We start from the raw sequence: 56,529 nt of genomic DNA, 5'->3' as shown, positions 1-56,529 counted from the left end.
CGTGCGCCTCGGCGATCCGGCCGGCCAGGTCGGGGTGGCCGGCGTCGACGCCGGTGTCGAGGACCGCGACCCGGACGCCGTTGCCGTCCCGGCCGGCCGCCCAGGCCGCCGGGGCGCCGATCTGCGGCACGCTGTGCTCCAGATCCGCGTGGACCCGCCCGTCCAGCCAGACGCGGGCGATGCCGGCGCCGAGCCGGGGCGCGCCGGCGGTGGTCCGGGCCGCCGCCGTGCCGCGCAGCGTTGTCCACAGGCCGCCGAGGTCGCCCTTGCCGACCCGCAGCGCCGCGCCGTTGATGCTCTCCAGCGGCCGGGCGGCGGTGGCGCCGGCGAGCGGCCGGACCCGGCCGGCGGCCGGCTGCTGGTAGCGCACGATCAGCGGCAGCGCGCCCTGCGCGGCGTCGCCGTAGCCCTCGGCGACCAGCTCCTCCACGTCGAACAGGTCGGCGTCGAGCACCCCGGCGGAGACGTACGGCACGACGTCGCCGGGCAGCACCCGCATCCCGCCGTCGGCCTCCACGGTGTGGAAGGTGATCCGCTCCCGGCCGGGGCCGGGGTGGACCGTCGCGGCGACCCGGCCGGGCGCGGCCTGGACCAGGTCGACCTGGTCGCCGGTGAGCAGGGTGATACGGACGGGCGCGCCGCCCGAGGCGGGGGCGGCCGGGCTCGGGCCGGCCGGCGGGGCGGGCGGGGCGGCGGACGCCGGTGCGGCGAGTCCGACCACCATCGCGCCGACCGCGCCGGCGGCGAGCCAGCGTGGGGGCCAGTGCATGCGATGCGCTCCTCTTCTCCGATGGCCGGTCCCAAAAGATCGACCGATCGGAGTCTGCGACGGAGATCATCGATGGTCACTAGTTGCGGCCCGCCGCATCGGCGACATGTCGCCAGGTGGACAACGGACGGCCGGGGCCGGACCGCCCGATGTCCGGCGGGTTGCCCGGCGGTAGCCGGGCCACAGTCCGGCACGTCAGCGGCGCCGGTTCGCCCCGCTGATGGACGGGAGGGAACTGCCCGCCAGCCCTGCACGGGGGCGGGTCCAAGCCGGTACCAGCGGGCGGCTGAGCAGCGTATGCGCGCCGGTCGGCGGCGGACGGTGCGGCGACCCGGCGGGCCCCCGAGTCACCGGCGGCTGCCGCGCCAGCCCTGCACCGGCAGGTCGAACTTGGCCACCAGCCGGTCGGTGAAGGGTCGCGCCCGGAGCCGGACGATCCGCACCGGCAGCGCGCCCCGGCGCACCGTCACCCTCGCCCCCGGAGGCAGGTCGTAGACCCGCCGCCCGTCGCAGCAGAGCACCGCCAGGGTGGTGAACGGGTCGACGGTGATCACGAAGGTCGACGTCGGCGCGGTCACCAGCGGCCGGCTGAACAGCGCGTGCGCGCTGATCGGCACCAGCAGCAGCGCCTCCACCTCCGGCCAGACCACCGGCCCGCCGCCGGAGAACGCGTACGCGGTGGAGCCGGTGGGGGTCGCGCAGACGACCCCGTCGCAGCCGTACCGGGACAGCGGGCGGCCGTCGACGTCGACGAGCAGCTCCAGCATCTGGGCGCGCTCGCCCTTCTCGACGCTGATCTCGTTGAGCGCCCACGACTCGATGGTCGGGCCGCCCTCGAACTCGGCGGTCACGTCGACGGTGAGCCGCTCGTCGACGGTGTAGTTGCGCCCGACCACGTCCCGTACCGCCGAGTCCAGGTCGTCGATCTCGGCCTCGGCGAGGAAGCCGACCTTGCCGAGATTGATGCCGAGCAGCGGGGCCTTCGCCGGCCGGGCCAGCTCGGCGGCGCGCAGGAAGGTGCCGTCGCCGCCGAGCGCGAAGACGATCTCCGCGCCCTCGGCGGCCTCCGGGCCGGTCACCGGGACGACGCCGGGCAGGTCCAGGTCGTCGGCCTCCTCGGCCACCACCCGTACCTCGAAACCGGCGGCGATCAGGTCCGCCGCCACCGCGCGGGCGTGCTCGGTGCTGCGTCGGCGGCCGGTGTGCGTCACCAGCAGGGCGGTCCGGCTCACCGGGCGACCTCCTCGATCGTGGGATCCGCGGGTGGTGGGACGCCCTCGGGGCCGGCGGCCACGACCGTGCGGACCCGCTCCGGGTCCGCGGCGGGCGCGCCCCGGCGTAACCATACGAAGAACTCGACGTTGCCGCTGGGCCCGGGCAGCGGACTGGCGGCCACGTCCGCGAGGCCCAGGCCGAGCTGCGCCGCCGCCGCGGCCACGTCGAGCACCGCCTCGGCCCGCAGCTCCGGGTCGCGCACCACCCCGCCCGCGCCAACCCGCTCCCTGCCGACCTCGAACTGCGGCTTGACCATCAGCGCCAGGTCGCCGTCCGCCCGGGTGCAGCCGGCCAGCGCCGGCAGCACCAGCCGCAGCGAGATGAACGACAGGTCGGCCACGGTGAGGTCGACCTCGCCGCCGATGGCCTCCGGGGTGAGCGTGCGGACGTTGGTGCGCTCGAACACCCGCACCCGCTCGTCGTTGCGCAGCGGCCAGGCCAGCTGGCCATAGCCGACGTCGACCGCCACCACCTCGGCCGCGCCGCCGCGCAGCAGCACGTCGGTGAAGCCGCCGGTGGAGGCGCCGGCGTCCAGGCAGCGCCGCCCGGCCACGGTCAGCCCGCCCGGGGCGAACGCCGCGAGGGCGCCGGCCAGCTTGTGGCCGCCGCGCGAGACGTACTCGGCGGTGGGGTCCTCGCCGGTGACCAGCAGCGGGTCGGCCGGGTCGACCATCGCCGCGGGCTTGCGGGCCGGCACCCCGCGCAGCTGGACCCGGCCGGCCTCCACCAGCGCCGCGGCCTGCTCGCGGGAGCGGGCCAGGCCGCGGCGGACGAGTTCGGCATCCAGCCGGTTGCGACGTGCCATGGGTGGTTCTTCTCCGGTCGGGTCAGGCCTGGTCGATGCTGGCCAGGGTCTCGCGCAGCGTCTCGTACGCCGCCTCGTACTGGGCGATCTGGTCCGCCGGGGAGAGCGCGGCCGCGTTGGTCATGGCCTGCACGGCGGCGTCCACCGCCGGGTGCCGGGCGTCCTCGATGTCCTCGAACGACGGCGCCGGGCCGGGGCGGACCCCGGGCGGCGGTCCTGGACGCGCGCCGACCGGCGGACCGGGCGGCGGGCCGGGGCGGTACGGGCCGGTCATGGCGCGGACCGGCGGCCGGTGGGGGCGCTCACGCCGCGCCGCCCGGCGTCTGCTTGCGGCCCGGCGCCTTCTTCACCGGCCGGACCGGCGTGGCGGGCGACTCCTCGGCGGGGGTGCGCGACACGGTGGCCGGCGGCTTCCTCGCGATCGCCTTCTTCGCCACGGTCTTCTTCGCCACCGCGGTCGTTGGGGTGGGCGCGGGGCGGCCCGCCGGCGCGGAGACCGGCGCGGCGGCGGAGGCGCCGGCCGGCACCGCCTTGGCCTCGCGCAGCTGCCGTTCCAGCTCGTGCACCCGGCGGGTCAGCTCCGCGACCTCGTCGGCGGTGGCCAGCCCCACCGCGCCGAGCGCCCGGTCCACCTCGAAGCGGACCAGCTTGGTCAGCGCCTCCCGGTTCGCCTGGCCGGTGGAGACGAGCTCCTCGGCGAGCGCCTGCAACTGGCCGGCGGTTGCGCCGCCCTGACCGACCACGCGCCGAACGGCGTCCTGGGCCTTCTTCCGGGGCGCCTCCGTCAGGCCCATGGCCAGCTCGAGGTAGGCGCGCCACGCGTCCTGCATGCCTGAGTCCTTCCGCGGGGCGGGGGGTGTGCAGGTGTCACGCTACCGGGCCCCTCCGACCACCCGTTGCGGTACGGTGCCGGGGAACGGCGCGGCATTTGGTGAGGAGACGATGTGGCCAGCGTGGACGAGTGCCGGCAGGCGTTGCAGGAGCTGGCCGCCCGGCTGGACCGTCACGCGGACGTGCAGGACCGGATCGACCTGGACCGGACGCTGGCCTGCCGGGTCACCGACCTGGGCACCGCGTTCCACGGCCGGATCTCCGGTGGCCGGCTGGTCGACCTTTCCGACGGCGACGACCCGAAGGCCAAGATCGCGCTGAGCGCCAGCAGCGACGACCTGATCGCGCTGGTGCACGGTCAGCTCGACATCACCAAGGCGATCGGCGCACGCCGGGTCTCCATCAAGGCCAACCCGTTCGACCTGATGAAGCTCCGCAAGCTGCTCTGAGCCGGTCCGGCGTCAGGCCGCTCCGGCCGGACCGGGGTGGCGTCAGGCCGACAGGCCCAGCGCCGCCAGCGCCTTGCCCGCCTCCGGCGACTCCGCCCGTACCGCCGGGCCCGTCGAAGCCGCCCAGGCGACCGCGCAGAGCGCGGCCAGGGCGTCCAGCGGGCGTCCGGCGCCGTCGAGCGCCAGGCCGCCGTCGGTCACCGTCACCGACCAACCCCCGTCGTCGGGCACGCCGGGCAGCCGGACCACCGCCGCCGGGTCGAAGAGCCCGGCCAGGTCCATGGCGACGTACGTCGGCCGGCGCGACTCGGGGGCGGCCAGCAGCTCGGGTACGTCGCTGACGCCGGTGAGGACCAGCAGGCTTTCCAGCCCGGCGCGACAGGCGCCCTCGATGTCGGTGTCCAGCCGGTCGCCGACGACCAGGGTCCGCCCACCGCCCGCCCGACGGGCGGCGGTGGCGAACAGTGCCGGCTCCGGCTTGCCGACCACCAAGTCCGGTTCCCGGCCGAGGGCGGTCCGCAGCACGGCCACCAGCGACCCGTTCCCGGGCAGCGGACCGCGCTCGCTGGGCAGCGTGCGGTCGGTGTTGGTGGCGTACCAGGGCGCGCCGGCGCGGACCGCCAGCGACGCCTCGGCCAGGTCGACCCAGCCGACCTGCGGGCCGTACCCCTGGGCCACGGCGGCCGGCTCCTCGTCGGCCAGGGACACCGGGCGCAGGCCGACGGCACGGATCTCGGCGCGCAGCGCCTCCGCGCCCACCACCAGCACCGGCGCGCCGGCGGGGAGCCGGTCGCGCAGCAGCTCGGCGGTGGCGGCGGCCGAGGTGAGCACCTCCTCCGCCCGGGCCGGTACGCCCATGCCGGTGAGCAGGTCGGCCACCTCGCTGGAGCGGCGCGAGGCGTTGTTGGTGGCGTACGCCACCGCCCTGCCGTCGGCGTGCAGCCGCCCGACCGCCTCGACCGCACCGGGGATCGGCCGGTCGATCAGGTAGATCACCCCGTCGAGGTCGAAGACGACCAGGGTGTACCCGTCGACCAGCCGTTCCCCGGCGTCCGCGGTCATCGCTGGTCCGACTCCGACCCGCTGGCCGGCTCGCCGCCGGTCGGGCCGGCCAGGCCGGACCGGGCCTGGTCGGCGACCCCGCGCGCCTCGACGTCCGTCAGCTCGTCCTCGGCCAGGTCGTCGCCGTCGTCGTACCGGGCGTCGCCGCGGTCCCGATCGTCGTCGTCCTCATCGAGGTCGTCGTCCTGGTCGTCGTCGTCGAGGTCGTCGTCCTGGTCGTCGTCGTCCTCGTCGTCGTAACGGACGTCGCCGTCGAGGTCGTCGTCCTCGTCCTCGTCGGACAGGTCGTCGTCCTCGTCGTCGCCCTCGTCGTCGACGTCCGTGTCGTCGTCCGGCTCGGTGTCACCGCCGGTCAGTTCGGCGTCGGGGCGGGCCGGCACGGCGCCCGGGGCACCCGGTCCGGCGGCGACCTCCTCGGCCGGGGACTCCTCGTCCTCGTCGTCGCCCTCGATCACCACGCCGTCGAGCTCGAGCAGCCGCTCCGCCGCGTCGGTCTCCCCTTCGGAGTCCAGGTCGGCGGCCCGGGAGAACCACTCCCGCGCCTCTTCGCGCCGGCCCACCGCGAGCAGCGCGTCGGCGTACGCGTAGCGCAGTCGCGCGGCCCAGGGCTCGGACGAGTCGGCGGTCAGCTCGGGGACCTGGAGCATCGCCACGGCCGCGTCCTTCTGGCCGAGGTCGCCCCGCGCCCCGGCGGCGACGATCAGCAGCTCGATCGCGACCGGCTGGTCGAGCTTCGCCCGGTCGGCGCCGCGGAACAGGTCGATCGCCCGCTCCGGGCGCCCGAGGGCCCGCTCGCAGTCGGCCAGCACCGCCAGGTGGCTCTGCAAGCCGGTCATCCGGTGGTACGTGCGCAGCTCGGCGATCGCCGTCTGCCACTCCCCCGCGTGGTACGCGGCCAGCCCGACCGCCTCCCGCACCGCGGAGATCCGCGAGGCGAGCCGGCGGGCGGCGAGGGCGTGCGCCAACGCCTCGGCCGGGTCCTCGTCGATCAGCTGACCGGTGGCGACCAGATGCCGGGCGACGGTCTCCGCCACCGGCTTGGCCAGCGAGAGCAGCTCGGCCCGGACGGTCGAGTCCAGGTCGGTCGCGACGATCTCGTCCGGCAGCGCCGGCCCGGTGACGCGCTCGCCGCCCCCGGCCCGGTCCCGACGGTCGTCGTAGCCCCGCCGGTCGCCGTCCCGCTCGGTACGCGGACCACCCCGGAAGCCGCCCTCACGGTCGCCACCCCGGAAGCCACCCTCGCGGCGCTCGCCGCCACGGTAGCCACCCTCACGGCGCTCCCCGCCGGCGAAGCCACCCTCGCGGCGCTCGCCGCCACGGTAGCCACCCTCGCGCGGCGCCCCGCCCTCACGACGGAAGCCACCCTCGCGACGGTCACCGCCCCGGAAGCCACCCTCACGCGGCGCCCCGCCCTCACGACGGTCACCGCCCCGGAAGCCACCCTCACGCGGCGCCCCGCCCTCACGACGGTCACCGCCCCGGAAGCCACCCTCACGCGGCGCCCCGCCCTCACGACGGTCACCGCCCCGGAAGCCACCCTCACGCGGCGCCCCGCCCTCACGACGGTCACCGCCCCGGAAGCCACCCTCACGCGGCGCCCCGCCCTCACGACGGTCACCGCCCCGGAAGCCACCTTCGCGCGGCGCCCCGCCCTCACGACGGAAGCCACCCTCACGGCGCTCGCCGCCGCGGAAGCCACCCTCACGCGGCGCCCCGCCCTCACGACGGTCACCGCCACGGAAGCCACCTTCGCGCGGCGCCCCGCCCTCACGACGGAAGCCACCCTCACGGCGCTCGCCGCCGCGGAAGCCACCCTCACGCGGCGCCCCGCCCTCACGACGGAAGCCACCCTCGCGGCGGTCGCCACCGCGGAAGCCACCCTCACGCGGCGCCCCGCCCTCACGACGGTCACCGCCACGGAAGCCACCCTCACGCGGCGCCTCGCCGTCGCGGCGGAAGCCGCCTTCACGCGGCGCCCCGCCCTCACGGCGGAAGCCACCCTCACGGCGGTCACCGCCCCGGAAGCCACCCTCACGCGAGGCCCCGCCCTCACGGCGGAAGCCACCCTCACGGCGGTCACCGCCCCGGAAGCCACCCTCACGCGAGGCCCCGCCCTCACGGCGGAAGCCACCCTCACGGCGGTCACCGCCCCGGAAGCCACCCTCACGCGGGGCGCTGCCCTCACGACGGTCGCCACCGCGGAAGCCACCCTCACGCGGCGCCCCGCCCTCACGGCGGTCACCGCCCCGGAAGCCACCCTCGCGGTTGTCTCCACCGCGGAAGCCACCCTCGCGACGGTCGCCGCCACCGAAGCCACCCTCGCGCGGGCCGGACCGGAAGCCGCCCTCACGACGGTCGCCACCCCGGAAGCCGCCCTCGCGGCGCTCGCCGCCGGCGAAGCCACCCTCACGGCGGTCACCACCACGGAAACCGCCCTCACGGCGGTCACCACCGCGGAAGCCGCCCTCGCGACTGTCGTCCCGCCGGGGGCCGCCCTCACGACGGTCGCCACCAGCGAAGCCGCCCTCACGGGGGCCGGAGCGGAAGCCACCCTCACGGCGGTCGCCGCCACGGAAACCGCCCTCACGGGGCGCGTCACCGTCTCGGCGGAAGCCACCCTCACGGGGGCCGGAGCGGAAGCCACCCTCGCGGCGGTCGCCGCCACGGAAGCCGCCGCCCTCACGGTTGTCGTCCCGCCGGAAACCGCCCTCACGGCGCTCGCCACCGGAACCGGTGCGCTGTCCGCCCGAGCGGTCGTCGCGGTTGCCCCGGTACGGGGGACGGTCGTCGCGGCGGGCGTCACCACGCCCCTGCTCGCGGCCGGCGCGGTCCTCGTCACGACGGGGGCGATCGCCGCCCTGCGGTCCTGAACTCACAGGTACATCCTTCCTGATTGCGTCCCCAAAGACGCTAACGCAGTCGAGGGCCGACCCGGATGGGGCGGCCCTCGACTGGAAGATTGTCCGGCGGTGTCCTACTCTCCCACACCCTCCCGAGTGCAGTACCATCGGCGCTGGAGGGCTTAGCTTCCGGGTTCGGAATGTTACCGGGCGTTTCCCCTCCGCCATGACCGCCGTAACTCTATCGACATGTCAAACAACACCACCACTCGTGGTCTGTTGTTCGTTTGTCGGGAGTTGCACAGTGGACGCGTAGCAGCTTGGTAGTCAAGTCCTCGGCCTATTAGTACCGGTCAACTGAACCCGTTACCGGGCTTACATTTCCGGCCTATCAACCCAGTCGTCTAGCTGGGGGCCTTACCCCACAAAGTGGGTGGGATACCTCATCTTGAAGCGAGCTTCCCGCTTAGATGCTTTCAGCGGTTATCCCTTCCGAACGTAGCTAACCAGCCGTGCCCCTGGCGGGACAACTGGCACACCAGAGGTTCGTCCGTCCCGGTCCTCTCGTACTAGGGACAGCCCTTCTCAAGTATCCTACGCGCACGGCGGATAGGGACCGAACTGTCTCACGACGTTCTAAACCCAGCTCGCGTACCGCTTTAATGGGCGAACAGCCCAACCCTTGGGACCTGCTACAGCCCCAGGATGCGACGAGCCGACATCGAGGTGCCAAACCATCCCGTCGATATGGACTCTTGGGGAAGATCAGCCTGTTATCCCCGGGGTACCTTTTATCCGTTGAGCGACACCGCTTCCACATGCCAGTGCCGGATCACTAGTCCCGACTTTCGTCCCTGCTCGACCTGTCAGTCTCACAGTCAAGCTCCCTTGTGCACTTGCACTCAACACCTGATTGCCAACCAGGCTGAGGGAACCTTTGGGCGCCTCCGTTACCCTTTAGGAGGCAACCGCCCCAGTTAAACTACCCACCAGACACTGTCCCTGAACCGGATAACGGTCCGAAGTTAGATACCCAAATCAACCAGAGTGGTATTTCAAGATTGCCTCCACCCATACTGGCGTATGAGCTTCACCGGCTCCCACCTATCCTACACAAGCTAATTCAGATACCAATGTCAAGCTATAGTAAAGGTCCCGGGGTCTTTCCGTCCTGCCGCGCGTAACGAGCATCTTTACTCGTAATGCAATTTCGCCGGGCCTGTGGTTGAGACAGTGGGGAAGTCGTTACGCCATTCGTGCAGGTCGGAACTTACCCGACAAGGAATTTCGCTACCTTAGGATGGTTATAGTTACCACCGCCGTTTACTGGCGCTTAAGTTCTCCGCTTCGCCCCGAAGAGCTAACAGGTCCCCTTAACGTTCCAGCACCGGGCAGGCGTCAGTCCATATACATCGAATTACTTCTTCGCATGGACCTGTGTTTTTAGTAAACAGTCGCTTCCCCCTGCTCTCTGCGGCCATACCACGCTCCAGGAGCAAGTCCCTTCACGCGTCCGGCCCCCCTTCTCCCTAAGTTACGGGGGCAATTTGCCGAGTTCCTTAACCACAGTTCGCCCGATCGCCTCGGTATTCTCTACCTGACCACCTGTGTCGGTTTGGGGTACGGGCCGCTAAGAACTCGCTAGAGGCTTTTCTCGGCAGCATAGGATCACTGACTTCACCTGAATCGGCTCGGCATCACGTCTCAGCCTATGTGCACCACGGATTTGCCTATGGTGCGGCCTACACGCTTACCCCGGCACAACCACCGGCCGGGATCAGCTACCTTCCTGCGTCACCCCATCGCTTGACTACTACCCGTCAGGTTCCCACGCTCACCGCGTTTGGTCCGAAGACCGCCCACAGCTCGGGTGGTTAGCACAACGAGGTTCGTCAGGGTCGCTCTTTCGCGGGTACGGGAATATCAACCCGTTGTCCATCGACTACGCCTCTCGGCCTCGCCTTAGGTCCCGACTCACCCAGGGCGGATTAGCCTGGCCCTGGAACCCTTGGTCATCCGGCGGAAGGGTTTCTCACCCTTCTTTCGCTACTCATGCCTGCATTCTCACTCGTGCCGCGTCCACAGCTGGGTCACCCCGCTGCTTCACCCCCGGCACGACGCTCCCCTACCCATCCACACACCTGCACAAGGAATCAAGTCCAAGCGAGGTTGAAATGTGAATGCCACAGCTTCGGCGGTGTGCTTGAGCCCCGCTACATTGTCGGCGCGGAACCACTTGACCAGTGAGCTATTACGCACTCTTTAAAGGGTGGCTGCTTCTAAGCCAACCTCCTGGTTGTCTGTGCGACCCCACATCCTTTTCCACTTAGCACACGCTTAGGGGCCTTAGCTGGTGATCTGGGCTGTTTCCCTCTCGACTACGAAGCTTATCCCCCGCAGTCTCACTGCCGCGCTCTCACTTACCGGCATTCGGAGTTTGGCTGATTTCGGTAAGCTTGTGGGCCCCCTAGACCATCCAGTGCTCTACCTCCGGCAAGAAACACGCGACGCTGCACCTAAATGCATTTCGGGGAGAACCAGCTATCACGGAGTTTGATTGGCCTTTCACCCCTAACCACAGGTCATCCCCCAACTTTTCAACGTTGGTGGGTTCGGCCCTCCACGCGGTCTTACCCGCGCTTCAGCCTGCCCATGGCTAGATCACTCCGCTTCGGGTCTAGGACACGCGACTGAATCGCCCTATTCAGACTCGCTTTCGCTACGGCTCCCCCACACGGGTTAACCTCGCCACGTGCCACTAACTCGCAGGCTCATTCTTCAAAAGGCACGCCGTCACCCCGCAAGGCTCCGACGGATTGTAGGCGAACGGTTTCAGGTACTATTTCACTCCCCTCCCGGGGTACTTTTCACCATTCCCTCACGGTACTTGTCCGCTATCGGTCACCAGGAAGTATTTAGGCTTACCAGGTGGTCCTGGCAGATTCACGGCAGATTTCAGGGGTCCGCCGCTACTCGGGAACACTCACAGGAGGCCAGCCACTTTCACCTACCGGACTTTCACCGCCTACGGTCAGCCATTCCAGACTGTTCGGCTAGCAACTGGCTTTGTAACTCCTCCGACAAGTGTCAGCTTGTCGAGCAAGGTCCCACAACCCCGACCACGCAACCCCTGACAGGTATCACACGCAGCCGGTTTAGCCTCAATCCGCTTTCGCTCGCCACTACTCACGGAATCACTATTTGTTTTCTCTTCCTACGGGTACTGAGATGTTTCACTTCCCCGCGTTCCCTCCATACACCCTATGTGTTCAGGTGCAGGTGACACCACATGACTGGTGCCGGGTTTCCCCATTCGGACACCCTGGGATCACAGCTTGGTTGACAGCTCCCCCAGGCCTATCGCGGCCTCCCACGTCCTTCATCGGCTCCTGGTGCCAAGGCATTCACCGTTCGCCCTTGACAACTTGACCACAAAGATGCTCGCGTCCACTGTGCAATTCTCAACAAACGACCAACCCACAACCCGATCCGCCCCACACCAAACCCGACAACCGCCGGCGGTATGCGAGGCCAGGCCATGCCTGGCAGCCCGCGAAGCTCACGCTCCGCTCAAGGCTCCGAAAGAAACAACCACCGGTTGTTCTTTCAGGACCCAACAGGGTGCTCTACGCCAAACCCCAGCCGCATCACTTCCGCCGTTCCTGCACCCCGAAGGGCGTGTACTAGACATCCGAGACCGTTGCCGGCATCCGACTAACCAGTGTCTCCGCCATTGAGCACCCCGCCACCACATTCGGATGACGCGGGCTCCTTACACCCTTTCGGGCGAAGGTGCTCCTTAGAAAGGAGGTGATCCAGCCGCACCTTCCGGTACGGCTACCTTGTTACGACTTCGTCCCAATCGCCAGCCCCACCTTCGACGGCTCCCTCCCTTACGGGTTGGGCCACCGGCTTCGGGTGTTGCCGACTTTCGTGACGTGACGGGCGGTGTGTACAAGGCCCGGGAACGTATTCACCGCAGCGTTGCTGATCTGCGATTACTAGCGACTCCGACTTCACGGGGTCGAGTTGCAGACCCCGATCCGAACTGAGACCGGCTTTTTGGGATTCGCTCCACCTCGCGGTATCGCAGCCCATTGTACCGGCCATTGTAGCATGCGTGAAGCCCTGGACATAAGGGGCATGATGACTTGACGTCATCCCCACCTTCCTCCGAGTTGACCCCGGCAGTCTTCGATGAGTCCCCGCCATAACGCGCTGGCAACATCGAACGAGGGTTGCGCTCGTTGCGGGACTTAACCCAACATCTCACGACACGAGCTGACGACAGCCATGCACCACCTGTGACCGCCCCCGAAGGACCCGACATCTCTGCCGGTTTTGCGGCCATGTCAAACCCAGGTAAGGTTCTTCGCGTTGCATCGAATTAATCCGCATGCTCCGCCGCTTGTGCGGGCCCCCGTCAATTCCTTTGAGTTTTAGCCTTGCGGCCGTACTCCCCAGGCGGGGCGCTTAATGCGTTAGCTGCGGCACAGGGAACCGGAGAGGCCCCCCACACCTAGCGCCCAACGTTTACAGCGTGGACTACCAGGGTATCTAATCCTGTTCGCTCCCCACGCTTTCGCTCCTCAGCGTCAGTATCGGCCCAGAGACCCGCCTTCGCCACCGGTGTTCCTCCTGATATCTGCGCATTTCACCGCTACACCAGGAATTCCAGTCTCCCCTACCGAACTCTAGCCTGCCCGTATCGACTGCAGGCCCGCGGTTGAGCCGCGGGTTTTCACAGTCGACGCGACAAGCCGCCTACGAGCTCTTTACGCCCAATAAATCCGGACAACGCTCGCACCCTACGTCTTACCGCGGCTGCTGGCACGTAGTTGGCCGGTGCTTCTTCTGCAGGTACCGTCACTCTCGCTTCGTCCCTGCTGAAAGAGGTTTACAACCCGAAGGCCGTCATCCCTCACGCGGCGTCGCTGCATCAGGCTTCCGCCCATTGTGCAATATTCCCCACTGCTGCCTCCCGTAGGAGTCTGGGCCGTGTCTCAGTCCCAGTGTGGCCGGTCGCCCTCTCAGGCCGGCTACCCGTCGTCGCCTTGGTAGGCCATCACCCCACCAACAAGCTGATAGGCCGCGAGCCCATCCCAGGCCGAAAAACTTTCCACCACCAGCCATGCGGCCAGCAGTCCTATTCGGTATTAGCCCCGGTTTCCCGGGGTTATCCCAAAGCCTAGGGCAGGTTGCTCACGTGTTACTCACCCGTTCGCCGCTCGAGTACCCCGAAGGGCCTTTCCGCTCGACTTGCATGTGTTAAGCACGCCGCCAGCGTTCGTCCTGAGCCAGGATCAAACTCTCCAACAAAAACTTGTTGAAACAGTCATCCCGACAACAAAAAGTGTTGCCAAAGGAATCCAAACCAACAACCCTCCCAAAGGAGAACTGCCAGTCCGGGGTATAAATCAATTTGGCACTGGCTTATCAAGCACCCTGTTGAGTTCTCAAAGAACAACCACACACCGCCCAGAAACCCCACACCGTGGAGCCCCGACCCGGGGTATTTTCGTTCAACCGCTCGCCGCTCTCGCGCCGGGCACTTTTACTACGTTACCCGGTGGCTTTTGCCGTGTCAAACCGGTGTTTCGCGGTTTGTCGTGCGCCAACCCTTTTACCGGGCACCACTATTCGACCGGCTCGCGCCGGGCGCTTTGTGGATTTCGGCAGGACGGCCGCTGCGGTCTCCCGCACGCTCGCCCGTTTCCCTGCCGGCCGATGAACCTTACCCGGTCGGTTCCGCCTCGCCAAATCCGCCTCGCGGCGAATCCGGGGCACCACCCGGTCCAGACTCCGATGGAGTAACCCATCCAACCCTGGGGTCATTCCCGCGCTCCGGCCTTCCAGGCCTTTCGCCTGTTTCGTCCGTTCCGCGCTGGCAGAGAGAAAGTTACGCGCCCAGCGGATTGATCGTCAAATCCGCTGGGCGCGTCCCGCGTCACATTCTCGACGTACGACTATTTGCGCAGCTCAACCCCCGCGAAGGAACGCTTGCCGCGGCGCAGCACCAGGTACCGGCCGTGCAACAGGTCCTCCGGGGCGACGGTGGCGTCCACCTCGGAGATCCGGGTGTTGTTGACGTAGGCGCCGCCCTCGACGATCACCCGCCGGGCCTCCTTCGTGCTGGGCACCAGGCCGGACTCCTTGAGCAGGCCAGCCACGTCCGGCAGCTCGGTGAGGTGCACCAGGCCGGCCTCGGTGAGGGCGGCCCGCAGCGTCTCCGGGGACAGGTCGTCCAGCGCCCCCCGGCCGAAGAGCGCCTGGCTGGCGGCGACCGCCTGGGCCATCTCGCGCTCGCCGTGCACCAGCGTGGTCAGCTCCTCGGCGAGGGCACGCTGGGCGAGTCGGGCCTGCGGACGCTCGGCCGTCGCCTTCTCCAGCTCCTCCAGCTCCTCCCGGGAGCGGAAGCTGAAGTAGCGCAGGTAGCGGACGACGTCACGGTCGTCGGCGTTGAGCCAGAACTGGTAGAAGGCGTACGGGCTGGTCATCTCCGGGTCGAGCCAGACGGCGCCGCCCTCGGTCTTGCCGAACTTCGTGCCGTCCGACTTGGTGACCAGCGGCGTGACGAAGGCCTGCACCGGCCCCGCACCGCGCCGCCGGATGTAGTCGACGCCCGCGGTGATGTTGCCCCACTGGTCGGAGCCGCCGTACTGGAGCTGGCAACCGTACCGGCGGTGCAGCTCGAAGAAGTCGTGGGCCTGCAGGAGCTGGTAGCTGAACTCGGTGAAGCTGATGCCGGTCTCCAGCCGCGCCTTGACCACCTCCCGGGCCAGCATCTTGTTCACCGGGAAGTGCTTGCCCACGTCGCGCAGGAACTCGACCACCGACATCTCGCCGGTCCAGTCCAGGTTGTTCACCGGCTGGGCGGCGTTCTCCCCGGTGTACGACACGAACGGCGCGAGCTGGTCCCGGATGCGCTGGACCCAGCCGGCCACCACCTCGGGGGGGTTGAGGGTCCGCTCGGCGCTCTCCTTCGGGTCGCCGATCTGGCCGGTGGCGCCGCCGACCAGGAGCAGCGGCCGGTGCCCGGCGAGCTGCAGCCGGCGGGCCGTGGTGACCTGCATGAGATGGCCGACGTGCAGGCTCGGGGCGGTCGGATCGAAGCCCACATAGAAGCTGGCGCGCCCGCCGTCGAGCAGCTCGCGCAGCTCGTCGAGGCCGGTCGAGTCCTGGATCAGGCCCCGCCACCGCAGGTCTTCGGTCAGGGAGTCCCGCCCGTGCGGGAGATTGCTCTCGGTCACGGTCACCGATTCTCCCCCATCACACCCCTGGGGCCGTACCGGGTTTGCCTTTCGCCGGGGCGACTAGGCTGGCGGCTCGGTACGACGCGAGGAGGGGCTGCCGTGGAGATGCCGGACCTGACCGGGGGCTTCGTCGCCCTGCTGGGCCTGAAGTTCGACGAGGTCAGCGGCGAGAAGGTGGTCATCCGCTGGCAGGTACGCCCGGAGCTGCACCAGCCGTTCGGGATCCAGCACGGCGGGGTCTACTGCTCGGTGGTCGAGACGGCGGCCAGCATCGGCGGCTCGCTCTGGCTGGGCGACAAGGGCCAGGTGGTCGGGGTGTCCAACCAGACCGACTTTCTGCGGGCGGTTCGCGACGGTGAGCTGACCGCGGTGGGCACGCCGGTGCACCGGGGTCGCAGTCAGCAGCTCTGGCAGGTGGAGATCACCGACGGCGACGGGCGGCTGGTGTCCCGCGGCCAGGTGCGCCTGCAGAACCTGACCGCCGGCTGACCGCCGCGGAGCGGGCTGCCGGATTCGACCTGAAATGAGCGGCTGACGCCGATATCGTCGCGTCGATGAGACCGCCCGCTCCCCCACCGACGTGAGGAAGCTCCTCGCCGCCACCCTCGGCGTGCTCTCCGCCATCGGCGGCTTCGTCGACATCGGTGACCTGGTGGCGGCGAGCCAGGCCGGCGCCCGGTTCGGGATGGCCCACGCCTGGGTGCTGCTCGTCGGCGTGCTCGGCATCTGCGCGTACGCCGAGATGGCCGGACGGATCGCGGCGGTGAGCGGCCGGGCGGTGTTCGACCTGGTCCGGGAGCGGCTCGGGCCGCGAGTGGCGCTGCTCAACCTGGTCGCGTCCTACCTCGTCACGGTGGTCACCCTGGCGGCGGAGCTGGGCGGGGTGGCGCTGGCGGTGCAGCTGGCCACCCGGGTCAGCTACCTCCTGTGGGTGCCGGTGGCCGCGTTCGCCGTCTGGCTGGTGCTGTGGCGGATGCGCTTCGAGCTGATGGAACGGGTCTTCGGGCTCGCCGGGCTGGCCCTGCTGGTCTTCGCGGTGGCGTTGTTCGCCCTGCCCACCGACTGGGCGCGGCTCGGCAGCCAGGCCGTGCACCTCGGCACCGCCGGGCAGGGCTGGGGCGCCTACTGGTTCATCGCGGTGGCGCTCTTCGCCTCCACGGTCAGCCCGTACGAGGTCTTCTTCTTCTCCTCCGGTGGGGTGGAGGAGCGGTGGAGCGCCGCCGACCTGGCTCACGCCCGCTCGAACGTGCTGATCGGCTTCCCGGTCGGCGGGTTCCTCGCGCTGTCGCTGATCGCCGCCGCGGCGGTGGTCTACCACCCGAGCGGGACGTCGCTGGACACCCTCGACCAGGCCGCGCAGCCGGTGGTGCTGGCGTTCGGCGGGATCGGGCTGGCGGTGGCGGTGCTGGCGTTCTTCGCGGTGACCTTCGGCGCCGCGCTGGAGACCGGCCTGTCGGCCGCGTACGCCGCGGCGCAGTACTTCGGCTGGCAGTGGGGCAAGCGGGTCAGCCCCCGGGAGGCCGCCCGGTTCCACAGCGTGCTGCTGGTCAGCGTGCTGCTCGGGGTGCTCCTGCTGCTGACCACGATCGACCCGGTGCGGCTCACCGAGTACATGCTGGTGCTCAGCGCGGTGGTGCTGCCGCTGACGTACCTGCCGATCCTGGTGGTGGCGAACGACCGGAACTACCTGGGCGACCGGGTGAACGGCCGCTGGAACAACCTGCTCGGGTCGCTCTTCCTGCTGCTCATCGTCGCCGCGTCGCTGGCGGCGATCCCGTTGGCGATCATCACGAGGATGGGACAGTGAGGGTCCAGCTCGCCAAGCAACTGCTCGACCGGCAGATCGTCGACCGGGACGGCCGGCTGGTCGGCCGGGTCGACGACATCGAGTTCGCCGTGGACGACGAGGGGTTCCCGTACGTGGACTGCCTGCTCACCGGGCAGGGGGCGCTCGGGCAGCGGATGGGCGGCCGGTTCGGCCGGCTCCTGGTCGGGATCGCCGACCGGTTCGTCGACGATCCGCCGGTGCGACCGGTACGGATCCCGGTCACCCTGATCGACCGGGTGGACAGCGCCGTGCGGCTGCGCGCCCGGGCCGCCGACCTGCCGCCGCCGCCGGTCGAGGGCTGGCTGCGCCGGCACCTCATCGACCGGATCCCCGGAGCGAACCGTGCGAGCGGGTGAGCTGCTCGGGAGGACCGCGTACGACCTGCACGGCCGGCGGCTCGGCCGGGTGGTGGACGTGGTGGTCCGGGGTGGCTTCCCGCCCGACCGGCTGCGGCTGACCGACGTGATCGTCGCCGGTCACTGGTGGACCCGGGTCACCGGCCGGCTGATCGGCCCGGAGCTGCACCCGTCGGGCCCGTGGCTCCTCCGGGTCGTGGCCCGGGTGCTCGGGCGGAGCACCCACCAGCTCGCCGCCGACCAGGTGCGGCTCGTCCCGCCGGTGCCCGGCTTCCCGTTCGGCCCGCCGGGCGGCGAGGGCTGACCGGCGGCCCCGGGTGGCGGCGGGCCCGACCCGCGGGCCTGCCCGGCACCGGCCCGGCAGTCAGCTACGGGCCTCGTCCAGCAGCGGCGCGTCGGCGTCGGCCGTTTCGTCCGCGCCGGCGTCGCGGCGGATCCGGACCTCGGTGATGGCCCGGTGGTCGATGTCGGCCACCACCAGCTCCCAGCCGTCGACCGTGACGCTCTCCCCCGCCACGGTGGGGATGTGCCCGAGACAGGTCAGCACCAGCCCGGCGATGGTGGTGTAGTCGCCGGTCGGCCGGCCGGGCAGCTTCACGCCGAGGTCGGCCAGGTCGTGCACCGGGAAGGTGCCGGGCAGCACCAGCGTGCCGTCGTCCTCCGTGCGGACCGAGCTGAGGTCCCGGTCGGTCTCGTCGTAGATCTCCCCGACGATCTCCTCGAGGATGTCCTCCAGCGTGACGATCCCGTCGACCGCGCCGCGCTCGTCCACCACCAGCGCGATGTGCTGCCGCTCGGCCTTGAACTGGCGCAGCGCGTCGACCACCGGCAGCGAGTCGGGCAGCAACATCGGCGGGCGCGCGCACTCGTCGACCGGCCGGTCGTCCGGCACGCCGACCAGGTCGCGCAGGTGGATCACCCCGACCGCGTCGTCCATGCCCCCGTGCCGGACCACCGGGGCCCGGGAGTGTCCGGTCGCGGCGAGCACCAGCCGGGCGGCCTCCGCGGTGGTCCCGCTGTCGAGCGTGAAGACCTGGAGCCGGGGTACGAGCACCGCCCGCAGCTGCCGGTCGGCGATCTCCACCGCGCCGGCGATGATCGTCCGCTGCTCCTTGGTGAAGCCGTGGTTGCCGGCGACGATGTCGCGCAGCTCGTCCGGGCCGATCTCCTCGGGCTGGTGCTTCGGGTTCAGCCCGAAGAGGCGGACCACCAGGTCGCTGGTGGCGCCGAGGGCCCAGACGGCCGGCCGGGTGAAGGTGGCCAGCAGGTCGAGCGGCCGGGCCACCAGCAGCGCCCACCGCTCGGCGGACTGCATGGCGATCCGCTTCGGGGCCAACTCGCCGAAGACCAGGGTGACGAAGGTCAGGGCCAGGGTGACCGCCACGATGGCGACCGTCTCGGCGGCGTCGCCGAAGACCCCGAGCAGCGGTACGAGCGGCTTGGCCAGGGAGACCGCCGCGGCGGCCGAGGCGAGGAAACCGGCGAGGGTGATGCCGATCTGGATGGTGGCGAGGAAGCGGTTCGGGTCCTTGGCGAGCCGGGCCAGGGTCCGGCCGGCGCGGCTGGTCCGTTCCAGCCGCTGGAGCTGGCTGTCCCGCAGCGAGACGAGTGCCATCTCACTGCCGGCGAAGGCCGCGTTGACGATGACCAGGACTCCGACCAGGGCCAGTTGGCTCCAGTAGCTCTGCACGCCCGGTTCTCTCCCTCACCGCGACCAGCGTCGGCCGGCACGGCCGACGCCGCCGGCCGGGAACCCGGTCGGCGTAGGCCCCACTGTGCCCAGCGGCGGGGTCGCTGAATCCTCCCGGTGGCGGCGGGCCGTCAGGCCGGCGCGGGCAGGTCGAGCACGTACGCGTCGCCCTCGGGGCGGAAGCCGAGCCGGTGGTAGTAGGGGGCGACCATGCCGGGCGGGCTGACCACCCGGCGGAAGCCCCGGTCGGTGAAGAGGCTGCTGCGCCGGTAGACGAACTCGCCCGGGGTGAAGTCGCGGAACCGCTGGGTGACGTAGTCCAGGTCGATCTGGGCGACCCCGCCGGGCTCGGCGTGCGACACCACCACGCCGACCACCTCGTCGGCGCGGACCACCAGGAACGCCGAGCGCCGCCCGTCGGCCGGGTCCCAGTGGAAGTCGGGGTTGAACCGGGCGATGTCGGCGGCGTGCACGCGCAGCGTGTGGGCCAGGAACGCGTCGCCGGTGCCCACCTCGACCACCTGGTACGTCTCCTCGTCGTGCCGGGTGGCCAGCATCTTCCGCAGGTACCAGACGTTGATCACCGCCAGCACCACGTTGAGCCCGACCATCGGCCAGACGTGCACCGCCCCGTTGTAGCCGATCAGGATGAGGCAGCCGATCAGGTTCAGCGCGCGCAGCCGCAGGATGCGCGTCTGCAGCAGGGACCAGACCAGCAGCGCGGAGCCGGCCCAGCCGACGAGTTCCAGCCAGTTCACCCCCGGGAGACTAGTGGTCGCCCAGCTCAGCGGCGTCGGCGGGCAGCTCCAGCACCCACTCCTCGACCTCGGCGCCGCGGCCGGGGGCGTACCCGGAGTCCTCGCCGACGACGACGAAGCCGCACTTGCGCAGCACGGCCAGGGAGGCGCGGTTGTCCTTGGCGACGCGGGCGTGCACCGGGCGCTGCGGCACCTCACGCAGCAGCGCGGCCAGCGCGGCGGTGGCGTGGCCCCGGCCCCACCGGCGCGGGTCGATCCAGTAGCTGACCTCGGTGCGCTCGTCGACCGGGAAGGCCGCCACGTGCCCGACCACCTCGCCGTCGACCACTACCGTCCGGGTGACGATGCGCGGGTCGGCGCGGATGCGCGCCCAGTGCGCGTCGAACGCCACCCGGTCGGCCGGGTCGGCGGGGCCGAAGGCGGCCATCCAGTTGGCCTGCGGATCCTGCTGGTGCGCGTAGAACTCGGGCAGGTCGGCGTCGCGTACCGGGCGGAGGCGCACGTCAGAGGTCACCGCCGGAGGATACGCAGGCCCACCGACGCACTCGGGACCTCTGGCCCGGTGACCGTCGGCGTCCGACCCTGCCGCCCCGGCCCCGCGCATTGCTACCAACGAATGGGACGTCGTTTCCCGCGGTAGCGGAGTGGAGGCCGGGACCATGCCCAAGTACGTCTACGACTTCATCGAGGGTGACCGGAGCAGGGCCGACCTGCTGGGTGGCAAGGGCGCGAACCTGGCCGAGATGACCCGGCTCGGGCTGCCCGTGCCGCCCGGCTTCACGATCAGCACCGACGCCTGCCGGGCGTTCCTGGCCACCGGGTCGCCGCCGCCCGGGCTCTTCGCGGAGGTGAACGCGCACCTGCGGGAGATCGAGGCCCGGCTGGACCGGTGGCTCGGCGACCCCCACGACCCGCTGCTGCTGGCCGTCCGCTCCGGCGGCCGGTACTCGATGCCCGGGATGATGGAGACGATCCTCGACATCGGGCTCAACGACGCCACCGTCGGCGGCCTCGCGGCACGCAGCGGTGACGAGCGCTTCGCCTGGGACTCGTACCGCCGGCTGATCCAGATGTTCGGCCGCACCGTGTACGGGGTCCCGAGCGACGAGTTCGAGCGGGAGCTGGCCGCGCTGCGGGCCACGGCCGGGGCGGCCGGGCCGAGCGCCGGGCAGCTGCGCGACCTGGTGGAGACGTACAAGAAGATCTTCGCCCGGCACGTCGGGCACGACTTCCCGCAGGCCCCGCACGAGCAGCTCTTCCTGGCCGTCCGCTCGGTCTTCGAGTCGTGGAACGCGGAGCGGGCCCGGCTCTACCGGCGGCAGGAGCACATCCCCGACGACCTGGGCACCGCGGTCAACGTGATGGCGATGGTCTTCGGCAACCTCGGGCCGGACTCCGGCACCGGGGTCGCGTTCACCCGCGACCCGGCCACCGGCGTGCCCGGGGTGTACGGCGACTACCTGGCCGACGCGCAGGGCGAGGACGTGGTGGCCGGCATCCGGAACACGATCGGCCTGCCCGAGCTGGAGCGGCTCGACCCGGTCAGCTTCCGGCGGCTGCTGGAGATCATGGCCACCCTGGAACGGCACTACCGGGACCTGTGCGACATCGAGTTCACCATCGAGCGCGGCCGGCTGTGGATGCTCCAGACCCGGATCGGCAAGCGCACCGCCGCAGCCGCGTTCGTGATCGCCGCGCAGCTCGTCGACGAGGGGCTGATCACCCTCGACGAGGCGCTGCACCGGGTCAGCGGGGCGCAGCTCGCCCAGCTGATGTTCCCCGCGTTCGACCTCGCCGCCGCGCCCGAGCCGCTGGCGGTCGGGGTGGGCGCCTCGCCGGGCGCCGCCGTCGGGCGGGTGGTCTTCGACTCGACCGCCGCGGCGGCGGCCACCGACCCGGTGATCCTGGTCCGGCGGGAGACCAACCCGGACGACCTGCCCGGCATGATCGCCGCGGCCGGGGTGCTCACGTCGCGCGGCGGCAAGACCTCGCACGCCGCCGTGGTGGCCCGGGGCATGGGCCGGACCTGCGTCTGCGGGGCGGACGCGCTGCGGATCGACCCGGAGCGCGGCGAGTTCACCGTCGGCGACCGGGTGGTCCGGGCCGGCGACATGATCTCGATCGACGGGACCACCGGCCGGATCTACCTGGGCGAGGTGGCGGCGCAGCCCTCCCCCGTGGCCCGCTACCTGGCCGGCGAGCTGAGCCCCGAGGCGGATCCGCTGGTCGCGGCCGTGCACCGGCTGCTCGGCCACGCCGACGCCGTGCGGGCGCTCGGCGTACGCGCGAACGCGGACACGCCGGAGGACGCCCGGCGGGCGCGGCGGTTCGGCGCCACCGGCATCGGGCTGTGCCGGACCGAGCACATGTTCCTCGGCGACCGCCGGGAGCTGGTGGAGCGGCTGATCCTCGCCGACGGCCCGGACGAGCTGGCCGCCGCGCTGGCCGCGTTGCTGCCGTTGCAGCGGGCCGACTTCGTCGGCATCCTCGCCGCGATGGACGGGCTGCCGGTGACGATCCGGCTGCTCGACCCGCCGCTGCACGAGTTCCTGCCGCCGCTGCCCGAGCTGACCGCCCGGGTGGCCCGCGCCGAGGCGCTCGGCCAGGACCCGGGCCGCGACGCGACGCTGCTCGCGGCGGTCCGCCGGATGCACGAGGCCAACCCGATGCTCGGGCTGCGCGGGGTGCGGCTCGGGCTGGTGGTCCCCGGGCTCTTCGCCATGCAGGTCCGGGCGGTCGCCGAGGCGGCGGCGCAGCGGATCCGGGCCGGCGGCGACCCGCGACCGGAGATCATGGTGCCGCTCGTCGGCGACGTACGGGAGCTGGCCGCGGTGCGCGACGAGGCCGAACGGGTCCTCGCGACGGTCGACGGCGCGCCGGAGATCCCGATCGGCACGATGATCGAGGTGCCCCGGGCGGCGCTGACCGCCGGGGAGATCGCCGCCGAGGCGCACTTCTTCTCCTTCGGCACCAACGACCTCACCCAGACCGCCTGGGCGTTCTCCCGCGACGACGTGGAGGGCTCCTTCTTCAGCACCTACCTGGAGCGCGGGATCTTCCCGGTGTCGCCCTTCGAGACCATCGACAGGCGCGGCGTCGGCCGACTGATCCGGATGGCGGTCGCCGAGGGCCGGGCCGCCCGGCCGGAGCTCACCATCGGGGTCTGCGGTGAGCACGGCGGCGACCCCGACTCGGTGGCGTTCTTCGCCGACGCCAGGCTGGACTACGTCTCCTGCTCGCCGTACCGGGTGCCGATCGCGCGGCTGGCCGCCGGTCGGGCCGCCGTCGACCCCGCCACCGGCACGTCCGACTCCCGTTAGGAGGGCAGCGCGATGACCGCGATCTTCAACCCCACCGGACTCGCCCCGGCGAGCCCACCACCGGTCCGGCCGGCGCCCGCGCCGGCCCCGCCGGTGCCGGCCGCACCGGTCCTACCGATCGGGCCGGTGCTGGAGCTGCCCGGCACGCCGGCCGCCGCGCTGGTGCCGGTCACCTACGAGGGTCGTCCGATCGGGGCGTTCGTCCTCTCCGCCGGGCGGGTCCGCTACCGCCGGGTGGTCGACCCGGACCAGCTCGTCGCGGCGGCCGCCGGAGCGTTCGCGGTGGCTGTGCTCACCGCCGCCGTCGCCACGGTGGCCCGCCGCCGGCCGGCGGCGATCGGCGCGGTGACCATGGGACCCGGCGGCTGGGTGAGCCTGCGCGGCGTACGCCCACCCGCGCTGCGGCCGGAGCCCGGCCGGCCCTGGTGGGCCCGGGCGCTGCGGGCGCGACGGCTGGTGGTCGAGCGCTGAGCCGCCCGCTGCCGGGCGTCGCCCTCCCCCTCGGCGCCCGGCGGAGGCGCACCAGCCGCGCAGCGGAGCCGCCCCCGAGGGGACCTCCTGCCGCCGGCTCGGCCCGCACCCTTACGCCGAGCCGGGTTGACCGGGACGGAACCGCCGTCGGTGGAGCGGGTGCGCGGCCAGTTCCCTGCGCGGGCTGGCCGGGCTGGCACGGCGGGCGGCGGTCACCCGGGTGGTGGACCGCGCCCGGGAACCGGCGCGATGCGCCCAGGTGGCGGCGGAGGATCGTCGCATGAACAGGATGCGTCACCGCCGGGGCCGGCCGGCGATCCCGGTGCGGGTCCGCGGCGCCTCGGTCACGGGCGCGAAGGTGGCCGGCCCGCGGGCACTGGGCCCCACGGCGGCCGCCCCGCTGGCGCTCGCCGCTGCCGCGCTCGGGGCGGTGGCGGTGGGCACGCTGGCGATCGGACGGCTGGCCGTGCGCCGAGCGGTGATCCGCGAGCTGCGGATCGGCCGGCTGGAGGTGGACGAGCTGATCGTCCACCGGCACTCGGCAGGTCAGCCGGTCGGCGGCAGCGCCGGGTAGCCGTACAGGTCGAGCAGGCGTACCCGGGACGCCTGGAGGCGGTCCACCACCACGCTCATGAACCGGGCGGTGAGCTGCCGGCCGAGCCGGTCGTCCGACTCCATCAGCCGGCGCACCCCCTCCGCGGTGAACTCCACCGCGGTGCTGCGCTGCACGGCGACCGCGCCGAACTGCCAGCGGTACGGCGGGAAGAGCCACGACCAGCCGAGCACCCCGCCCGCGCCGATCATCTCGATCCCCACGTCACCGCGCCCCGGCACCGGGAAGTCGAGCGCCACCTGACCGGTACGCACCAGCCAGAACCGTTCCGCCGGCTGCCCCGCGCGGAACAACCGGTGCCCGGGATGCCAGACCACCGGACGGGCGTAGCCGGTCAACCGGGGCACCCACTCCTCCGGCAGGCCGGCGAGGAAGGGGTGCGCGCGGAGCATCTCGAGCGGGGTCATGGCCTCACGCCTCCGTGATCGGGTGAGGGACCCGGCGTACCGCCGGGCCCCTCGGCTGTCTGCTCACCGCTTGCCGCTGTGCTCCACGGTGATCGGGATCTCCCGGGCGGTCGGCTCGGGTCCGCCGACGGTGGCGGTGATCTCGAGGATGCCGTCCGCGTAGCGGGCCGCGATGGTCTCCTCCTTGACCCCGGCGGGGAGCGGGATCAGCCGGGAGAAGGAGCCGTAGTGGAACTCCGAGTGGACCTTGTCGGTGTGGCTCTCCCGGCGGACCACGTCCAGCCGCAGGCTCTCCCCGGTACGGGTGATCCGCACGTCCTTCGCCGGGTCGATGCCCGGCAGTTCGGCGCGGACGACGTACCGGTCGCCGTCGAGGTAGTCCTCGACCCGGATGGTCGGCGCCAGCATCGGCAGCCAGGACAGGTTCGTCCAGTCGAACGGCGCCAACGTGCCGCCCCGGAACTTGGTGACAGTGGACATTTTCGACCTCCTTGTCGATCGTCCTCTCTCCATCCGACCGCGCCCGCGCCCGAACCGTCAGGGCCGATGGTCCCGGGCCGCCCGGGCGCAACGCCTCTGCCACCGGCCGGGTCGCGCGGACGACGGTGGAGGGGGACGGAGCGCGCCGCACCCCGGGAGGCGGAGGTCACTGGTGACGGCAGTCGGTACGACCACCCGGGCCGGGGAGCCACCGCTCGCCGACCGCCCCGACGCCGGGTCGGTCGCCGGCCTGTCGGCGGCGGCCGCCGCGGCCCGGCTGCGCGCCGAGGGCCCGAACCTGGTCGGCCCGCCACCCCGCCGCCACCTGGCCGCCCGGATCCTGCACCAGCTCACCGACCCGCTGGTCGCCCTGCTGCTCGCCGCGGCCGTGGTCACCACCGTGCTCGCCGACTACCCCGACACGGCGGTGATCGTGCTGGTGGTAGCCGTCAACACGGCCATCGGAGTGGTCCAGGAGGTCCGCGCGGACCGGGCGATCGCCGCACTCGACCGGCTGGCCGCGCCGACCGCCCGGGTGGTCCGCGACGGTTACGACCTGATCCTGCCCGCCGGCGAGGTCGTCCGCGACGACCTGGTCCGCGTCCAGGCCGGTGACGTCGTACCGGCCGACCTGCTGCTGCTGGCGGCGAGCCGGCTCCAGCTCGACGAGTCGGCGCTCACCGGCGAGGCGGTGCCGGTCGCCCGGGACGCCGGCGCGGAGCTCGCCGCCGGCACCGTGGTGACCACCGGCCGGGCCACCGGCGTAGTGCTGCGGACCGGCCCGGCCAGCGCGCTGGGGCGGATCAGCGGACTGGTGGCGCGGACCCGGCCCGGCCCCACCCCGTTGCAGCGTCGGCTCGCCGGCCTCGGCCGCGCCCTCGGGCTGACCGCGGTGCTGCTCTCCGCGCTGGTCTTCGCCGTCGGCGTGTTCGGCGGCCGGCCGGTGGTGGAGATGGCGGTCATCGCGGTCAGCCTGGTGGTGGCCGCGGTGCCCGAGTCGCTGCCCGCGGTGGTGACCCTGGCCCTGGCGCTGGGCGCCCGCCGGATGGCCGGAACGCGGGCCATCCCCCGCCGGCTGCACGCGGTGGAGACGCTGGGCTCGGTGACGGTGATCGCCTCGGACAAGACCGGCACCCTCACCGAGGGGCGGATGGCGGTGCAGCAGGCGGTCACCGCTGAGGGCGCCCGGTACGCGGTCACCGGCGCGGGCTACGCCCCGCGCGGCACGGTGCACCGGGACGGGGGCCGGGTGGGCGTACCGGGGGAGCTGCGCCGGCTGGCGCGGGCCGGGCTGCTCTGCAACGACGCCACGCTGGCACCGCCCGACGAGCGGCGACCGGAGTGGACCGCCGTGGGTGACCCGCTGGAGGCGGCGCTGGTGGCCTTCGCGGGCCGGTGCGGCCTGGACGCCGAGGCCACCCGCGCCGCCTGGCCCCGGGTCGCCGAGCACCCGTTCGACCAGGCCACCCGGCGGATGACCACGGTGCACCGGGGGTGCGGCCGGTACCTGGTGGTGTGCAAGGGCGCCCCGGAGAACGTGCTCGTCGCCCCGCTGGTTGACGCGTCGCCCCAGGAGCTCGCCGCGTTGACCGCCAAGGCGCACCGGCTGGCGGCCGAGGGGCTGCGGGTGCTCGCCGTCGCCAGCGCGCTGCTCGGCGCGCCACCGGACCCGGCGGCGCCGACCGGGCTGCGTCCGGTGGGCCTGGTCGCCGTCGGGGACCCGCTACGGGCCGGCGCCGCCGACCTGGCCGACAGCTTCGACCGCGCCGGCGTACGCCTGGTGCTGGTCACCGGTGACCACCCGGCGACGGCCGCGGCGATCGGCGGGCAGCTGGGCCTCTGGCGCGACGGGGACCCGGTGGTCCGCGGCGACGACGGCGACCCGGCCGACGCGGATCCGGCGGCCCGGGTCTTCGCCCGCACCCAGCCGGACCAGAAGCTCGACATCGTCGCCGGCCTGCAGGCCCGCGGGCACGTGGTGGCGATGACCGGCGACGGGGTGAACGACGCCCCAGCGCTGCGCCGGGCCGACATCGGGGTGGCGATGGGTGGCGGGACGGAGGTGGCCCGGCAGGCCGCCGACCTGGTGCTGGTCGACGACGACCTGTCCACGGTCGCCGCGGCGATCGGTGAGGGACGGCGGATCTACGACAACACCCGCCGGTTCCTGCGCTACGCCCTCTCGGGCGGGGTGGCCGAGATCGCGGTGATGCTGCTCGGGCCGCTGTTCGGGCTGGCGGTGCCGCTGCTGCCGGCGCAGATCCTCTGGATCAACCTGCTCACCCACGGGGTGCCGGGGGTGGCGCTGGGCGCGGAGCCGGCCGAGTCGGGCACCCTGCGCCGCCCGCCCCGGTCCCCGCAGGAGTCGGTGCTCGGCGCGGGACTCGGCCGGGACGTGCTGCTCACCGGCGGTCTGATCGCGACGGTGACCCTGGCAGCCGGCGGGGCCGCCGCCCGGTGGGACCGGCCGTGGCAGTCGGTGGTCTTCCTCGTGCTCGGCCTGGCCCAGCTCGGGGTGGCGCTCGCGGTCCGGGTGCCCCGCCGGATGGCCGCCCGGCCGGGCAACCCGGGCCTGCTCGCCGCGGTCGCGCTCTCCGCGCTGCTCCAGGTCGGCGGCGTGCTGCTCGGTCCACTGCGGACGCTGCTCGGCACCGTTCCGCTCGGCGTGCCGGAGCTGCTCGCCTGTGCGGCGGTGGCCGCGCTGCCGGGCCTGGTGCTGCGGCTGACCCGGCGGCCCGGGGTCACCCCACGACCCGGGACCAACGGCCCGGCGGCCGGGTCCCCCGCCCCTGACGACGGCCCGCGTGCCGGAGCAGGCTGAAGGTAGGACGAAGGAGGACGTGATGACCAACAGATCCGGTGCCCCTGTCGTGGTGGGCGTGGACGGTTCCCCGTCAGCTCTGGACGCGGTCCGGGTGGCCGCCCGGGAGGCGGCGGCCCGGCACCGGCCGCTGCGGGTGGTGCACGCCTTCATCTGGCCGCTGTACGGCGTTTCGCTCGGCCCGGTCCCCGCCGCCCCGCCCGACGCCGGCCTGCGCCACGAGGCGGAGAAGCTGGTCGCCGAGGCGGTTGACGAGGCCGGCAAGGTCTCGGCCGAGGTCCAGGTCACCGGCGCCGTGATGGACGGCGCGGCGACCCCGGTGCTGCTGCGGGAGAGCCGGGACGCGGCCCTGCTGGTGCTCGGCCACCGCGGCCTCGGCGGCTTCGCCGAGCTGCTGGTCGGGTCGACCGCCGTGCAGCTCTCCGCCCGGGCCGACTGCCCGGTGCTGGTGGTCCGCGGCGAGCCGCGCGCCGACGGCCCGGTCGTGGTCGGGGTGGACGGTTCCCCGCTGTCGACCGAGGCGATCGGTTTCGCCTTCGCCGAGGCCGCGCAGCGCGGCACGTCCCTGGTGGCGGTGCACGCCTGGCTGTACCCGACGCCGGTCGGCCCGGGCGACATCGTGCCGCTGGTGTACGACCCGGAGGCCCTCGCCGCCGAGGAGGGGCGGGTGCTCGCCGAGTCCCTCGCCGGCTGGTCCGAGCGCTACCCGGAGGTGCCGGTACGGCAGCGGCTGGTCGCCGCGGCACCCGCCCGGGCGGTGGTGGAGGAGTCGACGGACGCGCAGCTCACCGTGGTCGGCGCGCACGGCCGGGGCGCCTTCCGCGGGCTGCTGCTCGGCTCGGTCAGCCACGCGGTGCTGCACCACGCGCGCGGCCCGCTGGCCATCGTCCGGCACCGCCGGGGCGGCGACCCCACCTGACCGCCGGACGGACGTCCGCGTCGGCCGCTCCCGGCCGGCGCGGATGTCCGTCCGGGCGAGTTGTTCCCGGGGCGGCGCCGGGGCAAATGCGTCCCGGCGGCGATGGGTACGCCGACAATGACCTGATCGACCTCTGGGGGAGCTGATGAACCGACCTGTCGTGGTGGGCGTCGACGGATCACCGTCCAGCCTGGTCGCCGCGGAACACGCGGCGCGCAACGCGGTCCAGCGGTCCCGGCCGCTGCACCTGGTGCACGGCTACCTGCACCCGCTCGGCTACGGCGTGCCGCTCAACCCGTACGACCTCGGGGTGCCGGCGCCGACCGAGGAGGCGCAGAAGATGCTGGAGCAGGTGGCCGCCGAGCTGACCGGGCGCCATCCAGGCCTAAGGGTGGAGGTGCGGCAGGTGGCCGGCGGGCCGGGCGCCGCGCTGGTGGCGGAGTCCCGCCGGGCCGAGCTGGTGGTGGTCGGCAGCCGCGGCCACGGCGGCTTCGCCGGCCTGCTGCTGGGCTCGGTCAGCGGCCAGGTCGCCCTGCACGGGCACTGCCCGGTGCTGGTGGTCCGGCCGGCCGACGAGCCGATCCCGGTGGGCGGGCCGGTGGTGGTCGGGGTGGACGGCTCCGAGTCCGGGGCGCTCGCCGTCCGGCAGGCCGCCGACGAGGCGGTACGCCGCGGAACGCCCCTGGTGCTGATGCACGTACGACCCGGCGAACGGCCCGGTGGGGTGCCCGAGGAGGTGGCGGAGTCGGGGGCGGCCGAGCGGGCCGGGTCGGCCGAGCTGCTGGCCCGCGCGGCCGGCCGGGTGCGGGCCGACCATCCCGGGCTGACCGTGACCGAGCGCCCGGTCCGGGCCGCCAAGCCGGAGCAGGCGCTGATCGAGGCGAGCGGGGGGGCCGCCCTGGTGGTGGTCGGCTCCCGCGGACGGGGCGGCTTCGCCGGCCTGCTGCTCGGCTCGGTGAGCCACGCGCTGGTGCAGCACGCCCACTGCCCGGTGCTGGTCGCCCACCCGCACGAGCGGGCCGACTGAGCCCGCGCCCGCCGTGCGCGGCGGGCGCGGGCACCGGCCACGCCGGGTGACGGCCGGATCAGGCCCGGGTCGCGGCTGGGTCGCGGCCGGCTGAGGCCCGGCCAGGCCGGATCGGTCAGGCCGGATCAGGCCCGGGTCGCGGCCGGCTCAGGCCGGGTCGCGGCCGGCGAGCAGCTCCTCGAAGCTGGTGGTGAGGGCGAACGGGTCGGCCGGCCCCGCGCCGGCGGGGCGATGGTCGACCTGTTCGGCGAGTTCGCCGCCGGCCCGCCGGATCCGGGCGCGCAGGGCCACGTCGGCCCCATCGCCGGCCCAGTCCTCGGGCGCGGCGAAGACCGCCGTCGGCACGACCAGCGCCCGCAGGTAGGCGAACATCGGCCGGACCGCGTGCTCCAGGGCGAGCGAGTGCCGGGCGGTGCCGCCGGTGGCGCCGATCAGCACCGGCCGTCCGGACAGCGCGTCGGAGTCGACCACGTCGAAGAAGGACTTGAACAGCCCGTTGTAGGAGGCGTTGAAGATCGGCGTGACGGCGACGAGCCCGTCCGCGCGGGCCACCGCGTCCAGCACCTCCCGCAGCGCGGGCGAGGGAAAGCCGGTGAGCAGGTGGTTCACCACGTCGTGGGCGTGTTCGCGCAGGTCGACCGGGCGGATCTCCACCTCGGCGCCGCGCCGCTCCAGCTCGTCGCGGGTGGCCGCGGCGAGCTGGTCGGCGAGCAGCCGGGTCGAGGAGGGCTGGCCGAGGCCGGCCGAGACCACGGCCAGGGTGCGCCGGGTCATCGGCCGCCCTCCGCTCCGGTCAGGTCCGCCGCCGCGGCGCGGGCGGCGACCAGCGAGGCGTGGGTGGGCGCCTCGGGTACGTCAGCGGGACGCAGCGAGTCGAACTCCTTGCGGAGCACCGGCACGACCTCCTCGCCGAGCAGGTCGAGCTGTTCGAGCACGGTCTTCAGCGGCAGCCCGGCGTGGTCCATCAGGAAGAGCTGGCGCTGGTAGTCGCCGACGTACTCGCGGAAACCGAGCGTACGGTCGATGACCTGCTGCGGGCTGCCGACGGTCAGCGGGGTCTGGGAGGTGAACTCCTCCAGCGACGGCCCGTGCCCGTAGACCGGGGCGTTGTCGAAGTACGGCCGGAACTCGCGGACCGCGTCCTGGGAGTTGCGTCGCATGAAGACCTGCCCGCCGAGCCCGACGATGGCCTGCTCGGGCGTGCCGTGGCCGTAGTGGGCGAACCGCTGGCGGTAGAGGCCGACCATCCGCTGGGTGTGCTCCTTGGGCCAGAAGATGTGGTTGGCGAAGAAGCCGTCGCCGTAGTACGCGGCCTGCTCGGCGACCTCCGGGCTGCGGATCGAGCCGTGCCACACGAACGGCGGCACGCCGTCGAGCGGGCGCGGCGTCGAGGTGAACGACTGCAGCGGGGTGCGGAAGCGCCCCTTCCAGTCGACCACGTCCTCGCGCCAGAGCCGGTGCAGCAGGTCGTAGTTCTCGATGGCGAGCGGGATGCCGTTGCGGATGTCCTGCCCGAACCAGGGGTAGACCGGCCCGGTGTTGCCGCGCCCCATCATCAGGTCCACCCGGCCGTCGGCCAGGTGCTGGAGCATCGCGTAGTCCTCGGCGATCTTCACCGGGTCGTTGGTGGTGATCAGCGTGGTCGAGGTGGAGAGCAGCAGCCGCTCGGTGCGGGCGGCGATGTGGCCGAGCATGGTGGTCGGCGACGAGGGCACGAACGGCGGGTTGTGGTGCTCGCCGGTGGCGAACACGTCGAGCCCGACCTCCTCGGCCTTCAGCGCGATGGCCACCATGGCCTTGATCCGCTCATGCTCGGACGGCAGCCGCCCGGTGGTCGGGTCGACCGTGACGTCGCCGACGGTGAAGACTCCGAACTGCATGACCAGCTCCTCGCGTGACGCCCGGACCGCCGCGGCCCGGATCGCACCGCACAACATATTTGACGTAGCAACTATTCCGTCGCGGGCCTGTCCGCGGGTGCCCCACCTCACGCCGTCGGACCGGGCCGGAAACGCCGTACCTAAGGGTGGATCCCAGCCGACCGTAAGACCCCGCCCACGGGGCCGGTGGCCGTGAAACGTCAACCCGGCACTGCCAAAGCGGGCAACACCGGGACCGTCCCACCGCAAGGTAGGACATCCAATCATGAGCTCACCCACGCACCATGAGAGGAAACGGCAGCTTCGTGCTGCACCACAAACGCGTCCGCGCACGCCGACGCGGAATCGGCGCTGTCCTGGACGGTCGTGCCCGACTCAGGCACGGACGAGCTGCGGGAGCTATGCGGCGGCAGTCAGATCATCGCCGGCGCGGACGGTGGCCACCGCTACGTGCTGGAGTACGACCTGCCCTGACCCGCGGGGCGCGACGGCCGTTCGCGCCGGGCACCGGCCCCACCCGCAGGCCGTGCGATATCAGGGCCGGGGCGGCTGGGGACCCGGGTACGGCAGCTGCGGGCCGCCGCCGGGCTGCGGCGGGCCGCCGTACGGCTGGCCCGGATGCGGCGGCGACCAGCCCTGCTGCGGATGCGGCTGCTGCCAACCCAGGCCCGGGTCGGCCTGTGGCCCACCCTGCTGCGACTGGCCCGGGTATGGCTGGCCGGGATACGGCGGGCCCAGGTGCGGCTGCTGCCAGCCGTGCGCCGGGTAGGGCGGGACCGGCGGGCGGCGCCGGCGTCGCTGCCGGACCGCGACGAGCACGATCGCCCCGACGATCAGCGCCAGCATCAGGAATTGGCACATCAGTCGTCCGATCAACCGGCCCCACTCGTAGGACGTCACCGCGCCCGCTCCCCTCGTCCGCCGGAGCCGCCGACCCTAGCGGATCATGGCGGGACGCGGGGCCCCGGCGGACCGGTTAGCCGCCGGCCACCGAGGGGAGCACCTGCACCTCGGCGCCGTCGCCCACCGGGGTGTCCAGGCCGCCGACGTGCCGGCAGTCCTCGCCGTCGACGTAGACGTTGACGTACCGGCGCAGCTCGCCCCGCTCATCGCGGATCCGGCGGGCCAGCCGGGGCCAGGGCTCGGCCAGCTCGTCGAGGACCGCTCGCAGCGTGCCGGTGGCCGCCACCGTGAGCCGGCTCGCGCCGCCGGCCTCGCCGCGCAGCGGGCCCGGCAGCAGCACGGTGACCACTCAGACCTCCGCGGCGCGGATGCAGAGCACGTCGGGCAGGTGGGCGGCCACCGGGGACCAGGAGTCCCCCTCGTCCCGGCTGGCGTAGACCTCGCCGGACCGGGTGCCGAAGTAGACGCCGGCCGGTTCGGCGTCGTCGGCGCACATCGCGTCGCGCAGCACGGACGGGTGGAACGGCCCGTCGGGCAGCCCGACGGTCAGCGGCTCCCACTTGCCGCCAGCGTCCGTGGAGCGGTAGACCCGGCAACGGTGGTCGACCGGATAGCGCTGCGCGTCGGCGATCAGCGGGAAGGCGTAGATCGTGCCGGAGCGGGACGGGTGGGCGACCATCGGGAAGCCGAAGTCGCCGGGCAGGCCGGCGGCGATCGACGTCCAGGTGCGACCGTCGTCGTCGGAGCGGTAGACGCCGTGGTGGTTCTGCGCGTAGAGCCGCTCGGGGTGGCCGGCGTCGCGGGCGATCTTGTGGACGCACTGCCCGAACTCGGGCCACTCGTCGGGCAGGAAGTACGCCCGGATGCCGGTGTTGCCCGGCGCCCAGCTCGCCCCGGCGTCCTCGGTGCGGTAGACCCCGCCGGTGGACATCGCCACCGCCATCCGGGACGGGTCGCGGGGGTGCGGCAGGACGCTGTGCACCGCCTGACCGCCGAAGCCCGCGTCCCACCGTTCCCGGTGCGGGTGGTCCCAGAGCGCCCGGACGAGCGCGAAGCTGCGACCGCCGTCGTCGGAGCGGAACAGCGCCGAGGGCTCGGTGCCGGCCCAGACCACGTCGGGCTGGTCGGCGCCGGCGGGGGTGAGCTGCCAGACCCGGCCGAGGCTGACGCCGGTGTCCGTGGGGAAGGCCACCGGAGCCTGGTCCGGCTCCTGCCAGGAGGCGCCCAGGTCGTCGCTGGTGGCCACGCTCGGCCCGAAGTGCGAGCTGGTCATGCCGGCGAGCAGCCGCGCGCCGCGGCGTTTGTCGATGGCGATCGCGTAGACGCCGGTCATCGGGAAGTGCGGACCGCTCACCTCCCAACTGCGCCGGCCGTCCGTGCTGGTGGCGAGGAAGAGTCCCTTGCCGGTGCCGATCGCGAGCAGCGTTGCCATGACGGTCCTCCGATCCGTCGGCGGGCAGGTAGCCGGGGCCGGGCGGCGATCCGGCGATCCGGGACAGGCGGACGGCACGGCAGCGACCGGACTCGGCGTAGTGATTATGGCCACGCCCTCCGACGGAATGCCCCCGGCCGCGCCGCAGGGCTCAGCGTCGCGCTCGGGGCACGTGCCGCCGGTAGACGCTCACCGTCGGATCGCCGGAGATCCAGAACCGCCAGGGCACGTCGTGCGCCCCGGTGGCGCCGACCCGGGGGCCGGCCCCGATCGCCGCCTCCGGCACCGGCGCGACCGGCGGTCGCAGCCGCACCGGACCGTCGCCGAGCAGGTCGAGGCCGTAGGCGGAGCGGTCGATGCCGAGCGCCGCGCAGAGCCGGGCGGGTCCGCGGGCCAGGTCCACGTCCCGGCGTACGGCGGGACGACGGGCCCGGGCGGCGTCAAGGCCGCCGACCACCTCGCCGGCCCGCAGCAGCACCGCCGAGGCCTCCCCGTCCGGGCCGGTCACCACGTTCACGCACCAGTGCTTCTGTGGACTGTTTGCGCGTGTTACCGGCTGGCCTGTTACGGCAACAGGGGTGGCAGGCTGCTGACCCACCACCTGGCAAGACGAGGCGGGAGCGGACGCGGCTGTAAGGCGTAGGGTCGGCGCCCCGGGTCGCGGTGGCGAGCATCAGGTCATGGCGCCGGTCGGGGCTGAGATCGTTGGCGTACGTGTCCGGGTGCCGGTGTTTTACTCGTTGGGCGTGGCGCCCCTTATGCGCTTCGGGACGGAAGACGTAGGACCGGACAGGCCCGAAGCCACTCGATCAGTTCCGGGATGACGGGCAAGCTGGCGTCCCGCAGGCGCGCCTCCGTCTCTTCTCGCTGGGTTTCTAGCTCTGCATCGAACTGCGCCATCTGGCGTTCGTACTCGCGCCGAAACTCCTCGCGCCTCGCGAGCACGGCCGGGCCATTGGATCTGAGCCGCTCCTCGAAGGTCCGCTTGGCCAATAAGCACGCCCGCGCCCAGAAGTCGATCTTCAGGCGTGCCGGTACGCTTGTCTCACAATGACCTACCCCTGGCTCCAAGCCCCCGCCTCGCAGGTCGCGGTGACCGCCCAAACCCTCCTCGGCTGGACCGTATCGGGCAACGGCGTCAGCATCCGGCTGACCGAGGTCGAGGCGTACGCCGGCACTGGGGAAGACCCGGCCTCCCATGCCCACCGAGGGCCAACTTCGCGCAACGAGGTCATGTTCGGGCCAGCGGGAAATGTTTATGTGTACTTCGTGTTTGGGATGCACTGGTGCATAAACATCGTCTGCGGCCACGAGGGCGAGGCGGCTGCGGTCCTGCTGCGGGCCGGTGAGGTCACCGAGGGGATCGAGGTCGCCAGAGAACGCCGCAACCATGCCCCGGATCGTGACCTGGCGCGCGGGCCAGCGAGGCTAGTGAACGCGCTCGGGCTCGGCCGCGACGCCAATGGCGCCTCAGCCATCGACGGGTCCGGGCCGATGCTCGTAACCCCACCATCAGCTCCCATCGACCCAGCACTGATCGCCTCCGGTCCCCGCGTCGGGGTGACCGCAGCGCACGACATACCTTGGCGGTTCTGGCTGGTGGGCGAGCCGAGCGTGAGCACGTACCGCCGCCACATTCCGCGCCGTAGGCGCACATCCGCGCTGACTGTTTGACATGCGGTCTCCGCTGGCGCTTTGAGGCAGTCCCGGAACCGGTCGGCACGTGTCAGCGCTGCTGCAGCCCGGCGAAATCGTCTCGGTCCTTCATCGCCCGCGACGGACCCGCCTCCACGCCTTCGTGACCCGGCCGGGGAACCAGGATGACTCGGCTCCCGCTCGGCGTCCTTTCAGAGCAGGACGGGCTGGACCTGCTGAGGCGCAAGAGCCTGGTGCGGCTGTTGAACCGAGAGCCGGTCTGCAACCGATTCTGGTCGCAAGACTTGCATCGGCATCAGCGAAGTCGCCCATCCTCCCGGGGTCGGGACCGCGATGGGGGCGGAAAACCTCCAGGCGGAGTTGGATGGTTTCCGGCTTCCGACCGCCGACGGCGCTGCCTAGCGTCGATCGGGTGATCGAACTACGTGAGCTGACGAAACGCTACGGCGACCGGGTCGCCGTCGACGGGCTGAGCGTCCGGGTGCAGCCGGGGGTGGTGACCGGCTTCCTCGGCCCGAACGGATCCGGCAAGTCGACGACGATGCGGATGATCCTCGGCCTAGATGCCCCGGACCATGGCGAGGCACTGATCGGCGGCGTCCGGTACCCGGACCTGAACTGGCCGTTGAAGACGGTCGGCGCGCTCCTCAATGCCGGGGCGTTCCATCCCGGCCGCAGCGCCCGTTCGCACCTGACCGCGCTGGCCGCGAGCAACGACATCCCCGGTTCCCGGGTCGAGCAGGTGCTGCGCATCGTCGGTCTGTCCGACGCGGCAACGCGGCGTGCCGGTACGTACTCGCTCGGCATGCGCCAGCGGCTCGGCTTCGCTGTGGCCCTGCTCGGCAACCCGGACGTCCTCCTGCTCGACGAGCCGGTCAACGGACTGGATCCGGAGGGCATCCGCTGGATCCGGGACCTGCTGCGCGGACTCGCCGCCGAAGGCCGGACGGTGTTTGTGTCCAGCCACCTGATCGCCGAGATGGCGCTGACCGCCGACCGGCTGGTGGTCATCGGCCGCGGCCGACTGCTGGCCGAGACGACCGTCGCCGAACTCGCCGCCGGCGACGAGAGCCTGGAGGACGCATTCTTCCGGCTCACCTCACAGGCCACCGACTATCGCGGAGTGGGAGCGTCATGAACGGGTACGGATTCCGGCACGCGGCCCGGATGGAGCGGATCAAGCTGAGCAGCGTCCGGTCGACGTGGTGGCTGGCGATCGCTGCGGTGGTCTCGATGGCCGCGGCCGGGGCCGGGGTGGGCTTCGGGTACCGATCGCACACCCCGGTCGCCACCGCCGCCCAGATCCTGAACAACAGCCTCGGCGGCGCCATTGTGGCCCAGCTGCTCCTCGGAGCGCTCGGCGTCCTGATGGTGACCGGCGAATACGGCACCGGGATGATCCGCTCGACGTTCGCCGCCGTCCCGCGGCGTCGGATCGTCTTGGCCGCGAAGGTCGCCGTGTGCGGCGGCGCGGCTCTCACCGTCGGCCTGGTCGCGAGCTTCGCCGGCTATCTGAGCGGGCAGCTCGCGATCCGCGGCACCGCCATCCCGGCCGCATCCCTCGGAGACCCGGCGATCCTGCGCGCGGTCGTGCTGACCGGCGTGTATCTGGGCGTCACCGCGCTGATCGGGGTCGGCATCGGGACGATCATGCAGCACTCGGGCGCCGCGATCGGCACGCTGTTCGGTCTGATGTTCGTCCCGATGATCGTGGCCGGCCTGTTCGGCGAGAGCGGAATCCAGGTCGGCCGCTTCGTCCCGCTGTTGATGCTGCTCAACTCGATCGCGGTGACCTCGCCGGTACCCGGGCTGTTCTCCAGCTGGATCAGCGCGCTGCTGATGTGCGGGTACGCGGCGGTAGCGATTCTGTGCGGCGGCGTGCTGCTCCGCCATCGCGACGCGTGACCAGCGACAATGGGCTGATGACCGCGCTGCGCGCTCCGTTCACCACACTGGCCCTGCGCCGGGCGGTGTTCTGCGTCGTCGGCGTGGTCAGTGCGGCCGCGATCCTGAGCGTACCGGCGATCGTGCCGGCCCTGGGCGTCCTCATCCTCTGGGCGACCGGAGCCATGTCCAACCAGCCCGCACCTACCGTCGCACCGGTGTTCCTGGTGCTGTTTCCGCTCACCATCGCGCTCCTGGTCGTGCTGGCCGCCCCGATCGGGCGCGCGATGGGAGCCGTGCATCGCTCACTCGCCGACCGGCTGCTCGACGTGCACGTGGACGCCCCGCCGCCCCGGCTCTCGAAGCGGATCAGCGCCGTGGTCTCCGACGGACCGGGCTGGCGCGCCGTCGGGTACGGCCTGCTCAAGTTGCCACTGGCCATCCCCGAGGGCTACGGCGCGTTCTGCTACGTGTTCGGCCTGGTCAACCTCAGCTACCCGGTGTGGTGGCCGCTGTTTCGCAACCACCCGGCCGGAACGCGCCTCGGACCGGTGTGGGCGCTGACGCCGTTCGGCACTATCGGTACGCAGACGTTCGCCGGAACGTTCCTCATCGCCGCGGCCGGCCTCGCCATGCTGCTGGTCGCACCGTGGTTGATGCGGGCCGGCACGACACTGGACCTTGCCGCGATGCGACGGCTGCTCGGTCCGCGTCGGCTCGCCGAGCGGGTACGCGAACTGCAGGTCACCCGGGCCCGCGCGATCGACGACGCGGCCGCGATGATGCGCAGGCTGGAACGGGACCTGCACGACGGCGCGCAGATCCGGCTGGCCACGCTGGCGATGAACCTCGGCATGGCGACCGAGAAGCTCGGTGTCGACGGCCCGCCGCCCGACCTCGCACAGGCCCGCGAACTGGTCGCGCTCGCCCACCGCGGAGCGAAGGATGCCCTCGCCGACCTGCGCGACCTGGTGCGCGGGATCCACCCGCCGGTCCTCGACAACGGTCTCGGCGACGCGCTGGCGACGCTCGCGACGAGCAGCGCCATCCCGGTCGCGGTGAACGTCGAGCTGCCCGACCGCCCGGCGCCCGCGATCGAGACCATCGCTTACTTCTGCGCCTCCGAGCTGCTCGCGAACGCGGCCAAACACAGCCGGGCGACCCGTATCGGGCTCGGCGTCGTCCGATCCGGCGAGCGCCTGATGTTGACCGTCAAGGACGACGGCATCGGCGGGGCGAACCCGGACGGTCCCGGCCTGTCCGGCCTGGCCCGCCGCATCGCCGTCGTGGACGGCCGGATGCGCGTACACAGTCCGACCGGCGGTCCGACCCGGGTCGAGATCGAGCTGCCCACACAGGTGTGAACGGAGGCGACGACATGCGGGTGGTGATCGCGGAGGATGCCGCGATGATGCGCGAAGGGCTGGTCCGGCTGCTCACCGACCGCGGTTTCGAGGTGTGCGCGGCGGTGGCCGACGCGGATGCGTTGCGGTCCGCGATTGCCGCCAGCGTACCGAATGTAGCCATCATCGACATCCGGATGCCACCGACGCACACCGACGAGGGACTGCGCGCCGCGATCGACATCCGACGCGACCATCCCGAGATCGGTGTGCTGGTGTTCTCCCAGTACGTGGAGACCCGCTACGCGACCCGCCTGCTCGCCGACCGGCCGACCGGCGTCGGATACCTGCTCAAGGACCGCGTCGCCGACGTCGCCGATTTCGTGGACGCGCTGACCCGGGTGGCATCCGGTGGCACCGCACTGGATCCGGAGGTGGTCGGCCACCTGATGCGGGCCGGGCAGGACACGGCCGGGGTGGCGTCGCTGACCCCCCGGGAGCGTGAGGTGCTTTCGCTGATGGCCGAGGGACGATCCAACGCCGGGATCGCGGCGGCTCTTGTCATCACCTCCGGAGTCGTGGAGAAGCACGTGGCGAACATCTTCGCGAAACTCGGTTTGCCGTCCTCGGATAGCGACAACCGCCGGGTCCTGGCCGTCCTCCGCCACGTCAGCGGCGGCTGATGTCACGTGATGCTGTTGTCTTTACGTGACGATGGTGTGGTTGGCAGTCGGGGGGAGTTGACGGCGGAGCAGCGTGCTGAGCTTCCTGCGCTCATGACCAGCACGGAGGTGAAGGCGGCGGTCGGGACGCGGGCGCGGATCGTGTTGTGGCATGCCGAGGGACCGGGCTGTCGCACCGGTCCAGCCGCAGCATGGCCGACTACGTCACCCGCACGAGTAGGACGCCGGTCTCGCATCACTGGGTCGCGAACCTGTGGCGCGAGCATGGGCTTAAACCGCACCCGCAGGGCACCTTCAAAACTCAGTAAGGATCCGCTGTTCCCCGACACGGTCGCCGACTCGTCGGGCTGTATCTGGACCCACCCGGCGGGGCAGTCGTGCTCAGCCTGGACGAGCAAACCCAGATCCAGACCCCGGACCGCACCCAGCCGCTGTTACCGATCGAGTTCGACGCCAGCGAACAACGCATCCACGACCGACCCAGCATCGACCGTGTGGCGCATCCGCTTCTGGCACCCCTCTGTGTCAAGAGGCGGCGGGGAGTGGTGTTCTAGGCTGGATATCGGCGGGTCCGGGAAGTGACTGTTCCGAAGTGTTGACCATGGGGATCGGGTCAGCCGCGCTGGATTGCAGAGTCGCCCCCACGTGTCCTCCCGGGCCCGTCCTCGCCTGCTTCGCATCGGTGATCATCTGCTTGTAGACGATGTCGGACAGACGGCGTTTCAGGCAGCGCATGGCTTCCATCGGGGTCTTGCCCGCGGCGAGTTTGCGCCGGTAGTAGGCGCGTCCTTCGGTGTCGTGGCGCAGTTGGACGACGGCCATGATGTGCAGGGCCCGGTTGATGCGCCGGTTCCCGGCCCGGGACAGGCGGTGGCGTTGCTGGTCGCCGGAGGACGCATCCAGGGGTGCGGTGCCGTTCCAGGAGGCGAAGTGCCCGCGGCTGGCGAACCGGCTGATGTCACCGATGTCGCCGATCAGGCGGGCGGCGCCGGAGGGGCCGATGCCGTTGAGGTCCTGCAGGCTGCTGCCGGTGGTCTCGACGAGCTCGGTCAGTTCCTTGTTTGCGGCCTTGATCTTCTTGTCGACCTGGACCAGTTCGGTGATCAGTTCCGACGCCAGCCGCCGGCGGGTGGCCCCGACAAGATCGCACGGCCGAACCGTGTTGAGCAGGGTCCGGGCCTGCGGGGCGGACAGGGACTTCTTGGCTCCGCCGGGCAGCAGTTCCAGCAGGAGTTTGTGGATGCGGTTGAGCAGATCAGTGCGGGCGTGGCCAAGACCGTCGCGGCGGTCGACGAGCAGCCGCAGTGCAACGGTGGCGTCGTCGACGGCTACCTGCCGCAAGCCTTTGGCGCGTAGGGCTGCGACGGCGACGCTGTGGGCGTCGACCGGGTCGGTCTTGCGGCCCTGGCCGGTGTCGAACACGCGGGCCCGGGCGGACAGTTTCGCCGGCACGTCCACCACGGTCTCGCCGTCGGCGACGAGGCGTTGAGCGATGTGCCGGCCGATGCCGTTGCAGCCCTCCACCGCCCAGATCCGGTCCTTGTGCTGCCGGCCGAGCTTGAGCATCGTCTGGTAGCCGTCGCGGTCGGTGGTGAACCGGCCCTGGGCAAGGATCTTCTCGCGGTCGTTGATGATCTCGATGGTCGCGGACCGCTTGTGCGGATCCATACCGATGATGACCTGTCCCACGCTCGTCCTCCTCGATCAGACACGGGTGATGTCAGCGAGGAGGGCAGCGCTACTTCGAGCTGGGCAGACCCCTCTTGAGCCTCTCCCCGCCACGGTGACCGGCAGGACGCACGCCAGATGAGAGCCACACCAAACCGCGGTGGGCAGCCGATGAGAGAGCGACCCCGCCGGTCACCTCGACCAAGCCTGGCCGGGCTGCGGTCGTAGCGCCAGTAAACAAGTAGCCGATGTGCGGATGCCGAACGGTGCTGGCTGGGGTGCTCGGTTCGTTCGCTGGCCGGTTGACGCTGACGCGAGGGAGTCGCGCCGGTGCGGCGACGGCGTTCGTGACCGAGCTACTGTCCGAGAGCAGCCGGCCAAGACATGACTGCTGTCACAGGACTGACCGCTCTTGCGCGAGGTACATCTCCTACTACAGGGGGGGTGCAAGAGGGACGTGAGCGGGGACGGCGAGGGTTGGGACCGCATCCTCGTCGGCTACCGGAGGGGCGCCGGGCGCTCGTCGAGCAACTCACCCCACCTTGGATAATGCCCCCGTGACCTTGATGCCCTTGCATGACCCCGACTACCGTGGATTCGCGAGCGACAACTACGCCGGAGTACACCCCGAGACGCTGGAGGCGATCGCCGCGGCGAACGGCGGCCATCAGATTGCCTACGGCGAGGACGCGTACACGACCCGCCTCGGCGAGGTGGTTCGCGCCGAGTTCGGCGGGGGCGCCGAGGTGTACCCAGTGTTCAACGGCACCGGCGCGAACGTCACCGCGCTCACGTCGCTCATGCCGCGCTGGGGCGCCGTCATCACGACCGGCACCGCGCACATCCACACCGATGAGGCAGGCGCCCCGGAACGGGTTAGCGGGCTCAAACTGCTGACCGTGCCGACGCCCGACGGCAAGGTGACCGTCAAGCTCATCCGCACGCAAGCTTGGGGTTGGGGTGACGAACACCGGGCGCAGCCGCTGGCGGTCAGCATCACCCAGACCACTGAGCTCGGCACGCTCTACACGCCTGACGAGGTGCAGGCCATCGCCGACTTCGCGCACCGGCACGGCATGGCGTTGCATATGGACGGCGCCCGGCTGTGGAACGCGGCCGCGGCACTCGGCGTGCCGTTGCGCGAGTTCACGACCGATGCCGGCGTTGACATCCTCAGTCTCGGGGGCACGAAGAACGGCCTGATCGGCGCCGAGGCGATCGTCGCGATCGACCCCTCCCGGGCGCCTGGGCTCGTGTACCTGCGCAAGCTCAGCATGCAGCTCGCCTCGAAGATGCGCTTCATGAGCGCGCAGCTGCTGTCGCTGTTCGACGACGGGCTGGGTGTTCGCTCGGCCGAGCACGCCAACGCCATGGCGAGGCGACTGCGTGCAGCGCTGGAGGCCGGCATCACCGACGGGTCGATCACCGGGCTGAGCTTCGCCCAGCCGACCCAGGCGAATGCCGTCTTCGCTGTGCTTGACAACGCGGTTGCGGACCGTATCCGCGAGCGGGTGCGCTTCTATGACTGGGATCGCGCGGCAGGCCAAGTGCGCTGGATGACGGCATGGGACACGACCGAAGCCGACGTCGACGCCTTCGTCACGGCGATCCGCGAAGAGCTGGTGCGCTAAAGACAGCGACATAGGCGTCTTGGCATACGCCCTCTTTCTGCCGGTGATTGCGCGTTGGTCAATCGTATCTTGTCGGTGAAGCTTCCTCCGATCCAGGAACGTCCGGGCTCGATCGCGGACTTGTGCCTGACGGTGGCTAGGCGGGAGGGTCAAGCCTCAACTGACGCACAGCGGAAGGTCCAGCTAGAAACCAAGCCTGGGGACTATGCAGTCCTCGCCTTACCCGCGAGATGATCAACGCGCGTTGTCCAAGGTCAGGCGCGCGCTTCTGCCGCGATCCGCACGCTACGGAGCGTTACCCGGCAAGCTCAGTCGATCATGCTGATCTGCCGATGAGCGGACGTTCGATGCGGTTCCGTGTCTGCCAGCGGCGTTCCCAGAATCTCATCTCAGTCCTGTTGCCGGTCGGCTGGGTGGACCAGCCTCTCAGCGCCCACCGCCGGGCGGCGGGCCCCCCTTCCCGACACCATTGAGACGGCCGGGGAGTGACTTAGCCGGCGGGTGACGACGGGTATGACGATCGCCGCAGCGATGATGTGTGCCAGGGCGAGCATCAGCTTGGTCGAGGTCGCGGTGGCACCGGCGAAGTACGGCCCGGCCATGGACACTGCGGTCAGCGCGATGGTGGTCCACAGGTAGGTGCGGGCTGGGCGGCGGGCGTACCGGGCGAGAAGCACCGCGAGGATCGTGCCCCAGAACACCGACGTCGCCGTGCCCATGGCGAACATGCCGATGGTGATCGGCCCGGAGACGGAGGCACCGATGGTTCCCGCCACCATCGGTATCCCCACCGCGCGGGCGGCCAGGCCGTAGAGCTCGGTCGCGACGGCTGCGGCTAGTCCGGCCAGCACGCTGATCAGCCACACCGGCCGGGTGGCGAGGACGTCGGTGGACGGGACCGTCGTGGTACCCATGATGGTTCTCCCTCGGTCGTGGCTGCCTTCTCCAGATGGACGGAGCGGTAACGCTGGGCTCGACATCGCCGGCACAGAAGAATTTTTGGTAGTGATGTCGAGAGTGGCGTGCCGGCTCCGTTTGCGAAGTGACAGCGCGCCGGCGGTGCGCGGACCGGAAGGATGAGCCTGATGAAGTACATGCTGCTGATCTACGGCAACCAGGAGAAGTGGAGCTCGATCCCGGCTGAGACCTGGCCCGCGGAAATCGCCAAGCAGGACGCGTTCAACAAGAAATACCAAGGGACCGGCGAACTGCTGGGCGCATACGGCCTGGCCGACGCCGCAGCGGCCCGCCTGGTGCGGCGCACGGACGGTGCCCCGGCGGTCACCGACGGGCCGTACCTGGAGACGAAGGAGTACCTCGCCAGCTTCTACCTGCTGGACTGCGAGAACGAACAGCGGGCGTACGAGATCGCCGCGGACATGCCGTGGGCCGACGTCGAGCCGGTCGAGGTGTGGCCGGTCCTGCACGAGGCGGCCGCCGACCTGTGATTCCTAACCGGGACGTCGAGGACCTGCTGCGCGAGCTGGCGCCGCAGGTCCTCGGCGCGTTGGTTCGCCGGTACGGGCAGTTCGACACCTGCGAGGACGCGACGCAGGAGGCGCTTCCTCGGGCCGCGACGCGGTGGCCCGCCGAAGGCACTCCGGACAACCCCCGCGGGTGGCTGGTCACCGTCGCGTCCCACCGGTTGCTCGACGAGGTCCGCAGCGACCAGGCCCGGCGGCGGCGCGAGGACGCGATCATCGCCGCCACCCCGCAGTCGGAGCTGCTGGGCCGGCCCGCGGACGCCGAGCCGGGCGCCGACCGCGACGACTCCCTGACCCTGCTGTTCCTGTGCTGCCACCCGGCGCTGTCGCCGCCCAGCCAGATTGCGCTGACCCTGCGCGCGGTCGGCGGCCTCACCACCGCGCAGGTCGCTGCCGCGTTCCTGGTCCCGGAGGCGACCATGGCGCAACGCATCAGCAGAGCAAAACAAGGCATCAGAACCAGCGGTACGACGTTCGTGATGCCGAAGGGCCCGGAGCGCGCCGAGCGGCTGCGCGCCGTGCTGCACGTTCTGTACCTGCTCTTCAACGAGGGCTACACCGCCACTACCGGCCCGGACCTCACCGCGCCTCAGCTGTCCAACGAGGCGATCCGGCTCACCACCTGGCTGCGACGGCTGCTCCCCGACGACGGCGAGGTGAGCGGGCTGCTGGCCCTGATGCTGCTCACTGAGGCGCGCCGACCCGCCCGTACAACACCGGACGGTGCGTTGGTGCCGCTTGCCGAGCAGGACCGCAGCAACTGGGACCGGAAGCTCATCGCCAATGGGGTCGCACTCGTCACCGAGGCGCTGGCCCGGGGCCCGGTCGGCCCGTACCAGGTGCAGGCGGCCATCGCCGCGGTCCACGACGAGGCCGAGCACATGGAATCGACCGACTGGCCGCAGATCCTCGCCCTGTACGCACTGTTAGAGCAGCTCGCGCCGGGGCCGATGGTCACGCTCAACCGTGCGGTCGCCGTCGCCATGGTGCACGGCCCGTCAGCAGGGCTGGTTCTGCTGGCAGCGCTGGAAGTCGACCAGCGGATGGCACGCCACCACCGCCTCCTCGCGACCCGCGCCCACCTGCGCGAACTGGCAGGCGAGCACACCGCAGCCGCGGCCGACTACCGCGAGGCCGCGCGACGCGCCACCAGCCTGCCCGAGCGCCGCCATCTCACCGCTTGCGCCATGCGACTCGGATCATGAGGGCGTCCCACCACTCAAGTTGATGAACCGGGGCCGCCCAACCTTGGCCGATAGTCTGCCGTGAAATTGCGGAACTCGATCTGCTCAAGAACATGCGCTCATCAGCCGCAGACCGAGCGGTTGAGGTGCGCGGCTGGATCGCCGGGCGTCGCCGGCTCGTACGCCGTCTGGCCGCCACCGTGGATGGCGCTGGCGATTGGCAGAGGCCCGTGGTCGTGGACGACGCTCGCCGCAACCGGCACGTGCACGAGGAGTCCGACATGCCGGCCCGACGTCGAGGCCGTCCTGAGCATCGGGGTCCTGCCCCCGACGGTCCGCCGAGCGACCGGCGCGCCGGCAGCCCGGCGAGTCGGGCGATCCAACAGGCAGAGGCTGCTGCGGCGCAGCGATAGCCTGCCGTCATGGCGAGCGCCGAACTGGATGAGTTGATCGTCGCGGACGCCGACGCGCTGCGCGCGTGGTTGTCGGCCAACCACGCCACGTCGCCCGGCGTCTGGCTCGCCCTGACCAAGAAGGGCGGCACAGTCACGACGCTGACCTGGCAGCAGGCGGTCGACGAGGCCCTGTGTTTCGGCTGGATCGACGGGCAGGCCCGTAAACGGGATCAGGAAACCTCCTGGATCCGGTTCACCCCTCGCAGGCCCCGCAGTTCCTGGTCACAACGCAACATCGCCCACGTGGCCCGGCTGGAGGCGCAGGGGCGAATGCTGCCCCCAGGCCGCGTCGCGGTAGAAGCCGCGAAGGCGGACGGGCGGTGGGCGGCCGCCTACGCCCCGCCCTCGGAAGCCGAGGTGCCCGCCGACCTACTCGCCGCCATCGCCGCCGACCCCGCCGCCCAGGCCATGTTCGACGTACTCACCAAAACCAACCGGTTCGCTCTCATCCACCGCGTCAATGCCGTCAAACGGGCGCAGACCCGCGAGCGGAAGATCGGCGAGTTCGTTGCCATGCTGGCCCGTCACGAGACGATTTACCCGCAGAAGGCCAAGCCTCCGAACTCGCCGTAATCGGCATCTTCATGATCATGTGCACTCATCTGCCGGGATCCGCGCGGTTGCAGTTGAACGGTTGGGGTCCGGATGGGCCGTTTCGGGAGCCCGCTCATCATGAGCGGGCTCCCCGGAGCCTGGCCCGACTCGAACGGTGCTGCCACCCCTGGGTTCAGTGACGCGCGGTACCGGCGCCACGCGTTGGGCAGGCCGGCCTCCAAGCGTAGTACGTCCGGGCCCAACGCAGGGGTGTCCGTACATGCCACGATCAGCGCGCTACGGAACGTCACGACGAGTTGGGTCGCCCAGCTCCCGGACATGCCGAAGAGCGGATGTCCGATCTTGGCGAGTTCCTGTTGACCTCAACCAGAGTTCAGATGCTTCACTGTCGGCCATGAATCTTGACGGCCTGCGCGTCGCTATCACCGGCGGCGCACGTGACACCGGACGGCTACTGGCCGAAGCCTTCGCCGAGCGCGGTGCGCAGATCTTCCTCTCGGCCCGCGACCTGGCGGCAGCCGAGCATGTTGCGGGTGCGATCGGCCAGCGGGGGCCGGGTCGGGCTGATGCATTTCGCTGCGACCTCGCCGTAGCGGATTCGGTGCGCGCGTTCGCCGCAGCCTTGGCCGGTCGGACGACCTACCTCGATGTGCTGATCAACAATGGTGCCGCGTACATCGAAGGTGACGACCTGGGAGACGTCTCGGACGACAAGATCGAAAGCGTAGTGGCTGCGGGCGGGACCGGCACCGTGCTGTTGACTAAACATCTGCTGCCGCTGCTGCGGGCATCGTCGCGGCCCGACATCGTCAACATGATCTCCGCTTGCGGCGAGGTGGGGCACCGCCGTTCTGGCGCGCATCCAGCGTTCTACGCCGCCAAGCATGCCCACGGCGGGCTCGCTGAGATCCTGTCGCACCGGCTCCGGCCAGAAGGGATCCGGGTGATTTCGCTGTTTCCGCCGGACTTCGTTCAGGACGGGCCGCGACAGGTGAACAGCGACCTCACCGCGCGGTCGGTCATCGACTGCGTGCTTTTCGCGGTCGGCCAACCACGAGACTGTTTCATTCGCGAGTTCCACTTCGAGCAGGTACAGCGGCCACACCCCTGAGCACTCACCGTGCCAGGCAGTCGGAGCCCAGTCGAGGACCCTCGGCAGACCCGCGCGCTTGAGACCGCCAGCGCCTGAACCAAGGTCAGGTGCGCGCATCTGCCGGAGGCAGTGCGCGTCAGTGCTGGCACACCCGTCACTCTTGGTAGCCGGCGGCGCTAGCGCTTCCAGGCGCGAGCACGTCCGGACATGCCGATGACAGGACGTCTTGCCTCTATGAAAAGGTGAGGATATGGCTTCCCCGCTGATCCGTTCGGCAAGACAGTCGGAGCTCGATGACTTGGCCCTGCTCGAGGTCCAGGCTGGCGAGCTCTTCCACTCGGTTGGCATGTCAGAGGTGGCCGACCATGTCCCCGATCAGCAGGCCCTGAGTCGGAGTCAGCGGCAAGGGCTGATATGGGTTGCCGAGGAAGACGGGAAGATCGCCGGCTACATCGTGGCAAGGGTGCTGGACGGTAATGCCCATATAGAGCAGGTATCGGTAGCTCCCACTCACGCTCGGCGGGGCATCGGCCGCCGGCTCATATCGCACCTCGAGCTGTGGGGCAGACGCAACGATCGGCCGGCGACGACCCTGACGACGTTTCGCGATGTGCCGTGGAACGGCCCCTACTACCGGAAACTTGGGTACCGAGAGCTACCCGGCGCGGAGATCGGACGCGAGCTGGCAGCCGCGATGCAACACGAAGCGTCGCTGCCCGGAATAGATGCTTCTCGTCGGTGCGCGATGATCAAGTACAACGGCGACGTTTCTTGACGTACGTCGTCAGGTGCCGCCGATGGTCGCCCTCCCCACGTGCATCCTCAACTGCCGCGATCCGCGCGTTACGCAGCGTCAGGCCGAGCTGGCCGGGTGCCGTCCGGACGTGTCGATGAGCGTGCACCCGATCGTAGTTCGGAGCTGCACTACTACTTGGAACTGGCAAGGAGCGGAAGACCGCTGCCGATAGTGCTGTCGCCTGGCGCTTGACGAGTGGACCGGGGATTCGACCCCATGCCTACGCTTCGATCTGCCCGCTTGCCCGAACGTGCTCTGGAGCGGCGCCGCGGGCGTGAAGTGCGCTTGATGGGTGCAAGGTTGCGATTCCATGTAGAGATTGTGGTCTAATCGCGCGGTGTCGGCTCCGACAACTGATCATGACCGCCGATGACGGCAGGATGTAGGCGTGAAATGGATTGGCTAGACGATCAGATCGAGGCGGCACGGCGCAGTGGTGCCTCCTCGTTGGATCTGTCTGGGCGCTCGTTGGGCACCCTGCCGGAGTCATTGGGTAGCTTGACCGCCCTCACCCGGCTGGTCTTGGTCGGCAATCAGCTGTCGGCGCTACCGGAATGGCTGGGTAACCTGACCGCCCTCACCGAGCTGGGCCTGGGCGGTAACCGGCTCACCGTGCTGCCGGAGTCACTGGGTAACCTGAGCGCCCTGACCTGGCTGGGCCTTTCCGGTAACCGGCTGTCGGTGCTGCCGGAGTCGCTGGGTAACCTGACGGCGCTCACCTGGCTGGACCTGGCCGATAACCAGCTGTCGGTGCTGCCGGAATGGCTGGGTAACCTGGCCGCACTGACCCGGCTGGATCTGACCGACAACCAGCTCACCATGCTGCCGGAGTCACTGGGCAATCTGACCGCTCTCACCCAGTTGTACCTGACCGACAACCAGCTCACCGTGCTGCCGGAGTCACTGGGGACCGTGGCCGCACTCACTCGGCTCGATCTGGCCGGTAACCAGCTCACCGTACTGCCCGAATGGCTGCGCAACCCCACGGCTCGCGAGCAGCCGGTGAACGCATCTGTGCAAGCGTGGATCGATGACACCTGCACCACCGTGGCCGGCGCCGCCGACCTCGACGCCGTCCTTGACCGGGTACCGTCCAGCGGCCTGTCGCTGATCAGCGATGACGGCGTCCGGTCCTTGCACATCACCCTTGCTGGGGGCCAATCCGGCCTGGTATGGGAGGACGAGGACGAGATGATGCTCAGTTGGGGACCGGTACCGCCTGGCGCCCCACTTGGCCTGACAGCCGGCGACGCCGAATACGCGTTCTCCGACCCGTGGTTCACCGCCGAGGGCGCCGACCCCTTCGAAATCACCGAAGGACAGGCCCGCCAAGCAGGCCACGAATTTCTGCGCACCGGCCGTCGGCCCAACAACGTCCAATGGGTCGACAAGCCATAGTTAGCCCGGGGCGTGGTAACCCGACATCGACCAGCCCAGCGACCACGTCATCGCACCAGCTGGCAGTGCCAGCGGCTGCAGACCGAGCGTGGTTGGCAGAGGACTGTAGGCCCGGCGATGGTCCGCGAACTTCGCGACGAGTCGGAACGCGACATCCGGATCTGCCGCGGACAGGTCATCGCAGTGCCGAGACCCGAGCGGGCGGGAGTTGTTGACCACCAGACGTCGGTCGGTCACCATGCTGCGCATGCCCCATCAGTCAGCTGAGCCGAACACCTGCGCAGTCCGGATGCCCGCTCGGCAATGGCGGAGGGTCGACCGCGTCCTCGACAACGTGGTTAACGTCGAGGCCGAGAATGGTGACCCGCACGGTCTCGTGGAGACCGGAGTCCAGATTCTTCGAGAAGGCTGGCGCCAGATCTCTGGTTGGACGCCTGAAACAACAGGCTTCACCGACTGGCCTCACGACGATCAAGAGGTGACCGTGTCGCTGACCGGCGCGCAATGGACATACGTGATCTCCTGCCTAAGGGACGTCTCGTAACTCGGTGAAGGCGTTGCCCGTGACCGGGTTGGCGCTCACCCGTCGAGGACGATGTTGTGGAGATGGGCGATGCCGGAAGCCGTATCGATCAAGGTGTGGGCGGCTCGGCGGTAGTCCCGCAGGATGTTCCAGCACTTCATCCTGGCCAGGGCGTGTTCGACCCCGGCGCGGACGGTGCGGTGCTGGGTGTTGAGCTCTTCCTTCCAGGCCGGTAGTTCTCTGCCGTCGGAGGGCTTGCGGTACGGGATGATCACTTCCGGGTTGCCGCGGTAGGCGCCGTCGGCCATCACAGGCCGGCCCGCGAGCTTCTGGTCGATGCCTGAGGTGCGGTAGACGATGGTGTCGTTGCGGTTTCCCGGCTGGGGGTCGCCGACGGCGATGACGAGACGTGTGCTGGCGTCGATGGCGACCTGCAGGTTGGTCGAGTAGCGGTAGTTCTTGCTCGGGGCGGCGAGGCGGTGGTCCCGGGTGGGGATCAGGCTGCCGTCGACGATGGCGATCTGGTCGACCGGACGCCGACGCACGGGGGCGAGGGCTAGCAGCGGGCCGAGGGTGTCGATGACCCGGTGCGCGGCGGAGTGCGACACCCCGAACAGCGGGCCGATCTGGCGCATGGTCAGGTTGGTGCGCCAGTACACGGCCACCAACAGCACGCGGTCCGGCAGGTCAAGGGCCCACTGCCGGCCCGGCCGACCGTCAGCGATCGTGTCCCCGCCTCGCTCGGCGACCAGGCGGACCAGCTTGCGGAACTGAGCCGGTTGCAACCCCGTGAACGGGAAGATCCACTCGGCGCGCGCTGCGGAGATCACCTGCACCCAGGCATCCTCGATGATCGTCCTCAACAGACAGACACCGGGGTTACGAGACGTCCCTTAGACCGGTGGTATGACGTTCAAGGCCTCGGGGGTAAGAGCACTGCTGCAGAGTTACTCCTGATCCGGGAAATCGTGGTCAGCCAAGCGGAGGCTTGTCTGCCAGGACAGCTCTGAACTTGGCGTTTCCAACCGTGCATCACGGACGCACGCTTCTGCCGCGATCCGCGCGCTACGCGGCGTTACGAAGTGCTGACTCGGCCGGCATACGCACATGCCGAAGACAGCGTCTCTGTGCGCTCGTGTGCGACGCTGCGTGCGACGCGTTGACTCGCCTGCTGGAGACACACATGGACGTGGCATGGATCGCGACCGATCCTGGAAGTGGCGACCTGGCCTCCACGGAAACCCAGTCTGACGTCGACGGCTTCATGTCCCGGCTCCAGCACCTTCTGAGCGCCGGAGTGGGATACACGGAGGTACGCCGCGTCGAGGCGGACTACCCCCTGTTGACGTTCTCGTTCAGAGGGGACTACGCAGTCATGCACCTGGTTGAGTCCCCAGACGACTGCCGCCTTCTTTGTGGGGATGGCGGGCTGCCCGCGACGAAAACCGTCGAAGTCCCGGTGCTCGGCGACGACTGCACATTCTCGGGTGACTTCGTCTCCAGCGTGACCAAGGCAACGGCGACGATCGCCGCCTTTATCGATGGTGCTCCAGCCGAACGACTCGGAGAGTGGGTTCGGCTCTAAGCCCGCGCAGTGCCGTTTTGGTCGTCACACCGCTTGATCAGGTGCGCGCTCGTGCCGAGAAGCGGATGCTCGGTGTGAGAGCAGGTTGCCCCGCTCCGACGGCCTACAGGTCCTGGCCTTGGAGGCGGCCGGTGGTCCGCTACAGTCCGGCCGTGCCGACCGACGAGTTGCTGCTTACCCATCCCGACCCGCCCACACCTAGACACCTGCACCTCGCGGTCGACGGCGCCCGCCTGCTACGCCGCTCATGGCGAGGCAGCGCTAAAGGTCGGCACAGTGCCCGCGACTTCCCCAACCCGCAGGCCGCCCGCGATGCCCTCGCACGTGAGGCCGCCACTCGCATGCGCGAAGGCTACGTCTTCGTCCGTGACTCGGCCGGCACCCCACCCGGTGAGCCCGTCCTGCGCTGCGCCCCGCCGAACCGCGACGGCCCACAGACCTTCGACCTGCATCCACACGGCCACACCCTCGCAGTTGCCTCGCTGCACCGTGACGCCTACGGCGCTGACCTGCACCTCGTCGACGTCCCGACCGGTCGGCGCCGACTCCTGCACACCGAGACACCCGGCACCGGCCGCGGGGGGCAGACGTTCATCCACACCGTGCTGTTCGACGCCGACGGCACCGGCCTGGTGTACACGCTCAACGGCGAGACGCGTCACCTCCACCTCAGCACCGGCACCACCCGCGTTCTCGCACGCTATGAGCAGTTCAGCACGGCTCGGTTCAACCCCTTCTGCGCCCGGCCGGTCCAGGACGCCACCCGGCAGCGGCTGCTGCTGTTCGACACCGATGACCAGGTCCGTGTCCGTGCCACCAGCACCGGCGATGACGTGCTGGTCCTGCACACCGCCGGCCAACCCGAGTGCCGCGCTGGGGCCTTGTCACCCTCCGGGCGGCTGCTTGCCCTCGCCTACGGCGTGCACGACTCCACCGTGCAGCTGTGGCACGTCGACACCGGCCGGCTACTGCAAAGCACCCGATTCCCGTTCCCGTTCACCAGCACGACCGGCCGCACCGGGATCAGCCACTTGGGCTTCGACCCCACCGAACGATTCCTTCTCGCCACCGGCGGCTTCGCGGAGGGACCGTTCGCCCTGCCCATCGACGGCGACACCCTCGCCTGGGCCGTGCCCGACCCGTACCGCACCGACCGCTACGGCACCTGCTTCAGCTGGCAGTACTCCCCACACGGGGATCTCCTCGCCATCGGCGGCCGTCTCGGCGCCAGCCTGCACCTGCCTAACGGCGAGCCCTCACCGATGGCGCTGGCACCGTCGCACACCGGCCGCACCCACCGCGTCGTCTTCTCCGCCGACAGCACCCTGCTTGCCTGCGGCGGCGATACCGGCCAACTGTCCGTGCACCAGGTGCCCAGCCAGCCCTAACCTATTGGCACATCTCGACGCGCCGCCGCGCTTTGTAGTCGTCGCTCCGTCGAAGATGCCGCATGCGAAAGCCCAGGCCAGCGAAGCTCTTGATCCGCCGGAGAAGGCCGCCCCGGAGGCAACCGCGACAGAGGCTTTCGCCTCGCGTTCGGTGAGAACCTGGAAGAGCAACTCCCCAAGATCAGGCGCGCGTTCCGCCGCGGTACGGGTGATCCTGGGTACGACGATGAGGGGTGGCTATGGCGGGGAGTTATCGACTGATCACGGACCACGATGATGACGTGCTGCCCACCTCGGGCGACATCCTCTACCTCCTTATGGATGCGCTCGCGGAGACGGACACCGCCACCGCGACGATCCGCTGCGATCAGATGGCGGAGCGATTCGTCCAGGTGGTGGCGAATCGAGCCGGGTCGCTGCGGCTGCGGTTTAGGCAGTGGCCCGGCGAGCCGATCCAGGAGGTCGACGCCGTCGACATCCTGGCGGCCTTCCGATCGGTCATGGCGGCCGTCCGCGACGGGGACCAGGACTGGGCGCGGATCTTCGCACCCGTCGAAGGCACCTTCGGCCGGGACCCGGGGCCGGTCGACTACGCGCGCACGGAACTGCCGATTGCCACCGCGATGCTTGACGCGGTCAAGCGGCGCAAGCGCCTCGGCCTGCCCCCGTGGCCGGCGATGCCGATCCGCTGGGGCTCAGGTGAGGTGCTCACCGGCGATGTCTGGGCCGGGCTGCCGGCTGCCGGCCGGGTGATCGTGCGCGCCATCCGGGTCGACGATCGGCGCCGGCACGGCCTGGCGGTCGCCGTATCCGAGGGTTCGGTGGCGCACGAGGGTGAGGCGCCGTCGCGTGAGGCGCTGGTCTGGCCGGAACGGGTGGGTGAGGAAATCGCCCTGACCTACCGCTCGCCGCACCGGATCCTGCGACTGTGCAACGTGTACGTCGAACGCGCCGGGGGTGGGCGGGAGATCGTCGCCCGGTGGGAGGAGCAGGCGGGCATGCGGGTCGAGGTCGCCGCGGACCGACGCGTCTACCACTGCAACCACCCCCGCACTGATCCGCCGACGTTCGAGGACCTCGTCTGCCAGGTACGGGTCGCCGCCGCCTGAACGAGCCGGCCCAAGGGCCCGCTCGGGTCCGCTGCCGGCCACGATTGCATGCGCCTCTTGGACGAGCAGGTGATCTCGGGTACCCATGTGCTAACGATGCCCGTCGCTTGTGATCCCGATGCCAGGCATCCTCTATTGCCGCGATGAGCGCGGCGCTTGCTTGCCGGCTTTCTCTCGGGCCTCGTCGCTTACTCCGGCGACAACGCCGGTTGCGATGGGCAACAGGAAGCCGCGGAGGGCTGAGCCGGCCCGGCGGAGCCGGCCGCGATTCGGCTGGTCCAGGACGATCTCCCCGGCGACTTCCTCGGCCACGTCCTGGACGTCCTGCTGATCTTCGGCGGAGAGGCCGAGCGTCGGCAAGGCCCGGATCAGATCGGCGACGGCTTCGGCCAACGGCTCGCCTACCCGGATCGACGACGGCTCCACAGCCGCCGGCTCCGGAATCCGCTGCAGCTGCCCTCACTCGCCGACCGTGCGGGTTGGTGTGGCAGCGGCCCCGCCGTGCGCGGCCGACCCGACCACTGAGTACAGGGTCCTGCAGTCGTCAGCGCTCGAGCATCGCCACGGCGACCTCGTCGGCCGCTGTGTCTGGGATGGCAGTGCCCATCTCGTCGAGCACGAGCAGACGTGCATCGGGGATCGCCATGGCGAGCGCCTCGCCGTTGCCCACGGGGAAGAACGGGTCGTTGCGCCCATGCACGACGAGTGTCGGCAGCGTGAGATCGCCCAGGCGCTCGCGCCACCGCGGCGCGCAGTCGAGCCGGGCGAACACCATCCCGAGCTGATTCGCCTGCTGCACCGCCGGTTCGGTCGACGGCGTGCGGTCCCAGATCCGGGCCGCGGTCGTGCGTGCCTGCTCCGGGTCATTGCCGAGCAACTCCGCGCCGTCAGAAGCGAACGCTGCGACCGCTGTCCGGTCGGTCCAGTCAGGCATGGGGCGGGAGAACAGCGCATCCATCGTCGCCGCGTCGTGGTCCGGCAGATCGTCGTCGACGGGGCCGGGCGCGACCGGCCGCGTGCCCACCAGGGTCAGCGCCGAGAACGCATCCGGATGGTCGAGCGCGGCGACCTGAGCGACCATCCCGCCGACGCCGACTCCGCCGAGGTGGGCCGTCGCGGCGCCGAGAGCACCGACGAGCGCCGCCGCGTCGGCGGCGAGATCGCGCAGGCGGTATGCCGGCGCCTCCGGGTCTAGGGTCGTCGACGCTCCGCTGTCGCGCAGGTCGTAGCGGACCACCCGTCGCCCGCCTGCCGCGAGCCGCTCGCATACCGCATCCGGCCAGGAGACCATGGTGGTTCCGCCGGCCAGCAGCACGAGCGGATCAGTATCGCGACCGAAGGTCTCGATGCCGAGTTCGACGCCGTTCGCCCGCTGTGAGGTCATACGTCATCGTACCAACGCACTCGCGTCGGGCCGGACGCGCGTTCGGGGTGGTCGTACGACGCCACACTCCACTCCTGGCGCACCGCCATTGACAGTGCTCGCTTTCCCGGGCGTCGAGGGATGCACCCAGACGGGTGGCCCCACCGCGTGTCCGGCATGGCCTTGCTTAGGACGAACGGCACCGCGATCAGTCATCCGCATCTAGCCGCGATCCGAGCGCCCGATCCAGGCCCACAAGCCTTCCCGGCTTTGGGAGGAGGAGATCGTGTAGATCGTCCGGACGTCGACGTCAGCGGATCTACGATTGGGACGGTTGCTCCGCATCTTGTGTGGCGTTGGCGTCTTCCTCCTCTACCCGCACATAACCCGCGCTGTGAACGGCCACTCCCAAGATCGCGCCAACCAGGATCGCGATCCCGGCGATCGTCATGATGTGCCAGAAGCCGGCGACCACCCCGACGAAGCCGAGCCCGAGCGCCACTTGCTGCCCAACCAGCACTAGAACGGAACTACTCGCCACC

53 protein-coding genes, 3 rRNA genes and 1 pseudogene (2 of these 57 running past the window's edge) are annotated in these 56,529 nt (G+C 70.9%); 28 read left to right on the top strand and 29 right to left on the bottom strand.

The annotated features are described in order from the left end of the window. The 5 genes from ACTWO6_RS13375 to ACTWO6_RS13355 all read right to left on the bottom strand — a co-directional run. Window positions 1-769: the 5' portion of a S8 family serine peptidase gene (locus ACTWO6_RS13375; protein ID WP_446219934.1), read on the bottom strand. Its footprint begins 2,960 nt before the window's first position; 769 of the gene's 3,729 nt are visible here — the first part of the coding sequence; its start codon is at window positions 767-769; its stop codon lies off the left edge, out of view. A 347-nt stretch (window positions 770-1,116) separates the two neighbouring features. After that, entirely contained in the window at window positions 1,117-2,001 is an 885-nt protein-coding gene (locus ACTWO6_RS13370; RefSeq protein WP_130334455.1) for an NAD kinase, read from the bottom strand. Further along, window positions 1,998-2,849 carry a TlyA family RNA methyltransferase gene (locus ACTWO6_RS13365; protein ID WP_446219933.1) on the bottom strand — a complete coding sequence of 284 codons (852 nt, stop codon included), beginning with the start codon at window positions 2,847-2,849 and terminating at the stop codon, window positions 1,998-2,000. The genes ACTWO6_RS13370 and ACTWO6_RS13365 overlap by 4 nt, the downstream gene beginning before the upstream one ends. A gap of 22 nt (window positions 2,850-2,871) precedes the next feature. Then, the gene (locus tag ACTWO6_RS13360; protein ID WP_446219932.1) at window positions 2,872-3,123 is read right to left on the bottom strand and encodes a hypothetical protein; all 252 of its coding nucleotides are present in this window, start codon (window positions 3,121-3,123) and stop codon (window positions 2,872-2,874) included. Window positions 3,124-3,151: 28 nt separating this feature from the next. Then, entirely contained in the window at window positions 3,152-3,679 is a 528-nt protein-coding gene (locus ACTWO6_RS13355) for a phasin family protein (RefSeq protein ID WP_446219931.1), read from the bottom strand. Window positions 3,680-3,793: 114 nt separating this feature from the next. Between ACTWO6_RS13355 and ACTWO6_RS13350 the strand changes: the two genes are divergently transcribed. Further along, window positions 3,794-4,129: an SCP2 sterol-binding domain-containing protein gene (locus tag ACTWO6_RS13350; protein WP_446219930.1), complete on the top strand. Its 336-nt coding sequence runs from the start codon at window positions 3,794-3,796 to the stop codon at window positions 4,127-4,129. 42 nt (window positions 4,130-4,171) lie between these two features. Here the strand turns inward: ACTWO6_RS13350 and ACTWO6_RS13345 are convergent, their stop codons facing one another. Next, entirely contained in the window at window positions 4,172-5,191 is a 1,020-nt protein-coding gene (locus tag ACTWO6_RS13345) for an HAD-IIA family hydrolase (protein ID WP_446219929.1), read from the bottom strand. After that, complete coding sequence (locus ACTWO6_RS13340; protein WP_446220650.1) at window positions 5,188-6,246, bottom strand: tetratricopeptide repeat protein; 1,059 nt, start codon at window positions 6,244-6,246, stop codon at window positions 5,188-5,190. The genes ACTWO6_RS13345 and ACTWO6_RS13340 overlap by 4 nt, the downstream gene beginning before the upstream one ends. Here ACTWO6_RS13340 and ACTWO6_RS13335 point away from each other — a divergent pair. Further along, entirely contained in the window at window positions 6,202-8,061 is a 1,860-nt protein-coding gene (locus ACTWO6_RS13335) for a hypothetical protein (RefSeq protein WP_446220878.1), read from the top strand. The genes ACTWO6_RS13340 and ACTWO6_RS13335 overlap by 45 nt on opposite strands. A 91-nt stretch (window positions 8,062-8,152) precedes the next feature. Here the strand turns inward: ACTWO6_RS13335 and rrf are convergent. The 4 genes from rrf to tyrS all read right to left on the bottom strand — a co-directional run bounded on the left by rrf (window position 8,153) and on the right by tyrS (window position 15,287). After that, window positions 8,153-8,269 (bottom strand): 5S ribosomal RNA (gene rrf, locus ACTWO6_RS13330). 85 nt (window positions 8,270-8,354) lie between these two features. After that, a 23S ribosomal RNA gene (locus tag ACTWO6_RS13325) occupies window positions 8,355-11,462 on the bottom strand. 372 nt (window positions 11,463-11,834) lie between these two features. Beyond that, window positions 11,835-13,350: ribosomal RNA gene (locus ACTWO6_RS13320) — 16S ribosomal RNA — on the bottom strand. The 16S, 23S and 5S rRNA genes sit together here, the layout of an rRNA operon. Before the next feature lie 647 nt (window positions 13,351-13,997). After that, window positions 13,998-15,287, bottom strand: coding sequence for a tyrosine--tRNA ligase (tyrS, locus tag ACTWO6_RS13315; protein ID WP_446219928.1), 1,290 nt, complete (start codon window positions 15,285-15,287; stop codon window positions 13,998-14,000). Between the two features lie 102 nt (window positions 15,288-15,389). On the opposite strand from tyrS, the gene ACTWO6_RS13310 reads away from it, so the two are divergent. From ACTWO6_RS13310 to ACTWO6_RS13295, 4 genes are all read left to right on the top strand, one after another. Continuing rightward, on the top strand, window positions 15,390-15,773 hold the full coding sequence (locus ACTWO6_RS13310; RefSeq protein ID WP_446220649.1) for a PaaI family thioesterase: 384 nt from the start codon (window positions 15,390-15,392) through the stop codon (window positions 15,771-15,773). A gap of 91 nt (window positions 15,774-15,864) precedes the next feature. After that, window positions 15,865-17,091, top strand: coding sequence for an NRAMP family divalent metal transporter (locus ACTWO6_RS13305; protein ID WP_446219927.1), 1,227 nt, complete (start codon window positions 15,865-15,867; stop codon window positions 17,089-17,091). Continuing rightward, entirely contained in the window at window positions 17,088-17,468 is a 381-nt protein-coding gene (locus tag ACTWO6_RS13300) for a hypothetical protein (protein WP_446219926.1), read from the top strand. The genes ACTWO6_RS13305 and ACTWO6_RS13300 overlap by 4 nt, the downstream gene beginning before the upstream one ends. After that, complete coding sequence (locus ACTWO6_RS13295; RefSeq protein ID WP_446219925.1) at window positions 17,455-17,772, top strand: PRC-barrel domain containing protein; 318 nt, start codon at window positions 17,455-17,457, stop codon at window positions 17,770-17,772. Before ACTWO6_RS13300 ends, ACTWO6_RS13295 begins: the two co-directional genes overlap by 14 nt. Before the next feature lie 60 nt (window positions 17,773-17,832). Here ACTWO6_RS13295 and ACTWO6_RS13290 read toward each other — a convergent pair whose 3' ends face one another. From ACTWO6_RS13290 to ACTWO6_RS13280, 3 genes are all read right to left on the bottom strand, one after another. Then, window positions 17,833-19,158 carry a hemolysin family protein gene (locus ACTWO6_RS13290; protein ID WP_446219924.1) on the bottom strand — a complete coding sequence of 442 codons (1,326 nt, stop codon included), beginning with the start codon at window positions 19,156-19,158 and terminating at the stop codon, window positions 17,833-17,835. Window positions 19,159-19,289: 131 nt separating this feature from the next. Further along, window positions 19,290-19,916: a hypothetical protein gene (locus tag ACTWO6_RS13285; protein ID WP_446219923.1), complete on the bottom strand. Its 627-nt coding sequence runs from the start codon at window positions 19,914-19,916 to the stop codon at window positions 19,290-19,292. A 10-nt stretch (window positions 19,917-19,926) separates the two neighbouring features. After that, window positions 19,927-20,430, bottom strand: coding sequence for a GNAT family N-acetyltransferase (locus tag ACTWO6_RS13280; protein ID WP_446219922.1), 504 nt, complete (start codon window positions 20,428-20,430; stop codon window positions 19,927-19,929). 145 nt (window positions 20,431-20,575) lie between these two features. On the opposite strand from ACTWO6_RS13280, the gene ppdK reads away from it, so the two are divergent. From ppdK to ACTWO6_RS13265, 3 genes are all read left to right on the top strand, one after another. Then, window positions 20,576-23,236 carry a pyruvate, phosphate dikinase gene (ppdK, locus tag ACTWO6_RS13275; protein WP_446219921.1) on the top strand — a complete coding sequence of 887 codons (2,661 nt, stop codon included), beginning with the start codon at window positions 20,576-20,578 and terminating at the stop codon, window positions 23,234-23,236. A gap of 12 nt (window positions 23,237-23,248) precedes the next feature. Next, window positions 23,249-23,707 carry a hypothetical protein gene (locus tag ACTWO6_RS13270; RefSeq protein ID WP_446219920.1) on the top strand — a complete coding sequence of 153 codons (459 nt, stop codon included), beginning with the start codon at window positions 23,249-23,251 and terminating at the stop codon, window positions 23,705-23,707. Between the two features lie 280 nt (window positions 23,708-23,987). After that, window positions 23,988-24,281 (top strand): hypothetical protein, encoded by a 294-nt coding sequence (locus ACTWO6_RS13265; RefSeq protein WP_446219919.1) that lies wholly within the window; start codon window positions 23,988-23,990, stop codon window positions 24,279-24,281. On the opposite strand, the gene ACTWO6_RS13260 is transcribed toward ACTWO6_RS13265, so the two are convergent. After that, entirely contained in the window at window positions 24,254-24,727 is a 474-nt protein-coding gene (locus tag ACTWO6_RS13260) for a cyclic nucleotide-binding domain-containing protein (RefSeq protein ID WP_446219918.1), read from the bottom strand. The two genes, ACTWO6_RS13265 and ACTWO6_RS13260, sit on opposite strands and share 28 nt — an antisense overlap. Window positions 24,728-24,790: 63 nt before the next feature. Further along, window positions 24,791-25,207: an Hsp20/alpha crystallin family protein gene (locus tag ACTWO6_RS13255; protein WP_446219917.1), complete on the bottom strand. Its 417-nt coding sequence runs from the start codon at window positions 25,205-25,207 to the stop codon at window positions 24,791-24,793. A gap of 250 nt (window positions 25,208-25,457) precedes the next feature. Between ACTWO6_RS13255 and ACTWO6_RS13250 the strand changes: the two genes are divergently transcribed. From ACTWO6_RS13250 to ACTWO6_RS13240, 3 genes are all read left to right on the top strand, one after another. Beyond that, window positions 25,458-28,028 carry a cation-translocating P-type ATPase gene (locus ACTWO6_RS13250; RefSeq protein ID WP_446220648.1) on the top strand — a complete coding sequence of 857 codons (2,571 nt, stop codon included), beginning with the start codon at window positions 25,458-25,460 and terminating at the stop codon, window positions 28,026-28,028. 22 nt (window positions 28,029-28,050) lie between these two features. Beyond that, a complete protein-coding gene (locus ACTWO6_RS13245) occupies window positions 28,051-28,947 on the top strand; it encodes a universal stress protein (protein ID WP_446219916.1) in 897 nt (298 codons plus the stop codon). A gap of 145 nt (window positions 28,948-29,092) precedes the next feature. Next, window positions 29,093-29,974: a universal stress protein gene (locus tag ACTWO6_RS13240; RefSeq protein WP_446219915.1), complete on the top strand. Its 882-nt coding sequence runs from the start codon at window positions 29,093-29,095 to the stop codon at window positions 29,972-29,974. Window positions 29,975-30,121: 147 nt separating this feature from the next. On the opposite strand, the gene ACTWO6_RS13235 is transcribed toward ACTWO6_RS13240, so the two are convergent. Together ACTWO6_RS13235 and ACTWO6_RS13230 are read right to left on the bottom strand one after the other, a co-directional pair. After that, on the bottom strand, window positions 30,122-30,748 hold the full coding sequence (locus tag ACTWO6_RS13235) for an FMN reductase (protein WP_446219914.1): 627 nt from the start codon (window positions 30,746-30,748) through the stop codon (window positions 30,122-30,124). Beyond that, entirely contained in the window at window positions 30,745-31,854 is a 1,110-nt protein-coding gene (locus ACTWO6_RS13230; RefSeq protein WP_446219913.1) for an LLM class flavin-dependent oxidoreductase, read from the bottom strand. The genes ACTWO6_RS13235 and ACTWO6_RS13230 overlap by 4 nt, the downstream gene beginning before the upstream one ends. 366 nt (window positions 31,855-32,220) lie before the next feature. Here ACTWO6_RS13230 and ACTWO6_RS13225 point away from each other — a divergent pair, with 366 nt between their 5' ends. Continuing rightward, window positions 32,221-32,328, top strand: a complete 108-nt coding sequence (locus ACTWO6_RS13225) for a hypothetical protein (RefSeq protein WP_446219912.1) — start codon at window positions 32,221-32,223, stop codon at window positions 32,326-32,328. Window positions 32,329-32,388: 60 nt separating this feature from the next. Here the strand turns inward: ACTWO6_RS13225 and ACTWO6_RS13220 are convergent, their stop codons facing one another. From ACTWO6_RS13220 to ACTWO6_RS13205, 4 genes and pseudogenes are all read right to left on the bottom strand, one after another. Beyond that, window positions 32,389-32,754 (bottom strand): hypothetical protein, encoded by a 366-nt coding sequence (locus ACTWO6_RS13220; RefSeq protein ID WP_446219911.1) that lies wholly within the window; start codon window positions 32,752-32,754, stop codon window positions 32,389-32,391. 76 nt (window positions 32,755-32,830) lie between these two features. Next, window positions 32,831-33,106, bottom strand: coding sequence for a ubiquitin-like small modifier protein 1 (locus ACTWO6_RS13215; RefSeq protein WP_446219910.1), 276 nt, complete (start codon window positions 33,104-33,106; stop codon window positions 32,831-32,833). Further along, window positions 33,107-34,189: a WD40/YVTN/BNR-like repeat-containing protein gene (locus tag ACTWO6_RS13210; protein WP_446219909.1), complete on the bottom strand. Its 1,083-nt coding sequence runs from the start codon at window positions 34,187-34,189 to the stop codon at window positions 33,107-33,109. A gap of 151 nt (window positions 34,190-34,340) precedes the next feature. Further along, window positions 34,341-34,715 (bottom strand): annotated as a pseudogene (locus ACTWO6_RS13205) (DNA-3-methyladenine glycosylase); the annotation flags it as partial. A 524-nt stretch (window positions 34,716-35,239) separates the two neighbouring features. Here ACTWO6_RS13205 and ACTWO6_RS13200 point away from each other — a divergent pair. The 5 genes from ACTWO6_RS13200 (at window position 35,240) to ACTWO6_RS13180 (ending at window position 39,755) form a co-directional block, all read left to right on the top strand. Further along, window positions 35,240-35,863, top strand: coding sequence for a DNA-3-methyladenine glycosylase (locus ACTWO6_RS13200; RefSeq protein WP_446219908.1), 624 nt, complete (start codon window positions 35,240-35,242; stop codon window positions 35,861-35,863). A 394-nt stretch (window positions 35,864-36,257) separates the two neighbouring features. Further along, window positions 36,258-36,983 (top strand): ABC transporter ATP-binding protein, encoded by a 726-nt coding sequence (locus ACTWO6_RS13195; RefSeq protein WP_446219907.1) that lies wholly within the window; start codon window positions 36,258-36,260, stop codon window positions 36,981-36,983. After that, a complete protein-coding gene (locus ACTWO6_RS13190; RefSeq protein ID WP_446219906.1) occupies window positions 36,980-37,750 on the top strand; it encodes an ABC transporter permease subunit in 771 nt (256 codons plus the stop codon). The genes ACTWO6_RS13195 and ACTWO6_RS13190 overlap by 4 nt, the downstream gene beginning before the upstream one ends. Further along, window positions 37,747-39,093 (top strand): sensor histidine kinase, encoded by a 1,347-nt coding sequence (locus ACTWO6_RS13185; RefSeq protein WP_446219905.1) that lies wholly within the window; start codon window positions 37,747-37,749, stop codon window positions 39,091-39,093. Before ACTWO6_RS13190 ends, ACTWO6_RS13185 begins: the two co-directional genes overlap by 4 nt. Before the next feature lie 14 nt (window positions 39,094-39,107). Next, on the top strand, window positions 39,108-39,755 hold the full coding sequence (locus ACTWO6_RS13180) for a LuxR C-terminal-related transcriptional regulator (RefSeq protein ID WP_446219904.1): 648 nt from the start codon (window positions 39,108-39,110) through the stop codon (window positions 39,753-39,755). A gap of 525 nt (window positions 39,756-40,280) precedes the next feature. Here the strand turns inward: ACTWO6_RS13180 and ACTWO6_RS13175 are convergent. After that, entirely contained in the window at window positions 40,281-41,444 is a 1,164-nt protein-coding gene (locus ACTWO6_RS13175; protein WP_446219903.1) for an IS110 family transposase, read from the bottom strand. A 545-nt stretch (window positions 41,445-41,989) separates the two neighbouring features. On the opposite strand from ACTWO6_RS13175, the gene ACTWO6_RS13170 reads away from it, so the two are divergent. Then, window positions 41,990-43,054 carry a threonine aldolase family protein gene (locus ACTWO6_RS13170; protein WP_446220647.1) on the top strand — a complete coding sequence of 355 codons (1,065 nt, stop codon included), beginning with the start codon at window positions 41,990-41,992 and terminating at the stop codon, window positions 43,052-43,054. A 389-nt stretch (window positions 43,055-43,443) separates the two neighbouring features. On the opposite strand, the gene ACTWO6_RS13165 is transcribed toward ACTWO6_RS13170, so the two are convergent. Then, window positions 43,444-43,968 carry a DUF6069 family protein gene (locus ACTWO6_RS13165; RefSeq protein WP_446219902.1) on the bottom strand — a complete coding sequence of 175 codons (525 nt, stop codon included), beginning with the start codon at window positions 43,966-43,968 and terminating at the stop codon, window positions 43,444-43,446. A gap of 171 nt (window positions 43,969-44,139) precedes the next feature. On the opposite strand from ACTWO6_RS13165, the gene ACTWO6_RS13160 reads away from it, so the two are divergent. The 6 genes from ACTWO6_RS13160 (at window position 44,140) to ACTWO6_RS13135 (ending at window position 50,019) form a co-directional block, all read left to right on the top strand. Next, window positions 44,140-44,502, top strand: coding sequence for a YciI family protein (locus tag ACTWO6_RS13160; RefSeq protein WP_074311912.1), 363 nt, complete (start codon window positions 44,140-44,142; stop codon window positions 44,500-44,502). Continuing rightward, window positions 44,499-45,743: an RNA polymerase sigma factor gene (locus ACTWO6_RS13155; protein ID WP_446219901.1), complete on the top strand. Its 1,245-nt coding sequence runs from the start codon at window positions 44,499-44,501 to the stop codon at window positions 45,741-45,743. The genes ACTWO6_RS13160 and ACTWO6_RS13155 overlap by 4 nt, the downstream gene beginning before the upstream one ends. Before the next feature lie 401 nt (window positions 45,744-46,144). Further along, window positions 46,145-46,750 (top strand): YdeI/OmpD-associated family protein, encoded by a 606-nt coding sequence (locus ACTWO6_RS13150; protein WP_446219900.1) that lies wholly within the window; start codon window positions 46,145-46,147, stop codon window positions 46,748-46,750. A gap of 376 nt (window positions 46,751-47,126) precedes the next feature. Next, the gene (locus tag ACTWO6_RS13145; RefSeq protein WP_446219899.1) at window positions 47,127-47,843 is read left to right on the top strand and encodes an SDR family NAD(P)-dependent oxidoreductase; all 717 of its coding nucleotides are present in this window, start codon (window positions 47,127-47,129) and stop codon (window positions 47,841-47,843) included. Window positions 47,844-48,075: 232 nt separating this feature from the next. Continuing rightward, window positions 48,076-48,600: a GNAT family N-acetyltransferase gene (locus ACTWO6_RS13140; RefSeq protein WP_446219898.1), complete on the top strand. Its 525-nt coding sequence runs from the start codon at window positions 48,076-48,078 to the stop codon at window positions 48,598-48,600. Between the two features lie 519 nt (window positions 48,601-49,119). Then, window positions 49,120-50,019 carry an Imm1 family immunity protein gene (locus ACTWO6_RS13135; RefSeq protein ID WP_446219897.1) on the top strand — a complete coding sequence of 300 codons (900 nt, stop codon included), beginning with the start codon at window positions 49,120-49,122 and terminating at the stop codon, window positions 50,017-50,019. Here ACTWO6_RS13135 and ACTWO6_RS13130 read toward each other — a convergent pair whose 3' ends face one another. After that, complete coding sequence (locus ACTWO6_RS13130; protein WP_446219896.1) at window positions 50,020-50,268, bottom strand: hypothetical protein; 249 nt, start codon at window positions 50,266-50,268, stop codon at window positions 50,020-50,022. A 330-nt stretch (window positions 50,269-50,598) separates the two neighbouring features. Next, on the bottom strand, window positions 50,599-51,378 hold the full coding sequence (locus ACTWO6_RS13125) for a transposase family protein (protein WP_446219895.1): 780 nt from the start codon (window positions 51,376-51,378) through the stop codon (window positions 50,599-50,601). A gap of 347 nt (window positions 51,379-51,725) precedes the next feature. Between ACTWO6_RS13125 and ACTWO6_RS13120 the strand changes: the two genes are divergently transcribed. The 3 genes from ACTWO6_RS13120 (at window position 51,726) to ACTWO6_RS13110 (ending at window position 54,624) form a co-directional block, all read left to right on the top strand. Further along, window positions 51,726-52,127 carry a hypothetical protein gene (locus ACTWO6_RS13120; protein WP_446219894.1) on the top strand — a complete coding sequence of 134 codons (402 nt, stop codon included), beginning with the start codon at window positions 51,726-51,728 and terminating at the stop codon, window positions 52,125-52,127. Window positions 52,128-52,279: 152 nt separating this feature from the next. Continuing rightward, complete coding sequence (locus ACTWO6_RS13115; RefSeq protein ID WP_446219893.1) at window positions 52,280-53,515, top strand: WD40 repeat domain-containing protein; 1,236 nt, start codon at window positions 52,280-52,282, stop codon at window positions 53,513-53,515. Between the two features lie 281 nt (window positions 53,516-53,796). Next, window positions 53,797-54,624, top strand: coding sequence for a hypothetical protein (locus ACTWO6_RS13110; RefSeq protein WP_446219892.1), 828 nt, complete (start codon window positions 53,797-53,799; stop codon window positions 54,622-54,624). Between the two features lie 132 nt (window positions 54,625-54,756). Here the strand turns inward: ACTWO6_RS13110 and ACTWO6_RS13105 are convergent, their stop codons facing one another. The 3 genes from ACTWO6_RS13105 to ACTWO6_RS13095 all read right to left on the bottom strand — a co-directional run. Next, entirely contained in the window at window positions 54,757-55,017 is a 261-nt protein-coding gene (locus ACTWO6_RS13105) for a hypothetical protein (RefSeq protein WP_446219891.1), read from the bottom strand. Between the two features lie 151 nt (window positions 55,018-55,168). Next, the gene (locus ACTWO6_RS13100; protein ID WP_446219890.1) at window positions 55,169-56,008 is read right to left on the bottom strand and encodes an alpha/beta fold hydrolase; all 840 of its coding nucleotides are present in this window, start codon (window positions 56,006-56,008) and stop codon (window positions 55,169-55,171) included. 298 nt (window positions 56,009-56,306) lie between these two features. Then, window positions 56,307-56,529, bottom strand: partial view of a hypothetical protein gene (locus ACTWO6_RS13095; protein WP_446219889.1) — the 3' end only. The gene runs 287 nt beyond the window's last position; the window shows 223 of its 510 coding nt (coding positions 288-510); its start codon lies beyond the right edge, outside the window — the gene reads right to left on this strand; its stop codon occupies window positions 56,307-56,309.

It is taken from the genome of Micromonospora sp. IBHARD004 (assembly GCF_052814115.1).
Note: the sequence above shows the minus strand (reverse complement) of the source record. Positions and strands in the feature narration are given on the sequence as shown.

Coding starts and splice junctions, on each gene's coding strand:
- ACTWO6_RS13240 (WP_446219915.1), top strand. CDS start 29,093: ATGAACCGACCTGTCGTGGTGGGCGTCGACGGATCACCGTCCAGCCTG.
- ACTWO6_RS13145 (WP_446219899.1), top strand. CDS start 47,127: ATGAATCTTGACGGCCTGCGCGTCGCTATCACCGGCGGCGCACGTGAC.
- ACTWO6_RS13210 (WP_446219909.1), bottom strand. CDS start 34,189: ATGGCAACGCTGCTCGCGATCGGCACCGGCAAGGGACTCTTCCTCGCC.
- ACTWO6_RS13200 (WP_446219908.1), top strand. CDS start 35,240: ATGACCTACCCCTGGCTCCAAGCCCCCGCCTCGCAGGTCGCGGTGACC.
- ACTWO6_RS13130 (WP_446219896.1), bottom strand. CDS start 50,268: ATGCGCAGCATGGTGACCGACCGACGTCTGGTGGTCAACAACTCCCGC.
- ACTWO6_RS13150 (WP_446219900.1), top strand. CDS start 46,145: ATGGCGAGCGCCGAACTGGATGAGTTGATCGTCGCGGACGCCGACGCG.
- ACTWO6_RS13360 (WP_446219932.1), bottom strand. CDS start 3,123: ATGACCGGCCCGTACCGCCCCGGCCCGCCGCCCGGTCCGCCGGTCGGC.
- ACTWO6_RS13235 (WP_446219914.1), bottom strand. CDS start 30,748: ATGACCCGGCGCACCCTGGCCGTGGTCTCGGCCGGCCTCGGCCAGCCC.
- ACTWO6_RS13260 (WP_446219918.1), bottom strand. CDS start 24,727: ATGACCCCGCTCGAGATGCTCCGCGCGCACCCCTTCCTCGCCGGCCTG.
- ACTWO6_RS13255 (WP_446219917.1), bottom strand. CDS start 25,207: ATGTCCACTGTCACCAAGTTCCGGGGCGGCACGTTGGCGCCGTTCGAC.
- ACTWO6_RS13180 (WP_446219904.1), top strand. CDS start 39,108: ATGCGGGTGGTGATCGCGGAGGATGCCGCGATGATGCGCGAAGGGCTG.
- ACTWO6_RS13335 (WP_446220878.1), top strand. CDS start 6,202: ATGCCGGGCGACGGTCTCCGCCACCGGCTTGGCCAGCGAGAGCAGCTC.
- ACTWO6_RS13345 (WP_446219929.1), bottom strand. CDS start 5,191: ATGACCGCGGACGCCGGGGAACGGCTGGTCGACGGGTACACCCTGGTC.
- ACTWO6_RS13245 (WP_446219916.1), top strand. CDS start 28,051: ATGACCAACAGATCCGGTGCCCCTGTCGTGGTGGGCGTGGACGGTTCC.
- ACTWO6_RS13270 (WP_446219920.1), top strand. CDS start 23,249: ATGACCGCGATCTTCAACCCCACCGGACTCGCCCCGGCGAGCCCACCA.
- ACTWO6_RS13230 (WP_446219913.1), bottom strand. CDS start 31,854: ATGCAGTTCGGAGTCTTCACCGTCGGCGACGTCACGGTCGACCCGACC.
- ACTWO6_RS13120 (WP_446219894.1), top strand. CDS start 51,726: ATGGACGTGGCATGGATCGCGACCGATCCTGGAAGTGGCGACCTGGCC.
- ACTWO6_RS13100 (WP_446219890.1), bottom strand. CDS start 56,008: ATGACCTCACAGCGGGCGAACGGCGTCGAACTCGGCATCGAGACCTTC.
- ACTWO6_RS13365 (WP_446219933.1), bottom strand. CDS start 2,849: ATGGCACGTCGCAACCGGCTGGATGCCGAACTCGTCCGCCGCGGCCTG.
- ACTWO6_RS13310 (WP_446220649.1), top strand. CDS start 15,390: ATGCCGGACCTGACCGGGGGCTTCGTCGCCCTGCTGGGCCTGAAGTTC.
- ACTWO6_RS13160 (WP_074311912.1), top strand. CDS start 44,140: ATGAAGTACATGCTGCTGATCTACGGCAACCAGGAGAAGTGGAGCTCG.
- ACTWO6_RS13355 (WP_446219931.1), bottom strand. CDS start 3,679: ATGCAGGACGCGTGGCGCGCCTACCTCGAGCTGGCCATGGGCCTGACG.
- ACTWO6_RS13170 (WP_446220647.1), top strand. CDS start 41,990: ATGCCCTTGCATGACCCCGACTACCGTGGATTCGCGAGCGACAACTAC.
- ACTWO6_RS13265 (WP_446219919.1), top strand. CDS start 23,988: ATGAACAGGATGCGTCACCGCCGGGGCCGGCCGGCGATCCCGGTGCGG.
- ACTWO6_RS13140 (WP_446219898.1), top strand. CDS start 48,076: ATGGCTTCCCCGCTGATCCGTTCGGCAAGACAGTCGGAGCTCGATGAC.
- ACTWO6_RS13190 (WP_446219906.1), top strand. CDS start 36,980: ATGAACGGGTACGGATTCCGGCACGCGGCCCGGATGGAGCGGATCAAG.
- ACTWO6_RS13165 (WP_446219902.1), bottom strand. CDS start 43,968: ATGGGTACCACGACGGTCCCGTCCACCGACGTCCTCGCCACCCGGCCG.
- ppdK (WP_446219921.1), top strand. CDS start 20,576: ATGCCCAAGTACGTCTACGACTTCATCGAGGGTGACCGGAGCAGGGCC.